46 protein-coding genes and 1 tRNA gene (2 of these 47 running past the window's edge) are annotated in these 57,671 nt (G+C 56.4%); 27 read left to right on the top strand and 20 right to left on the bottom strand.

The features are described 5' to 3' along the window. The 4 genes in view from GS605_RS09005 to GS605_RS09020 are tightly spaced (each overlapping or abutting the next) and all read left to right on the top strand, a layout consistent with a single transcriptional unit that may run on beyond the window. Positions 1-422, top strand: the end of a protein-coding gene (locus GS605_RS09005) for an ABC transporter substrate-binding protein (RefSeq protein WP_171723759.1). It extends 604 nt beyond the left edge of the window; the window shows 422 of its 1,026 coding nt (coding positions 605-1,026); the start codon falls outside the window, past its left edge; its stop codon occupies positions 420-422. Continuing rightward, positions 423-2,639: an iron ABC transporter permease gene (locus GS605_RS09010; RefSeq protein ID WP_171723760.1), complete on the top strand. Its 2,217-nt coding sequence runs from the start codon at positions 423-425 to the stop codon at positions 2,637-2,639. Then, entirely contained in the window at positions 2,636-3,706 is a 1,071-nt protein-coding gene (locus GS605_RS09015) for an ABC transporter ATP-binding protein (protein ID WP_171723761.1), read from the top strand. Before GS605_RS09010 ends, GS605_RS09015 begins: the two co-directional genes overlap by 4 nt. After that, on the top strand, positions 3,707-4,273 hold the full coding sequence (locus GS605_RS09020; protein WP_171723762.1) for a histidine phosphatase family protein: 567 nt from the start codon (positions 3,707-3,709) through the stop codon (positions 4,271-4,273). 3 nt (positions 4,274-4,276) lie between these two features. On the opposite strand, the gene GS605_RS09025 is transcribed toward GS605_RS09020, so the two are convergent. From GS605_RS09025 to GS605_RS09035, 3 genes are all read right to left on the bottom strand, one after another. Further along, complete coding sequence (locus GS605_RS09025) at positions 4,277-5,068, bottom strand: inositol monophosphatase family protein (RefSeq protein ID WP_171723763.1); 792 nt, start codon at positions 5,066-5,068, stop codon at positions 4,277-4,279. Between the two features lie 400 nt (positions 5,069-5,468). Then, a complete protein-coding gene (locus GS605_RS09030) occupies positions 5,469-6,494 on the bottom strand; it encodes an IS30 family transposase (RefSeq protein WP_171723764.1) in 1,026 nt (341 codons plus the stop codon). A gap of 114 nt (positions 6,495-6,608) precedes the next feature. After that, a tRNA-Leu gene (locus tag GS605_RS09035) sits at positions 6,609-6,693 on the bottom strand. 661 nt (positions 6,694-7,354) lie between these two features. On the opposite strand from GS605_RS09035, the gene GS605_RS09040 reads away from it, so the two are divergent. The 13 genes from GS605_RS09040 (at position 7,355) to GS605_RS09100 (ending at position 24,686) form a co-directional block, all read left to right on the top strand. Further along, positions 7,355-7,948, top strand: coding sequence for a hypothetical protein (locus GS605_RS09040; RefSeq protein WP_253283273.1), 594 nt, complete (start codon positions 7,355-7,357; stop codon positions 7,946-7,948). A 2-nt stretch (positions 7,949-7,950) separates the two neighbouring features. Continuing rightward, positions 7,951-9,963: a dynamin family protein gene (locus GS605_RS09045; protein ID WP_171636071.1), complete on the top strand. Its 2,013-nt coding sequence runs from the start codon at positions 7,951-7,953 to the stop codon at positions 9,961-9,963. 8 nt (positions 9,964-9,971) lie between these two features. Next, positions 9,972-11,723, top strand: a complete 1,752-nt coding sequence (locus GS605_RS09050; RefSeq protein WP_171636073.1) for a dynamin family protein — start codon at positions 9,972-9,974, stop codon at positions 11,721-11,723. Positions 11,724-11,805: 82 nt separating this feature from the next. Then, on the top strand, positions 11,806-12,177 hold the full coding sequence (locus GS605_RS09055) for a hypothetical protein (RefSeq protein WP_253283274.1): 372 nt from the start codon (positions 11,806-11,808) through the stop codon (positions 12,175-12,177). A gap of 23 nt (positions 12,178-12,200) precedes the next feature. Further along, entirely contained in the window at positions 12,201-13,073 is an 873-nt protein-coding gene (locus GS605_RS09060; protein WP_171636077.1) for a hypothetical protein, read from the top strand. A 68-nt stretch (positions 13,074-13,141) separates the two neighbouring features. After that, a complete protein-coding gene (locus tag GS605_RS09065; RefSeq protein WP_171723765.1) occupies positions 13,142-15,184 on the top strand; it encodes a dynamin family protein in 2,043 nt (680 codons plus the stop codon). Continuing rightward, on the top strand, positions 15,181-16,467 hold the full coding sequence (locus tag GS605_RS09070; protein WP_171723766.1) for a dynamin family protein: 1,287 nt from the start codon (positions 15,181-15,183) through the stop codon (positions 16,465-16,467). Before GS605_RS09065 ends, GS605_RS09070 begins: the two co-directional genes overlap by 4 nt. A gap of 341 nt (positions 16,468-16,808) precedes the next feature. Continuing rightward, complete coding sequence (locus GS605_RS09075) at positions 16,809-18,995, top strand: serine/threonine-protein kinase (protein ID WP_171723767.1); 2,187 nt, start codon at positions 16,809-16,811, stop codon at positions 18,993-18,995. Between the two features lie 201 nt (positions 18,996-19,196). Then, on the top strand, positions 19,197-20,234 hold the full coding sequence (locus GS605_RS09080) for an FHA domain-containing protein (protein ID WP_171723768.1): 1,038 nt from the start codon (positions 19,197-19,199) through the stop codon (positions 20,232-20,234). Positions 20,235-20,237: 3 nt separating this feature from the next. Next, the gene (locus tag GS605_RS09085) at positions 20,238-21,020 is read left to right on the top strand and encodes a PP2C family serine/threonine-protein phosphatase (protein ID WP_171723769.1); all 783 of its coding nucleotides are present in this window, start codon (positions 20,238-20,240) and stop codon (positions 21,018-21,020) included. Positions 21,021-21,041: 21 nt separating this feature from the next. Next, the gene (locus GS605_RS09090; RefSeq protein ID WP_171636090.1) at positions 21,042-22,304 is read left to right on the top strand and encodes a transporter substrate-binding domain-containing protein; all 1,263 of its coding nucleotides are present in this window, start codon (positions 21,042-21,044) and stop codon (positions 22,302-22,304) included. 44 nt (positions 22,305-22,348) lie between these two features. Beyond that, complete coding sequence (locus GS605_RS09095) at positions 22,349-23,458, top strand: LysM peptidoglycan-binding domain-containing protein (RefSeq protein WP_171723770.1); 1,110 nt, start codon at positions 22,349-22,351, stop codon at positions 23,456-23,458. 265 nt (positions 23,459-23,723) lie between these two features. Further along, entirely contained in the window at positions 23,724-24,686 is a 963-nt protein-coding gene (locus GS605_RS09100; protein WP_348539516.1) for a glycosyltransferase family 2 protein, read from the top strand. 575 nt (positions 24,687-25,261) lie between these two features. Here the strand turns inward: GS605_RS09100 and GS605_RS09105 are convergent. The 3 genes from GS605_RS09105 to GS605_RS09115 all read right to left on the bottom strand — a co-directional run bounded on the left by GS605_RS09105 (position 25,262) and on the right by GS605_RS09115 (position 29,655). Continuing rightward, positions 25,262-27,475 (bottom strand): NADP-dependent isocitrate dehydrogenase, encoded by a 2,214-nt coding sequence (locus tag GS605_RS09105; protein ID WP_171723771.1) that lies wholly within the window; start codon positions 27,473-27,475, stop codon positions 25,262-25,264. A gap of 318 nt (positions 27,476-27,793) precedes the next feature. Next, a complete protein-coding gene (locus GS605_RS09110; RefSeq protein WP_171636098.1) occupies positions 27,794-28,852 on the bottom strand; it encodes an ABC transporter ATP-binding protein in 1,059 nt (352 codons plus the stop codon). Beyond that, positions 28,849-29,655 (bottom strand): IclR family transcriptional regulator, encoded by an 807-nt coding sequence (locus tag GS605_RS09115; RefSeq protein WP_171723772.1) that lies wholly within the window; start codon positions 29,653-29,655, stop codon positions 28,849-28,851. The genes GS605_RS09110 and GS605_RS09115 overlap by 4 nt, the downstream gene beginning before the upstream one ends. 141 nt (positions 29,656-29,796) lie before the next feature. Between GS605_RS09115 and GS605_RS09120 the strand changes: the two genes are divergently transcribed. The 10 genes from GS605_RS09120 (at position 29,797) to GS605_RS09165 (ending at position 41,061) form a co-directional block, all read left to right on the top strand. Beyond that, positions 29,797-31,056: an ABC transporter substrate-binding protein gene (locus GS605_RS09120; protein ID WP_171636102.1), complete on the top strand. Its 1,260-nt coding sequence runs from the start codon at positions 29,797-29,799 to the stop codon at positions 31,054-31,056. 92 nt (positions 31,057-31,148) lie between these two features. Beyond that, complete coding sequence (locus tag GS605_RS09125) at positions 31,149-32,075, top strand: carbohydrate ABC transporter permease (RefSeq protein ID WP_171636104.1); 927 nt, start codon at positions 31,149-31,151, stop codon at positions 32,073-32,075. A 1-nt stretch (position 32,076) separates the two neighbouring features. Next, positions 32,077-32,925: a carbohydrate ABC transporter permease gene (locus GS605_RS09130; RefSeq protein ID WP_170345350.1), complete on the top strand. Its 849-nt coding sequence runs from the start codon at positions 32,077-32,079 to the stop codon at positions 32,923-32,925. Continuing rightward, on the top strand, positions 32,922-34,262 hold the full coding sequence (locus GS605_RS09135; protein WP_171723773.1) for an alpha-glucosidase/alpha-galactosidase: 1,341 nt from the start codon (positions 32,922-32,924) through the stop codon (positions 34,260-34,262). The genes GS605_RS09130 and GS605_RS09135 overlap by 4 nt, the downstream gene beginning before the upstream one ends. Before the next feature lie 58 nt (positions 34,263-34,320). Next, a complete protein-coding gene (locus GS605_RS09140; RefSeq protein WP_171723774.1) occupies positions 34,321-36,027 on the top strand; it encodes an IlvD/Edd family dehydratase in 1,707 nt (568 codons plus the stop codon). Then, positions 36,027-36,791 carry an SDR family NAD(P)-dependent oxidoreductase gene (locus tag GS605_RS09145; RefSeq protein ID WP_171723775.1) on the top strand — a complete coding sequence of 255 codons (765 nt, stop codon included), beginning with the start codon at positions 36,027-36,029 and terminating at the stop codon, positions 36,789-36,791. The genes GS605_RS09140 and GS605_RS09145 overlap by 1 nt, the downstream gene beginning before the upstream one ends. 4 nt (positions 36,792-36,795) lie before the next feature. Further along, entirely contained in the window at positions 36,796-37,689 is an 894-nt protein-coding gene (locus GS605_RS09150) for a 2-dehydro-3-deoxygalactonokinase (protein WP_171723776.1), read from the top strand. Next, positions 37,686-38,291 carry a 2-dehydro-3-deoxy-6-phosphogalactonate aldolase gene (locus tag GS605_RS09155; RefSeq protein ID WP_171723777.1) on the top strand — a complete coding sequence of 202 codons (606 nt, stop codon included), beginning with the start codon at positions 37,686-37,688 and terminating at the stop codon, positions 38,289-38,291. The genes GS605_RS09150 and GS605_RS09155 overlap by 4 nt, the downstream gene beginning before the upstream one ends. Beyond that, positions 38,288-39,148, top strand: a complete 861-nt coding sequence (locus tag GS605_RS09160) for an SMP-30/gluconolactonase/LRE family protein (RefSeq protein WP_171723778.1) — start codon at positions 38,288-38,290, stop codon at positions 39,146-39,148. The genes GS605_RS09155 and GS605_RS09160 overlap by 4 nt, the downstream gene beginning before the upstream one ends. Continuing rightward, positions 39,145-41,061 (top strand): beta-galactosidase, encoded by a 1,917-nt coding sequence (locus tag GS605_RS09165; RefSeq protein WP_171723779.1) that lies wholly within the window; start codon positions 39,145-39,147, stop codon positions 41,059-41,061. Before GS605_RS09160 ends, GS605_RS09165 begins: the two co-directional genes overlap by 4 nt. A 40-nt stretch (positions 41,062-41,101) precedes the next feature. On the opposite strand, the gene GS605_RS09170 is transcribed toward GS605_RS09165, so the two are convergent. The 14 genes from GS605_RS09170 to GS605_RS09235 all read right to left on the bottom strand — a co-directional run. Next, on the bottom strand, positions 41,102-42,373 hold the full coding sequence (locus tag GS605_RS09170) for an ABC transporter permease (protein WP_171723780.1): 1,272 nt from the start codon (positions 42,371-42,373) through the stop codon (positions 41,102-41,104). Further along, positions 42,370-43,290 (bottom strand): ABC transporter permease, encoded by a 921-nt coding sequence (locus GS605_RS09175; RefSeq protein WP_171119259.1) that lies wholly within the window; start codon positions 43,288-43,290, stop codon positions 42,370-42,372. The genes GS605_RS09170 and GS605_RS09175 overlap by 4 nt, the downstream gene beginning before the upstream one ends. A gap of 12 nt (positions 43,291-43,302) precedes the next feature. After that, complete coding sequence (locus GS605_RS09180) at positions 43,303-44,415, bottom strand: ABC transporter ATP-binding protein (protein WP_171636122.1); 1,113 nt, start codon at positions 44,413-44,415, stop codon at positions 43,303-43,305. A gap of 116 nt (positions 44,416-44,531) precedes the next feature. Then, positions 44,532-45,656: an extracellular solute-binding protein gene (locus GS605_RS09185; RefSeq protein WP_171723781.1), complete on the bottom strand. Its 1,125-nt coding sequence runs from the start codon at positions 45,654-45,656 to the stop codon at positions 44,532-44,534. A 147-nt stretch (positions 45,657-45,803) separates the two neighbouring features. Beyond that, positions 45,804-47,768 carry a beta-galactosidase gene (locus GS605_RS09190; protein WP_171723782.1) on the bottom strand — a complete coding sequence of 655 codons (1,965 nt, stop codon included), beginning with the start codon at positions 47,766-47,768 and terminating at the stop codon, positions 45,804-45,806. Then, positions 47,765-49,411, bottom strand: a complete 1,647-nt coding sequence (locus GS605_RS09195) for an amino acid ABC transporter permease (protein WP_171723783.1) — start codon at positions 49,409-49,411, stop codon at positions 47,765-47,767. The genes GS605_RS09190 and GS605_RS09195 overlap by 4 nt, the downstream gene beginning before the upstream one ends. Positions 49,412-49,475: 64 nt before the next feature. Continuing rightward, positions 49,476-50,225: a basic amino acid ABC transporter substrate-binding protein gene (locus GS605_RS09200; RefSeq protein ID WP_171636130.1), complete on the bottom strand. Its 750-nt coding sequence runs from the start codon at positions 50,223-50,225 to the stop codon at positions 49,476-49,478. Between the two features lie 22 nt (positions 50,226-50,247). Continuing rightward, positions 50,248-51,294, bottom strand: a complete 1,047-nt coding sequence (locus tag GS605_RS09205) for a LacI family DNA-binding transcriptional regulator (protein ID WP_171723784.1) — start codon at positions 51,292-51,294, stop codon at positions 50,248-50,250. After that, positions 51,294-52,043, bottom strand: a complete 750-nt coding sequence (locus tag GS605_RS09210; RefSeq protein ID WP_171636134.1) for a sugar phosphate isomerase/epimerase — start codon at positions 52,041-52,043, stop codon at positions 51,294-51,296. The genes GS605_RS09205 and GS605_RS09210 overlap by 1 nt, the downstream gene beginning before the upstream one ends. Before the next feature lie 71 nt (positions 52,044-52,114). Further along, positions 52,115-53,197, bottom strand: coding sequence for an ABC transporter ATP-binding protein (locus GS605_RS09215; RefSeq protein WP_171723785.1), 1,083 nt, complete (start codon positions 53,195-53,197; stop codon positions 52,115-52,117). 3 nt (positions 53,198-53,200) lie between these two features. Then, complete coding sequence (locus GS605_RS09220; protein ID WP_171723786.1) at positions 53,201-54,856, bottom strand: alpha-amylase family glycosyl hydrolase; 1,656 nt, start codon at positions 54,854-54,856, stop codon at positions 53,201-53,203. 9 nt (positions 54,857-54,865) lie between these two features. Then, entirely contained in the window at positions 54,866-56,014 is a 1,149-nt protein-coding gene (locus GS605_RS09225; protein ID WP_171723787.1) for a carbohydrate ABC transporter permease, read from the bottom strand. Positions 56,015-56,017: 3 nt separating this feature from the next. Next, complete coding sequence (locus GS605_RS09230) at positions 56,018-57,025, bottom strand: carbohydrate ABC transporter permease (protein ID WP_171723788.1); 1,008 nt, start codon at positions 57,023-57,025, stop codon at positions 56,018-56,020. A 55-nt stretch (positions 57,026-57,080) separates the two neighbouring features. Then, positions 57,081-57,671, bottom strand: partial view of an ABC transporter substrate-binding protein gene (locus tag GS605_RS09235; protein WP_171723789.1) — the 3' end only. It continues 768 nt past the right edge of the window; the window shows 591 of its 1,359 coding nt (coding positions 769-1,359); the start codon falls outside the window, past its right edge; the stop codon is at positions 57,081-57,083.

Consider the following 57,671-nt stretch of genomic DNA (forward strand, 5'->3'; position numbering starts at 1 on the left):
AGTACACCAAATCCGGATCGGCGCCGATCAAGGCCGCCGGTCGCGGCGAGAACACAATTGGTATCGTCTTCATGCATGACGCCGTGAAACAGGCCGTTTCCGGGTTCCCGATCAAGGTCGTCGCGCCATGCGAAGGTACAGGATACGAGATTGGCTCTATGTCGATTATTGACGGAGCCCGCAACGAAGAAGAAGCGAAGAAGTTCTATGATTGGGCTCTTTCGCCCGAAGCTCAGAACCTTGCTTTGCAGGTCAACGCGTTCCAGGTGCCATCGAACAAGAACGCAAAAACTTCGGAGAGCGCGCCAGACATGAGTCAGATCAAGCTGATTGATTATGACTTCAAAAAGTATGGGTCCTCGGACGAACGGAAGCGTCTGTTGCAGAAATGGGACGAAGAAGTTTCCACTCTGCCGCAGTAAATGACTGACCGGACTTCAAAAACGACCCATCCGGTTCTGATCTTTTGGATCACGGCCGGGTGGGTCGGATTCTGCCTGTTGCCTTGGTATATGGTCGACGGTGGCCTTTGGTCGTTCGGGTGGCTTTTGGACGGCTATCCATTCGATGAGGATTACGCCCCCGCTGCGTTTCTGATTGGGCAGGGTGAAAAACTTTGGCTCGCGCCGCTTTTGATCGCACTGGCCCTGCCGCTTCTGGTGTTGAAGCGCACCAAATCTGATCCAGTTTACGCCCGCATACTGATCCTGTCAGGGGCGCTTGGCTTTGGCTGGCTGATCGCTCAGGGGTTCAGCATTGGCATCAGAGGTTTCAACTTTCATTGGTTGGAGGCGATGTTTGGCGAGCTTGGCGACCGTCAGTTCGGCATGGGCTATGGCGCGATGATATGCGCCTCGAGCTTTCTGTTCCTGCTTACTCAGGGGATTGCGGCAAGGGGTGCCATTAACGGTGACGTCTTTGTCGTGAGCGCCATCGGAGGCGTTATTACAATTGTCACCGTGTTTGTCTTTTTTCCCATCGCGAAGATGCTTTTCGCTGCCTTCATCACCGAAGACGGCGCGTATTCCATCGCGGTCTTCTTCTCGAAGTTTTTCGATGATCGACTGTGGGGTCTGGGGTGTTTTCAGGGCGCGCGTTGTGGCGCCGCCTGGAATTCACTGTTCCTTGCCATCCTCGTTGGCGTCATCACCACGGTCCTGGGTCTTTGCTTTGCACTTGTCGTGACGCGCTCAGGCTTTCGCTACAAGCGCGCGCTGCGGGCTCTGACCGTTCTGCCAATAATCACCCCGCCATTCGTGATCGGCCTGGCGCTGATCCTGCTTTTTGGCCTGTCCGGCTCTGTCACCCGGTTCTTTGCCGAACTGTTCGGCACGCAACCAACACGCTGGCTATATGGAATGCCGGGCATCCTGATTGCGCAGACACTCGCGTTTACACCAATTGCGTTTCTTGTTCTGATTGGTGTGGTTGAAGGCGTCTCACCGTCGATGGAAGAAGCGGCGCAAACGCTCCGCGCCAGCAGATGGCAGACATTCAAGACGGTTTCCTTGCCCCTGATGCGGCCTGGTCTTGCGAACGCATTTCTTCTGGGCTTCATCGAAAGCATGGCCGATTTCGGAAATCCGCTTGTATTGGGCGGAAATTTCGACGTGCTTTCGACCGAGATATTCTTTGCCATCGTCGGCGCTCAGTACGATCAAGGCAGGGCTGCGGTTCTGGCCATGGTGCTGCTGTTCTTTACTCTTTCCGCCTTTTACGCGCAGCGTGTCTGGCTGGGGAAGAAAAGCTACACAACCGTCACCGGCAAAGGGGATGCCGGCGTCCATCCACTAATGCCCACTGGCCTTTCTGTTCCGGTACTGCTCGTCGCTCTGGGTTGGGCGCTGTTCACAATTGTTGTCTACGCGATGATCATTTACGGCAGTGTTGTCGAGCTGTGGGGCGTCGACAACTCGCTGACGATCAAACACTATATCACTGCATTCTCGGTCCGCTTCGAAGAAGAGGGTATTCGCTGGACCGGGGCAGCTTGGGACAGTTTCTGGACCACCATAACCATCGCGGCCATTGCTGCCCCGCTGACTGCCGCCGTTGGCCTGGTGACCGCCTATCTGCTGACAAGACAAAGTTTTGCAGGCAAGAACGCTTTCGAATTTGGAACAATGCTGTCCTTCGCCATCCCCGGGACAGTAATCGGCGTCAGCTACATCCTGGCCTTCAACGTTCCGCCAATTGAAATCACGGGTACGGGTGTCATTCTCGTGGTCAGCTTCATCTTCCGCAATATGCCGGTCGGCGTTCGTGCGGGGATCGCGAGCATGTCGCAGCTTGACCGCAGCCTTGATGAATCCTCGCTGACCCTTGGTGCAAACTCGTGGCAGACGTTCCGAAACATCATTCTGCCGCTGTTGCGCCCTGCGATACTTGCCGCGCTTGTATACAGCTTTGTGCGCGCCATGACGGCGATCTCCGCCGTCATCTTTCTGGTCAGTGCAGAATATGACATGGCGACCAGCTACATCATCGGTCGGGTCGAGAACAACGACTATGGCCTTGCGATCGCCTATTCGACGACGCTGATCTTCGTGATGCTCGCGGCGGTCGGCTTATTGCAACTTCTCGTCGGTCGGGTCCAAATTGGCCGACGCACGCAGCACGGAACGGAGACATCGCCATGACCGACACCAAAATCGGTTCCAAGGCTGCCCCAGTACGCTTTGAGAACGTGTCGAAAGTGTTCGGCAAGGATGTCGTCGCTGTCGACAACATCAACCTGAACGTCGAGGCGGGAAAGCTCGTCACACTGCTTGGCCCGTCAGGCTGTGGGAAAACAACGACTCTGCGCATGATTGCCGGGTTGGAAATGGCAAGCTCGGGCAAGATCCTGATCGGAGATCGGGACGTGACCAAATTGCCTGCCACCGACCGTGACGTATCCATGGTGTTCCAGTCATACGCGCTTTTCCCTCACATGAGCGTGCTGGAAAACGTGATGTATGGCCTCACCTTCTCGGGTTTTGCAAAGGATGAAGCCCGCAGCCGCGCTCTGAATGGATTGGAACTTGTTGGTCTTCAGGGGTTCGACAACCGTCTTCCCTCTGAACTGTCGGGGGGTCAACAACAGCGTGTTGCAGTCGCCCGCGCGCTGGTTCTTGAGCCGCAGGTTCTGCTGTTCGACGAGCCGTTGTCCAACCTCGATGCCAAGCTTCGCCGTCAGGTGCGAGAGGATATTCGGGCAATCCAGCAAGAACTTGGTTTGACAGTTGTCTACGTGACCCACGATCAGGAAGAGGCACTGGCGGTCTCGGATGAGATTGTCGTCATGCGCAACGCAGCAATCGCCCAAATGGGCACACCCCGCCAGCTTTACGATGCCCCGAACGACCGATTTGTTGCCGATTTCATAGGCGAGGCAAATCTTTTGGAGTGCCAAATCGTCGAAATCAACGGCGACGCGGCAACGATAGAAATAGAAGGTTACCGCCACACGCTACCACGTCGCGGATTGTCCGAAGGACCTGCAACCATCGCTGTGCGCCCCTCGCGTCTGGTCATCGGTTCAGACCAAGGCATCCCAGCCACGGTGGCCAAGGCGACCTATGTTGGCGTTCGGATGGAATATACGCTGACCGGTGCATTCGGTCAGGTTTTTGCTGTACACGATGACGTCGATACGCCGCTTGATCCCGGCACAAAAACCAAAATGGGCTTTGCTGACAAAGGCCCCGTTCTATTGCCGGATTAAATGCCGAAACTCATTATCATCTCGCACCCCGAGGTCTCTGTCGATCCGGCCGTCCCGATAACTGAGTGGGGATTGAACGCTGTGGGCCGCAAACGCGCTACCGAATTTGCATCCAGTGAAGTCTTATCCAACGTGATGCAGATATGGACCAGTGGCGAGCGGAAGGCCCGCGAAACAGGTGAGATTCTTGCTGCACCACAAGCGTTACCCGTGAATTGCAACTGGGGTCTTGGTGAGAACGACCGCAGCGCAACCGGTTACTTGCCTCGGGACGATTTCGAGGCCGCCGCCGATGCTTTCTTTGCGCAGCCGGATACGAGCTATCGCGGTTGGGAAACAGCTGTCGAGGCGCAGAGACGCATTCATCGCGCAGTAACAGAGATAATCCAGACGCATGATGCCGGGGATCTTGCAATCACGACACACGGGGCAGTAGGCACATTGCTTTGGTGCGCACTTTCGGATTGTTCGATAGACCGCAAGTATGACCAGCCCTCACAAGGCCATTTCTGGCAGGCTGATCTAGCGACACTCAAACCTGATTCAGGTTGGGTCTCTTTGACTTAGACGTTAAGCGCTCCATGCGTTCTCTGCGATCTCACGTAACGTCTCGAACACATCTGGCGTGCCTGCGATCACGCGCCCACCGTCTCGGATCATCGCATCGGCGTTCTGATCCTCGACAACGCCGCCCGCTTCCGCGACCAGCAATTGCCCAGCCAGACAATCCCAAGCATTCATGTGTTCCTCGACGTAACCCAAAAGGCGTCCGGCAGCGACGTAGGCCAACGAAAGCGCTCCGCTGGCATTTCTGTGAAACATCGCCCCGTGCTCGATCAGATTCTCGATCACGGGTAAAACATGACGGCTTTCAATCCGGTTCGAGTATCCTACGGCCACAGTTCCGTCGCGCAAAGGCACTCCTGAAGCGACCCGTATCGGTGATCCGTTAAGTGTCGCTGTTTCTCCGCGCGTTGCGACAAAAGTCTCATCCACGCTTGGATCATGGATCACGCCAATCTCCGTTTGGCCGTTGGTGACACCAGCCAGAACAATGGTCCACGCTGGAATACCGTTCACGAAATTCGTGGTTCCATCAATTGGGTCAATAACCCAGTCAAAGCCACTCTCTCCCGCTACCGCGCCATGTTCTTCACCGTAAATGCCATCTTTGGGCCAAGCCTCCGAGATCTTTTGACGAATGAAGGTTTCGACGCTCCTGTCCGCCTCGCTGACCCAGTCCTGAGCGCCTTTTTGATCAACGACAAGATTGACCCGATCTGCAAAGAACTTTTTGGCCATTACCCCAGCCTGCTCGCAGATTTCGGTGGCAAAGTCTCTGCGGTCTGAAAGTCGAGACATAGGAGCTCCTTTTTCGGTTGGAGAGTTGCCCAGCAACATTGCAGGCAAGCCAAGGCCAGGCAAGACAGATAGTCTTTTTGTTTATTTCAGGGGCATTGTTGACTCCGCAAACTTTCAGTTGCTGGTGTATTCCATCTCCTTCGCACCCAGAGTGCCGGGGCAGGGGGTTCTACCGATCAACTATGCTCAAGTAAGACACTCTGCACCGGTTTCCAGGTTGCGAAGAGGTTTGCTGGCTTTCCGTTTGACGTGGACTTGAAGCGCTTGAACCGTCGAAACATTCAAAAAGCGCAAGAATCTTGAGGTGTTGAAATCAAGGTGAGACGAGACTCAGTCGCTCGATCTCACTCTTACGTACTCCGACATCCGAAGACTGTGAGCGATACCTGAACTGCGACTCCTATTGCCTTTGAGGGTAGGGGGCTCGGCCCATTTCTTCCATCATCTTTTCCCGGAACACCTCGGCGGGCGTCTTCCAGCCCAGGCATTTTCTGGGCGTCGCATTGAGGCGGTCACTGATCACCTTCAAGTCATGATCAGTGAGGGCCGTAATGTCCCGCTTCCTTGGCGGCCATCTTCGAACGCGGCGGTTGGTGTTTTCGTCCGTGCCTTTCTGCAAGGGTGAGGACGGCTTGCAAAACCAAGTCTGCGTTCCGATCTCGGCCTGCAAATGGGGCCACGAGACAAACTCGGCGCCGCGATCGAAGGTGATGGATTTCCGTGCCAGTTGGGGCAGGTTGCCCACCGCCTTCATGATCTTGCCCATCACGGGCTTCGTGCGCTTGTTCGGGTTCTTCAGCAGCACCGTAAACCGGCTGACGCGTTCGACCAGTGACGTGACATTTGACTGGCCAAGAGCCTGTTTGAACAGCATCAAATCTCCCTCCCAGTGACCGTACTGACGTCGATGCGCCACGTCATCCGGGCGAAACAGGATGCTGACATCACAGTCAAACTTGGGGGGCTGGCGCTTTCTGGCGCGGCGTGGCCGACGAAACATTCGATGCTCGTGCAGATACCACCAGAGCTCGTCGGCCATGCCTTCTCTGGAATTGATGTAGCGGTAGATCGTTTCCTGACAGACGCGTAGCTTTGCGCCTTCATAGATCATTCGGTTGCCGATCTGCTCAGGCGTCCAGCCATTCTTTAGCCGCTCGACGACACGCTTGCGCAACTCGGGATGGCGGATCAGTTTACGTTGCCGGACGCGCCGATCCGCAGCTTTCCGATGCGCAGACGCGCCGTAGTAGCTATCGCATTTCGGCAGACAAGGATCCGAGAAGAAGTTTCGCTTGATCTCTCGATGGATGGTGGCTTTCGAGCACTTCAACACACGTGCCATTTCTCGAACAGGAACTTCCGCCTGCCTCCAGCGCTCAATTCTACGGCGCTCTTCGATGCTGAGTTGCAAATACACTGTCCTCACGCCATGACCTCCTCATTAGATAACCCATTGGTTTCTAATAGGCGTCGCACTTGGAAGTAGCGCGCACCCGGGCGCAATTATAATTCGTATAATGATGATTATGGTAAATTCATATGGTGCGGGTGGAGGGACTTGAACCCCCACGCCTTGCGGCGCCAGAACCTAAATCTGGTGCGTCTACCAATTTCGCCACACCCGCAACCAAGCGCGTTTGCGCTGGAATGAAGCGGTCAATAACAAAGCTTGCATCGGAGTGCGAGAGGGAAAATTCGAGGAATAGAAAGTTTGTGACTTGCCGGGCTGCCTGGTTGAAAACTGCAACCTGTTTTCGGCCTGGTTGATACCGCAAGCAACGCAACGGTCGCGAAACCAGAGGCGTCTGAAACCCTACCTGCAACCGGTTTGCAAGCAGCTATATGACGCTGCTTTTCGACTTTTGGTTCTCAGGTTGATGCCTGGCAAAATCAAGCCATAAAAAACGCGCTAACGTTGAATAGACGCCAGAACTACAAGTCGGAACTTGTGCCGCCAGACTTGATGGAGAATCACGGCACAACGGACCAGAGTTGATGCAGTCTGATCCGGAAAACTGTCGCAGACTGTGTTACTGGATCTGACAAGGAACATGGTTACATCCTCCAGATCCGGTGTTTTCGGTGAAGCAACGAAACATAAATATCTGTTTTTATTCGAAAGTATAAGATCAAAAGGTTTTCGACCTCCAAATCTTTCGAATGCACCTGAAAAGACGTCACCTTCGCGTCATTTGGCTGCGCCGACTATGCATGCATACAAGCTTGCCGGACGTTTCTCGGTCTGATCTGCCTCATCGAGATACTCGCGTCGGTTGAGGCATTCTTATGAGAGATCGACCACATTGTCGCCACAATTCAACCGCTAAAAAATCTTATTCGCGCCAAAATAACACCGCCTTGAAGGTACTTGTTGTTTATCAGGAGTTAATGAGTCTTTTTGCCACTTTGGCGCCGGTACGAGTTTTTTTGCTCAACTCCAATACAAGGCTTTCTGCTGTGACCGATTTGAATCCCTCCGCTGCCGCCGAGCAAGAAGCCGTCTTCTTCGCTCGTGAGAGTTTCCTTGGTGAGCTCAAAACTCTGAATCGCGACCATCCGAATACAGGCTTTGGCATTTCGCTTCGAACGCATTCCGGTGAACATTACCTGCTTGCGAACGCACGCATGCCGTTGCCCGCAGCAAAATCCGAAGGTTTCCCGACCGGGCGCCGTGTTGCGTGCCTCAAGAACGGCGACCGCTTCAGCTCGATCGAAGTTCTGGCAGATTCCAAATCGTACGAGACCATTACACCTCGGGCCGAAGCTGAAATTCTGGGCAATGCATTGGACCTGATCGCGCGGATCGACACTCTGACAAGCATTCCGGCGGGGCGTGTCGCGCACGAACCCGAAATTGCTGCAACGGGAACCGGAGGTTAAGTATGGCGCGCAACGATCACCTTTTGTCTGTGGGCAACGAAGCACTGGCACCGATGACGGCGACCATGGCTTCACTGACGGCTCAGATTGATCAACTGACTGAGGTGGCTGATGCGCGCTCCTCGGCACGGCTGGCGACCCTCAAGACCCGGATGGAGAACTTTACCGCTAGTGTCACGATGGTGGGCCAGGTCAAGGCCGGAAAATCCTCGATCGTCAATATTCTTGCCGGGCACCCCGGCCTGCTTCCGTCAGACGTCAACCCTTGGACGTCGGTGGTTACGACGTTGAACATCAACACGCGCCCGCCCGGTGACACAAAGGCCAAGTTCACGTTCTTCGAGCAGGAAGAATGGGACAACCTGATGGTCGGTGGCGGTCGTCTTGGCGAATTGGCCAATCGCGCCGGCGCAGATGACGAGATGGAAGACATCCGCCGCCAGATTGGTGAGATGAAGGCCAAGTCAGAGGAACGTCTTGGCAAACATTTCGACCTGATCCTGGGTCAAAGCCATCAGTATGATCATTTCGATGAGGAACTGATTCAGCGTTATGTCTGCCTGGGCGATGAAGACGATCCCGATATTGATCCCAAAACGGGCCGGTTTGCTGATGTCACCAAATCAGCCGAGCTGTATATGGACATTCCGCAATACCCCATCGCACTGAAACTGTGCGACACACCGGGTGTGAACGATACGTTCATGGTGCGCGAACAAATCACTCTGCGCAGCCTGCGCGGATCCGAAGTCTGCGTTGTGGTATTGGCGGCAAGCCAGGCCCTGACGACAATGGACATGGCCCTGATGCGCATTATCGCGCAGTTCGAGAACCGGCAGATCATCCTGTTCGTCAACCGGATCGACGAGCTGTCCGATCCTGTGAGCCAGGTGCCAGAGATCCGTGACCGCATTCAGGACACGCTGAAACAGAACAATATCGACACAAATACCAGCGTCGTTTTTGGCAGTGCGCTGTGGGCCGAAGCGGCGTTGACCGGGAACCCGGATATTCTGACAGAAGAGTCGCGCCAGGCTTTGAATACGTTCTACCTGGCCGCCGGTTTCGGTGATCAGGCGGCCTCGCTCGATAAAATCTGGGCGCTGTCCGGTCTGCCCGATCTGCTACTGGCCATGAATGAGCGCATTGCAGAAGGTGCCGGAGCGCGACTGATGGACCGCGTCCGCCATCGGGCGCGAAACATTGCCAGTCAGATCCGCGCGACTGCGGTTGCCAGGAATCTTTCCGAAGGTGAAGGCGTTGCACGGGATCTTGACGGCGTATCGCCCGAAGAGGCGGTTAACACGGTGTCAGCCGAATACGAAAAGAAAGTCGCCGAGTTGACAAATGCGCTGCGCGACAAGGTGTTGGAGCGTCTGAAGTCAGCCGAGGACAATTTCGTCAAACGCGCGACGGACTCTCTGATCGCGCATCTTGAAAAAAATGGCGAACAAGGCACATGGCAATACGATCCAGCAGGTTTGCGGACGTTGCAAAAAGCTGCCTATTTCAGTTTCGCCCGCGCCATGCGAAAAGATGCCGGGGCGTTGTACGCAACCGCTGCTGCGGATGTTGAAGCGCTTTATCATAAGATACTCGGCAACCATCTGGGCGAATTCAGCATCGAAGCGCCCATTGTTCCCCGTGTTCCACCGCCTCTCGGCATCGGCCGGACGATCGCACTGGACTTGCAAAGCACCTGGTGGCGACGTTGGTGGCAACGACGAAAGGGATTTGAGGCATATGCGGCGGATTACACGCGGTTGATCGCGTCCGAGGCAAATTCGATCACCAAGGATATCGAGGAAAACCAGATCGCGGCGGTTCTGGAAAACGTTCGCGCGATCCTGACGGATTTCCTGCGCGAGCAGAAGGAAACTCTGCTGAGCATCTCGTCTTCTGCCGACAAGAACCCGGGTCAGACTGCGGCGGCGATGGCGGGCTTGCAGCCACAGAAATCCAAGGACGAGATTCTGGGTGACATACTGAAAGATCTAAGCAACGAAGCGGCATAAGTAGAAAAATGGCAAAAGATACACAAACACGCTTTGTTTCTCCGAAGGCATGGGAACGCATCGAGCAGTGGTCCCGTCGCAAACCGGTTTTCGCCCTGATGGGCGAGTTCAGCGCCGGCAAATCCACGTTGATGAACTTTTTGCTGCGAACGCAGACCTTGCCGACGCAGGTGACGGCAACCCAGTTGCCACCGGTCTGGTTTAGCTGGGGCAATCAGGCGCCCTATATCAAACGCCATGACGGAAGTACTGAACTGATCGAACTGGATCAGCTTGAAACCGTTGGCGTCAATGACGCACAGTTCATCCGCATCTTCCTTGAGGCCGATATTCTAGAAGCTGTCGACCTGATTGACACACCCGGCATTTCGGACCCCAAGATCTCGACGGATGTGTGGCAACGCGCGGTGGGTCAGGCAAACGGCGTTTTGTGGTGTACCCACGCGACACAAGCCTGGCGCGAAACCGAACGCGCGACATGGGTTTCCCTACCCGAGAGGTTGCAACACAACTCTTTGCTTTTGGTGACGCGGGCAGATGCCCTGAGCCTCAAAGACCGTCAAAAAGTACTGCGCCGCGTTAACCGCGAAGCTGGTCACCTGTTCAATCGGTCCATTTTGTTTTCGGCCCGCGACGCGATCACGGCCCGGGACAAGACAGGCGATGCCGAGATGTGGTCGCGCAGCGGCGGCGGCAAGATGATCGACAGTTTCCTGGAGATCACGGAACAGATTATGGACAACCGTGCCGATCAGCTGGCTCGATACCAGATCGACAAGAGCCAAGCCGACGCACCCAAAGTCAAACCTTTGCGCCCTGCCCGTTCATCAAACGAGCCGACAGCCAAAGACGAAGCCACACCCTTGAGGTTGGTGAACCCGTTGGAGGCCGCCGGGCAATCGAACGCTGTAGGCGAAACAGTTGTAACCAGCTTCCCGGTACGACCTGCCCGGGTCGAGCGGCGCTCGGATGAGGCCGAGCGGGTTCGGATCGATGCCGAAGAGGCTGAACGGCTGCGCGCAGAGATGACATCAGAGCCGGTTCCGCTGCCCGTTGAACCCGACACAAGCGATGATCTGCGTTCCTTTTTCAAAGACACCTCGAACGACCCGCTGGAATTGACGAATGTCGCGGGCCTTGAGGATGACGAAGACGAATTCGAGCTGTCCGTTGACGCCGATCTGGAGGACGAATTGGATGACGACACGGGCGCTCTGGATGATGCGGAAATCAGCCCCGCACCTCTTGCGGCTGTTGACAATTCCGATGACGTGCTTGCCTCGCTGAACACTTCGATGCGAGAGACCCCGATCGTGCCGGATGGCGCAGAAGAGGAATCCGAGCAGGCCGATTTGGCTGAAGATCGCGGCATAGAAGTTTCTGTATCCTCGATTACGGCATTGATGGCCGCGCAAACCGGCAACACTGCGGATGAGTATGAGCCGGAACCCGAAACCAGCGGTTTGATCGAAGCTGCCACCACCGAACAGGTTGACGCAGTTGAAAGAAACGTTGCCGCGCTAGGTGACCTGCACGAAGTTGCGGTCGGATCGCCTCTCAGCGCGTCGGATATGTGGCACGAGGTTTCAAGAAATGAAGACTTGCCGCAGGATGCAGCAGGGCTGAAGAACGTATTCAAGGCCTTTCTGGCCGAGTTTGATCAGATCGCCATTGAACACAACGAAAGGCAAACCAAAGAGGCACTTCGATCCATTCCGAAAGCCAAAGAAAACAGCGGTGCTGAATGGCATGTGTTGTAAGGGTGTCCGAATCGAAGTAATGAGAAACTCATAAATGAAAACAATGGATTAGATGTCTATTCAAACCGCACTGAACTCCGCCATGGAAACGATACCCGACTGTATAGCAGCCGGGTATATCGACATGGAGACGGGGATGCTTTTGGGCAGCTCTGTTTCTGATTCCGACTGCGCGGATTCGTTGGATGTTTTGGCGGTGGCTGTGGCCAATCTGTTTCAGGGGCGCGGGGTTGCAGCCTTTGAAGCGCTCTTGCGTCAGGCCGGCAGTGCAGACGAAGAAAACGCTGGCTTCGGGGAAGTCGCCGTTTTTTCCAAGGACAGGCTGAACATCTTTCTGCGGACCAAGGAATATCCTGATCATGTGGTCTGCTATATCTGTCGCAACAGTGCGAATGTCGGACTGGCGCTTACCAAATCACATCTCAGTCTGGGGCCGGTCGCGGCCGCGGTTTGAACGGGACCAGAGGGGGTCACGGCATGATGGACACGGACATTCTCGACCTGCTTGAAGATATCAGGCGGACCTCGGTCGCACGGCTGTCCCCGACCGTGCGGATCGCTGGGGAAACAGCGGCCGCGCGCCGTTCTGCGGTATTGCGGGCAATCCGCGGCACAGTATTGCCGCGCCGGTTGGAATTTACCGCCGCAAACGGGGATTGTCTGGCAATCGAGGTGAACAGCTCCCGGATCACGGATGTTTTTAAGGTTCCGGCAGGTGAGGTTCCGGACTTTGAAACGGAATCACGCGCCGAACTGATCGAGAAACTAGCCGGATTGGTCTCCGGCATCTCCGGTTCGCCTGCTCCGCTTGAACTGACGTCGGGCAGACCGGACACAGCGCTTGAAGTGGATGACGTGGGTATCACCTTCAGTGAAATCGAGAAAGCCTGCGCTGCCATTGAGCTTCCGTCCGAGCCGATTGTTTCCGTCGTCCCGAGTGCTGAGAAACCTGTTGATGACTTTCCATCCGCCGAGGCAACACCCGATGCAGCGGAAACACTTGCCCAACGTTTTTTTGAAGCGTCGAGCCGCTTTGCCTCGGGTCGTGTGTTCGTGGACAATTCGGACGAAGCCGCACCTCTTTTGGAAGGCGTTTGCAAGCCATCTGAGCCGACGCATCCCGACCAGGACACGCTGGCCCGTTTTGTGGCTGATCTTGCCGGCTGGGATGGCGACTCTCAGCATGAGAGTGAAGACCCGCAACTGATTGTCATGCGGCCATCGGGCGGGAAAGGGGCTGGTCTGGCCGTCTTGAGTGACCAAGGTCAGATCGCGGTCGCCATCCACGAAGCTCGCAAACTGGGGGCGGTCGTCAACCTGTGGACCTCTTTGCAGGAGGCCGAGAAATGATTGCCTCCGTTGAATTCAAATTTTCGACTACTTCAATCTGTTTATTATTGTAATCAGGGTAATGAGTAATGAGTGAAACACATCGCCGCGAACTTATTCGCATAGCAGAAGAAATGAACGGGGCAAGCAATGATGAAACGCGCCAATTCATTTCGCGCATCATTGGTGATCTTAGCAATCTGAAACCGTCAATTGCGTTTGTCGGGCAAATCAAGGCTGGAAAATCGCGTCTGATCAACGGCTTCACCGGTCAGGCAGAGTATTTGCCGTCGGATGTAAACCCCTGGACAACTGTTATAACCGACATGCATTTCGGGCACCCTTCCCGCAGAACCCAAGGTGCCGAATTCCACTTCTTCGACAATTACCAATGGCAATCGCTGATCGCCGAAGGTGAAGAACTGCGCAACATGTTTCCCGATGACGAGGACAGCTATAAGCGCGAGATGATCGAAGAACAGGTCGAGGCCATGAAGGTCCGGGCGCGTCGGCGTCTGGGTGACAGCTATGAACAGCTGCTGGGCCAACAGCACGATCTGGACGAACTGACGTCAGATGACCTCGCCAGATATGTCTGTGCCGGGGATGATCCGTCCGAGGACGGGGCTTTGGACCCCGGAAGCGATCGCGGCCTTTACAGCGACATCACTCGCAAGGCCGAGGTTTATTTTGACTTGGGCCATTTTCCGTTTCCGCTGACGGTCACCGACACGCCCGGTGTAAATGACCCCCTGCTGATCCGTGAAGAAATTTCACGACAGTATCTGAAGGAATCCGATTTCTTTGTGGTGGTTCTGTCCGCGCATCAGGCATTGTCGCGCGCGGATCTGAAACTGTTCCGGTTGATGCAAGCGCTGGAACTTGGGCAGATCGTCGTCTTCATCAACCGTGTGGATGAACTGGGCGGCGGGGCCGAAGACGCGGCCAAGGTTCGTCTGGATGTATTGGAGGGGTTGGAAAAGGCGCTCGGCAACTCGAACATCGATGTCCTGATGGGCAGCGCGCAATGGGCGCACTATGCTCTGACCGGTGATGAAACCGGAGTGAACCACGACCACGTTCTGGCATGGCTGCGCGCCCACCCGGAACAGATGCAGCAATATCTCAACGGTGTGGCCGAGATCAAACAAGGCCCGGGACCGATCAGCCGCGAAGCGGTTCTGCGCTTTGCCGCAATGATTGCGTCCGGCCTGCCCGATCTGCGCCGTCATGTCACTCAGGCTTTGACGGACGGACCGATCAACGAACAGTTGCGTATGGCCTGGCAACATCTCGACAGCTTCGCACGCGGGGAGCTTGAGCGCTCTCAGGTTCGTTTGCGGGCGCTGCAAGATGAAGACGGCTTGGATGTCCGAAATACCGATGAAAGCGACAAGACACTTGGCGACTTGCGGAAACTGATTGCTGAAAAAACGCAAGAGATCACGCGTGACATGGATGATGTCCTGTCGAATCTGCGCGGGGTCATGGATGACACTGTCTCGGAATCGGTGGCTATCGTTGTGCGCGGGCCGGACGGCCAGTCGCCTCTGCTGGCAAAAGGCGGAGAGACCGAGCTTAATTTTACGCCATTGCGCGAGCGTATGCGTGAACTGGTACAAGGGGCATCGCAAGTTGTTCGGCAGCGCATGCTCAGCGAGCTTTACGCGATCGACATGCATTGCAATGCCGCCTTGCGGGCATTGCCGGGATGGCAAGAGCCGGTCGACAATCGCATGAACACCAGTGCTGTACGTTGGTTCCGGCCGGACACCACCGCCCTGACCCGTGGCATTACCGTTGAATTGCGTGTAAACTGGCTGTCGCGTCTGATCTCGCGCAATAGCGTTGTGGCGCGTGCAGAACGGCTGATCGTGCAGGAGTTCGAGCTGATCGGGGATGACCTGATCGACACGACCCGCGACGATCTGTTGGAACGGCTGAATACGGTTCTGGACCACTATATGGCCCTTCTGGCCGGTCATCTTGAGCACCGTTCCAACTCAGGAGAACTGAACGCCCAGGCGGAAGCGCAAGGTGCCTTCGACAAAGCACGTCGCATTGCAGCTGAGCTGGAGACGGTTTTTGGAACACCCGATGCGGATGAAAGACAAGCAGAGGCTGCGGAATGATTGAATTTCCCGGAACTGAAAAGGAAGTACGCCAACTGGAGCGCTTCCTGACCGCAACTGAAAACCTGACGCCTGACGAGGCGTTGGAGGATATGCGTGCGCGGGCTCTGTCCCACGCTGAACGTCTGTCAAACGCGGTCAATATCGGTTTCGCCGGGGAATTCGGCGCAGGCAAGTCAAGTCTGGCGAACATGCTGGCTGGCGCGGACATTCTGCCAACCGGCCCGCAGCATCTGAAATTGCCGCTTGTGATCGTCGCCTACGCGGATGCGCCCGAAACGACTGTCGGTTGGTGGAACAGGGAACCAAAGACATACTCCGGCATAGTGCTGGAAAAAGCGGCCCAGGAAGAGCCCGATTTCATATCGGTCGGTATCAATACTCCGGCCCTCAAGGAAATATCGCTGTTTGATCTTCCGGGCTCGGGTGCTCTGGATGATACCTACAAGCCGACTTTGGATCTGCTGAAATTCGTCGATTGTGCCATCTGGTGCACAAATGGAACCAATGCCTGGCGCGAGACCGAGCGTCACTTGTGGTCTCAGGTGCCCCCGGAGCTTCGGGCCAACAGCCTGCTCGCCGTAACACATGCTGATCTGCCACCGGTGCAGGGTGCCCTGGACCGCGTCCTTGCGCGTCTGAACAAGGAAAAAGAAGGAATGTTCCGCGCCGTTGTCCCAATTGGTACGCCGGTCGCCGTGCGTGCCATGGCGCAGGAGCCAGAGCCCGACTTTGCGCTTTGGGAAACCTGCGGCGGGCAGAACCTTGCGGAACACGTGCTGGAAGCGGCATCCGACCGGCGCCGTGGCGATCTCGAGGCTGCGCGGAAAGATTTGCAGCAGGACTTCCTGCCCTATCTTGAGGCGCTGAAGGGCGCAGAGCCAGAACCTGTTGCGAATGACACCACATCGATGCAGTCAACGCTTGGGTCTGCCCTGCCCCCGTTGAACAACCCCATTCTCGAGGACTGGCTGGCCGCAATAGCAAGCATCTATGAAGATCTACGTGAAACCTCGGATATCGAACCGGCCGCGTTTCTGAGCAGCTGTCAGGAGATCGTCGAAGATTTTGCGGAACGGCTGGAACAAGGTGGCGAAATCGACCCCGAAGCTGATTGGATTCCCGCAGAATTTGAAAAGGCGACAGATTTGCTTCTGTTGCTGCAATTCGAAAGCGGGGACGCACCATTGAAGGACGCAATCAGCATTCTGGCGCAGCTGGGCGACAACCTTGCATGGGCTGGCAGCACGGTCGCAGCGGCGCAGCCGAAAACCGGAACCTGACGCTTTCCCGTCAAGATGGAGCTGCATTGCAGCGATTCGAAGGGCCGAGGAATCGGCCCTTTATTGTTTCGAATTCGTGGACCAACACGCTTGATTTCGGGTTTAAGTTTTCAATCAGCCCATACCCATTGTCTATATATAGATCCGTACATACCATTAGGCACAACATGTGCCATCACGCGAAAAACGATCCATAGTGAAGCCATCAGGCGGCCCCAATAAAGTCAAATTTGAAACGTCTAACCGTTCTCAAGTGTCCTGCGGTTGTTTTTGGTTGTGAGTTCGTGGGCTGTCGGCCCGGTTTTTCTAAGCCGCAAAATGAATAGAACGGGCGGATTGAAATGAGCCACAACCAGGCTGTCGGCGCGACGCACGACGAACCGAAAATTGAAGGATTGCAGCCAGGCGCAAAGCTGTTGCGCGGGCAGTATGAAATCCTCCGCTATCTCAGCAACGGCGGATTTGGGATCACTTACCTGGCGCGCGACAGCCTGGAGCGCGACGTCGTTATCAAAGAGTGCTTCCCCGGAGCGCTGTGCCGCCGCAACGGTGATCTGGTCGAACCAAACGACCCGTCCTTCAAGGACGACCTGCGCTCGATCATTGACCTCTTTATTCAGGAGGCACGCAATCATGCGCGTCTGGTACATCCCAATATCGTAGATGTGCATCAGGTGTTCGAAGACAATGACACCGCATATATCGCAATGGATCTCATCCGTGGGTGCGACCTGCTGGATTACGTGGAAAACCCGGAGAATGACGGCGGCCCTGATTTCATCGTTCAGGTCACCGAAAAAATGTTGTCCGCGGTGTCTTTCATTCACCAGAGCGGCATGTTGCATCGGGACATTTCGCCGGACAACATTCTGATTGATGAAAACGGAGACCCCGTCCTGATCGATTTTGGCGCCGCACGCGAGCAAGCGGCGAACAAATCGGCAGCATTGCTGACACTGCGCGTGATCAAGGATGGATACTCTCCGCACGAATTCTATGTGCGGGGCGCGGATCAAGGGCCCAGCAGCGACCTTTATGTTCTGGCCGCCACGCTTTATCACGCCATCAGCGGTGAACGCCCCATCGACGGCCAGAGCCGCCTGAACGCGTTCAACAACGGGCAGGATGACCCCTACACGCCATTGACCGGTCGTTTCGAAGGATACCCAGACGGGTTCCTCGAAGCGATTGACAAGGCGATGGAAGTTCACGCCACGGATCGTCTTCAATCTGCATTGGATTGGTTGCGCATGTTCCGCGGCCCTGGCGTCATGTTCGACACATTCGCCTATCGGCCCGTGTCCGTGATTGTCGGCATGGATCGCAAAGACAAAGAGGAAGAAAAGGCCCGGATCAAGGCCGAAAGCGAGAACGCCGAAGCCGTAGTTACGGCCCTGCTGGCCGGAAACTCGGACATCGTTCTTGGCAACGAAGACAAAAAAGATAGCGATCTGACCAAAATCTCAAAGAAAGAGGAAACCCCGGTCGCTGTCGATACGGTGGTTCAGAGCGGGTCCGGCGGCAGCGGCAAGCTGATTGCAGGCGCGGCTGTTGTTGCAGTTGCGTTGGCCGCAGGTGGTTTCTTTGTGATGTCCGGCGACAAGACGGAAGACCAGGCAGAAACACCGGTCGCGCAGCCCATGGCAGACATACAATCCGCTAAGACAGAGGCGCCCGTTACCGATCCTTCTGTCACAGAGGCCACCGATCCCGAACCCGAAGTGGTCGTTGCACCCGAACCCAAACCGGAAGAGCCTGTCGAGCAGGCACAACCAGTACCTGCGGAGCCAGCTGCCACAGAAACAGCCTCCGTAGACACTGAACGTTCCGAAATTCCGGCACAGTCGGAAGAAGTGACTGATATTGCAGCAGTGTCTGAGATCGAGACACCTGCGACTGATGCAATCGCCAACGCCGGTGTTCCGGCGGAACAGCAGGTGGCGTTCGCGCATTGGGATGTCGATATTCCCTTCCAGACATCCCGCCGCCGCGGCTCTACCGGAGCCACCATTGCAGTTACGGGGGTGGACGCCAATCAGGACATGAGCGTGATCGGCGATTGGGTACAGCGTGGCGCTGTCATCTATACCCTGAATGGCAGCCCGGTCCGCCAGGATGTACCTTTTGCGGCGCAGGTTCTGGATAACCTGAAGGTTGATGCCGATGGGTACACAAGGGTTGCTGCCCGCTATCGCCCGCTGGGTCAGACCCGGGCGCAAAATGGTTTGTTGGCCCTTCCCGCCATACGATCCGTTGGTTTAGAAAATGGTTACACCTTTACCGTGAGCGCCGATGGCAATAGCGGATGGCAAACCACGGTGAACGCAGTTCCGGCTGACGCGGCAGTAAGCCTGCAAAAAGACGATGTCCTTCTGAATGAAAGCCATTCCGGCATCACATTTGACGGCTCGGAAAGCCTTGATGAGATGCTGGCCGCACTCGTTTCAAGCGAGCAGCCTGAGGCAAATCTGACAGTGTTGCGCAATGGGGCCGAGACGGCCGCAATCATGCAACTTGCACAGGAGTAATCTGACCGGTTCGATAGTGATCTGCCAGTGTGTGTTTGCTGAAGGTGGTATCAAGGTGTGTCACCCTGGCGGGAACCGGCCCGCCGCAGAATGTACCAGTTCCCATGGGTATCCATTGAGTGGCTCTGCGCTGACGTGCAGGGAACAGTAGCAGCTTACGACGCGGCTTATCTGCGTCACTAACTTGAAGGTGTCGACACCATGTTCAAATACAAAAGCCCTCTGAGCCGGCTTCTCGAAGGTGCCGGCAAATCCAAAGAAGAAGACGTTGCCGAGAAACCGGCCACAGTAGACGGTGCTGTAAGCGAAGAAGAAAAGCAGGAACCCATTGCGGATTTCAACGCTTTGCGCGCCGCATTGGCCGGTGGAAACATGACATCCGAATCCTATGAGGAAACGGATGAACTGATCCCCGAAGAAAAGATGCCCGAGTTTGACGAGGCCGAGCCGGAGGCATTGGCCGAACCCGAGGAGTCGATCTTTGCCGAAGACAGTTCGGAAGAAGACAACTTGGAAGAGGGCGACGCTCTGAAAAACGTTCTGGTGGAAGAAAATGTCGAAGAACTGGTTGAGGTCGAGCAGGTTGTCACCCTGCATGTGACGGAAACACCCGCCGAGACTTCGCCAGAGGAAGCAACGGCTGAGGTCGTGTCCGAACCTACCGAGCCAGAAGTCGGCGAGGTTGAGGTTGCCGAAGCTCCGGCCCCAGAAGAGAAGCAGGTCGAAGACACGGTTGAGCCGGTGATTGAGCAGGTTGAAACAGCCCCTGCCCCGGTCGAGGATCGCCGTTCACGGGTCAAAACGACATTTCTGGGATTTGAGCGCGCCGACACGCATGTTCAGGACCTGATCGAATCCTCCGAACCCGTAGCAAAAGCAGAAGCGGCGCAAGAGACATTCCCGGTGGGCTGGCTGGTTGTAACAGCCGGTCCGGGACGAGGTTCAAGCATTACGCTCACCGAAGGCCTGATGCAAATCGGGCGCAACGATGACCAGGCCATTCAGTTGGATTTTGGCGATACCGGCATTTCGCGCTCGAACCATGCAGTCATCGCCTATGACCCCGAAGACCGGAAGTGTTACTTGGGCCATGGCGGCAAGGCCAATCTTGTACGCCTGAACGGCAAACCTGTTCTCAGCACCGTGGCCCTGTCCAACGGAGACCTGATCCGCATCAGCGAAACCTCGATCCGGTTCATGGCTTTCTGCGACGACGGTTTTGATTGGCGGGATTCCTGATAAATGCTGGCAACTCCGGCATATGATGTTGCGCTGATCCTGAACCAGGGTCAGCGGGAAACGCAGGAAGACGCGATTGCAGCCCGCATGTTTGACGCGTCGGACGCGGGCTATGTTGTGATTGCGGACGGTATGGGCGGCCATGAGGCGGGTGAAATAGCTTCGGAAATGGTAGTGGCTGCATGGCGCGACGCGCTGGACGCAGAACTTGAGGCAGAAACCCTGAACGAAGGATCCGCGATAGATGCGCTTCCTTTGGCCGCCATGCAAGCCAATGCCGCGATCGCCAACTACACCGAGGCCAGGGGTCATGGCTTCAACATGGGATCAACCATGTTGGGTGTCCTTCTTCTGGGGCGGCGTGTGTTCTGGATTTCGATCGGCGACAGCCCTCTTTACCTGTTTCGGGACGGAGCGTTGACGCAGGTCAACGAAGACCACTCGATGGCACCCGTGATTGCGTCGAAAGTGGCTTCGGGCGAGATCACCGAAGCGGTGGCCCGGGACATGGACAGCAATCAATTAACGTCCGTGGTTACAGGCGGGGCCATTCCCAAAGTGGATTGCCCGGAAGATCCATTGATCGTGTCGCCCGCCGATGTCCTGATCCTTGGAAGTGATGGGTTGCAGTACATCAGCGACACCGAAATTCAAGCCATTCTGCGGGATCATCAACAGGGGCTGGCTCAAGACATTGCCGAAGCATTGCTGACGGCTGTGCAGGCCAAGGGTGACCCGGATCAGGACAATCTTTCTATCGCAGTGGCGAAACTCACAAGAACCTAAACAGGCAAAGCAACAGGACCCATGATAAAGCACTTACTCATATCAAGCCTTGCCCTTGCTGCCGCCACGGGCGCGGCATCTGCGCAAGAGGCGTGTTCAAGTTATGAAATTCAACGCGGCGATAGCTTACGGGAATTGGCAATCGAAGTGTATGCGACCGAGGACTTTCGCATCATTTTCGACGCGAACCGGGATGTTATCGGTTCCAACCCCAATATCATCCGCGTCGGCGACGTTCTGGAACTGCCCTGTCTGGAAGATGTCGGGCGTGCTCCGGCGCTTGCTGACACCGAGGCAGAGCGGCTGGCCGCCGAAATGGCGGCAGAGCTGGTAAAAGCCGCAGAAGAACGCGCCGAGAAAGCCGTGGCCGAAGCGGAAGCCCGCGTTGCGGCAGCGGAAGCCGAGGCAAAGAACGCGAGTGAAGAGGCGGTCGTTGCAGCACGCGCTGCTGCCAAGGAAGAGATCGAAGCCGCCCGTGCCGAAGCTGCCGCTTTGATCCGAAATGCCGGAACGGGTGAACGGCCCGAAATCCGGGACCGTCAATTGCTGTTGATCACTGGCGGTAACTACGCTCCGTTCACCGATGAATCTCTGCCCAATCGGGGGCTCTATACCCATCTGGTTGAGACAGCGATGTTTCGTGCCGCTCCCGAACAGGCCTACAAGATTCAGTTCGTGAATGACTGGTCTTCGCATCTGGACCTGTTGATGCCGACACTCGCATTTGACGCCACCTTCCCCTGGTCGCGCCCCAATTGCGAAGAGGCCGTTGCGCTGTCGGAAGATGATCGCAATCGGTGCGAGACCTACAATTTCTCAAACCCGTTCTACGAGGTCGTGGATACGTTCTTCGCCCGCGAAGGTTCCGGCTATGAGGAGACATTGACCTATGCCGATTTTGCCGGTGCAACGATCTGCCGGCCAGAGGGTTGGTCTTTGTCTCACATGGACGCTGTAAGCCTGTACGAACCGGTCATCAAACTTCTGCGGCCAACGTCACCGGATGATTGCTTTCACGCTTTGATGGAAGGCACCGCAGATATCGTCGCCATCGAGGCACATCTGGCAGCCGAGGCAATTGAACGGCTTGGGTACAAGCACCGGATTATCGAAAACCCCAACCTTGCGGCCATCAAGTCGCTCAACGTCATGACCCACAAAGATAATCCTGATGGGGAAGCGATCCTTGAGACGCTGAATCAGGGTCTGGCAATCATGCAGCAATCGGGCGAATGGCGCGACATCGTGTCAACCGCCCTGCGTCATCAAATGGAAAATGGATAAGGCCCCGATCTGGCCTGACAAACTAAAGTCTGGAGGAAGTGGACATGTTTAACGAGAAGATGAAAAAGGTAGCGCTTTCAGCAACTGCTATTACCGCTCTGTGCGCAGGTGCCGCTGCAGCACAGGAAGCTTGCACCAACTACACCGTCCAGGACGGTGATACCATGGCGACCATTGCAATCGCAGCGTACGGCACGTCGAACTATCAGCCGATCTTCAACGCGAACCGGAACGAAATCACCAACCCCAACGCTCTGGAGCCAGGTCTTGTTCTGGCCCTTCCCTGTGAGGACGGTAGCCTGCCCAATGGTCAGAGCGCGCAGGAAATCATCGCAGCTGAAGAACAACGCGCGGCCAGCGTCAAACGTTCGAGCGTCTACCAGCCACCGATCAAGCTGGTGACCGGCAATGGCTGGGCACCTTTCGCCGATGAATCGCTGAACGGCGGCGGAGCAATCACCCGTCTGGGCACCACGGCTTTGCAGCGTGGCGGCAACGCGCGCGACTATTCCGTAAGCTTCGTGGATGATTGGAACTCGCACTTGGAAACTCTTCTGCCTCTTGGCGCCTTTGACGTGTCCATGGCGTGGAACATGCCGGATTGCACCAACCGCACCTACGAATGGTCCTGGGAAACCGAGGTGCGCTGCACCCAGTTCGATTCATCTGTTCCGGTCTACGACATTGTCGTCGGGTTCTACACCATTCCGGAAAGCCAGTATGCGAATGCGACAACCTTTGAAGAGCTGAAGGGCGCCACGATCTGCCGTATGGATGGCTGGTTCATCCATGATCTGGAACAGGAAGGTCTGCACAACGGTGAAACCATGACGCTGATGCAGCCGATCACCGCACGCGAATGCCTTGACGCGGTCCTGACCGGCACCGCAGATGTTGCAACCTTTGAAGTTCAGCTGTTCTCGGACACAATGGTTGAAATGGGCCTGAACCAAAACGACCTGGTTGAGAACCCGTACGTGACCTCGCTTTCCTCGCTGCGCTTTATCAGCCACCGCAGCAATCCGTTCGGCAAGCAATACCTGGCGATGCTGAACAAAGGCCTGAACGAGATGCGCGAAACCGGGGAATGGTATGCGATCGTCTCCGACACGCTGCGCGAGCACAACGAAAAACTGATGGCAGCGTCGAACTGATCCCTCGGTTCAGCTGAAACTTTGGGGCCGGTTCTTCAATCGGCCCCTTTTTTGTCAGCGTCAAACACGAGGTTTTTCAGAATGACAAATTTTGGCCTCTTATCTGCTTCATAACAGCCTCAAATACGCAGCACCTTCAACCCCAAGCACGATCATCATTCAATTGATGCCAATGAAAGAGCGTGATTTGCATATGATACAGGGCGCCTTCAATATTCAGAATAACTCACCGTCGTCCGCGACCAGATCGGATTTGGACGTTGCAGTGATCTTGCCCTGCTACAACGAGGCCGTTGCCATAGGTGAAACCGTTCGGCAATTCCGCGCGGCCCTGCCCGACGCAACGATTTACGTATATGACAACAATTCCACCGACGACTCCGTCAAGGTCGCGCTTGAGGCAGGCGCGCGGGTCTATTCCGAAACATACCAGGGCAAAGGCAACGTGGTCCGTCGAATGTTTGCCGACGTTGATGCGGATGTCTACGTTATGGCTGACGGGGATGCGACCTATGACAGCGCGGCGGCGCCGGAATTGATCGACATGCTCGTTTCGCAGAATCTGGATATGGTCAACGGCGCCCGTGTGAATGAAGAAACTGAAGCCTATCGGCGCGGCCACAAATTTGGCAACGCGTTGTTCAGTTGGCTTGTGAAATTCTTCTTCAACAGCAAAATCAACGACCTGCTTTCGGGTTACCGCGTTTTCAGCAGACGCTTTGTCAAAAGCTTCCCCGCAGTATCAAACGGGTTCGAGATTGAAACAGAGCTAACAGTTCATGCGATGCAGATGCGCATGCCAATCGGTGAGGTTCAAACAAGGTATTCGTCACGCCTGCCGGATTCGAACTCTAAGCTGGCGACGTTTTCCGACGGGTGGCGGATTCTCAAAATGATCGGCTTGTTGATCAAGGATGAAAAGCCCGTTGCGTTTTTCCTGTCATTGGCCGTGTTGATGTTTTTGCCTTCGCTCTTTGTGTTTGCATCCGTATTCCGAGAATTTTTGGAAACAGGGCTTGTCGATAGAATTCCGTCTGTCGTCGTCGCAGTATCCGGTTTTGTTGCGACAATGCTGTCCATCGTCTGCGCTTTGATTCTGGAATCTCTGGCTCTTGCCCGGAGGGAAGCACGTCGTCTGTCATATTTGCAGCACAAAGGTGTAGCTGCGTCAGGCGTTGACCAAATCAAGCCATCGCTTGTCGAGGCTCAAACCCGTCGATTTGGCTGATTAAAATCAACCCCCAGTTCAATGCTAGTCAAATGAACGGCCTGTTCGCGCGTAAGCGTCTGAACAGGCTGGTTTGTTCAAGGATTTGGTGAACCAGATACGCAAATGGCCAGCACCCCAAATGCTGGCCATTTTTCTGAGTGAGTGATATAGCCCTAAGGCCTCACCAGTGAAATTCTTTGTCCCCAAATATCTAACGCGGACTGAAAACCGGCGCTATTGGGGGAATCCCGTAAATCTTAAATTTTTCCAAAAATCAGGATCTTTCGATCCTTGCTGACCGCCCTGTTCGCAGTTTCAGGAAAGCGATCGAAATTTGCGCCTGGTGTCCGGACGGCCCAAGCGCTGGAACCCAACGTGATGCGCAGATGTTTACCGGGCACACATTGCGCAAGTCGTTCATAGAACCTGACAAGGTTGGTTTTAACGGCGCAGCCACAGCAAGCTACAGATCGTCAGGCGTAAGGTTCGGGGCGGGTCTTTGGGCAATCCCGCGTTCCATGAAAAGGACCGCGCAAAGGCGGTCCCTTCGTGTCTTGATGTCGGACGAAACTCGCCCGCCTGTTCGACGGCGATCAGCCGATGATTGCGTTCAGCGTAGCGCTGGGGCGCATCACAGCGGCGGTTTTGACCGGGTCAGTGTGATAGTACCCGCCCAAATCCACCGACGGTCCTTGGACTGCGGCCAGTTCCGACAAGATCTGCTCTTCTTTCTCTGCCAGCGCTTTTGCAAGTGGTGCCATTTCAGCTGCCAGATCGGCATCGTCAGATTGGGCAGCCAAGGCTTGGGCCCAGTAGCGCGCGAACCAGTAGTGGCTGTCGCGGTTGTCCGGTTCGCCGACTTTTCGACTTGGCGACCGGTTGTTGTCCAAAATGCCCTGAGTTGCGGCCTCTGCCGCAGCGCCAAGAACACCTGCCTTCGCGTTTCCTTTGGCGTCGGCCAGGAAGTTCAGGGATTCCCCAAGCGCGCAGAATTCACCCATCGAATCCCAGCGCAGGTGATTTTCCTCGACCAATTGCTGCACGTGTTTCGGTGCCGAGCCCCCTGCCCCGGTTTCGAACAGGCCGCCGCCATTCATAAGCTTGACGATCGACAGCATCTTGGCCGAGGTGCCCAGTTCGAGAATTGGGAACAGGTCGGTCAGATAGTCACGCAGCACGTTGCCGGTGATGGCGATGCTGTCCTTTCCGGCGGTGATGGTTTCCAGCGTCTGGCGCGTTGCCTCGCGCGGGGCCATGATCTGGAACTTGTCAGCCACGCCCGCAGCCTCGAGCGCCGGTTCGACATATTTGATCAGCTCTGCGTCGTGGGCACGGTTCGCATCCAGCCAGAAGATCGCCTCGGATCCGGTCAGGCGCTGACGGTCCATCGCCAACTGTATCCAGTTCTCGATCGGCGCCTTCTTGACGGTGCAGGCCCGCCAGATGTCACCCTTTTCGACCTCGTGCGAAAGCAGGGCCTCGCCATTGGCCAGAACGATGCGCATTGAGCCGTCGGCGGGCGCCTCGAAGGTGGTCGGGTGGCTGCCGTATTCCTCGGCCTTCTGCGCCATAAGGCCAACATTTGCGACCGCACCGGCAGTGGCGGGATTCAATGCACCATTGGCTTTGAAGAACTTGATGCTTTCATCATAAACAGTTGCATAGCACCGGTCGGGGATGACGCAATTTGTATCACCCTTGGCACCGGTCTCATCCCAACCCTTGCCGCCCGCGCGGATCACCGCTGGCATCGAAGCATCAATGATCACGTCGGAAGGAACATGCAGGTTGGTGATGCCCTTGTCGCTATCCACCATATACATGGATGGACGATCAGACTTGATCGCGTTTATTGCGGCGACGATCTCGGCATTGTTTTGAACACGCTCAAGCAAATCGCCAAGACCCGAGTTCGGATTCACACCCAGCGCATCCAGTTCCGCACCGAATTTGTCGAAAACCGGCGCCAACCAGACCTTGACCGCATAGCCAAAGATGATCGGGTCCGAGACCTTCATCATCGTGGCTTTCAGGTGCAACGAGAACATTGTGCCGTCTTTCTTGGTGTCCTCGATGGCCTCTGCAAGAAAGGATGACAGTGCTTTGACTGACATGAAGGTCGCATCAGCCACGGTGCCTTCGTCCAGCGGCCACGCGTCCTTAAGGACAGTCACACTGCCGTCTTTGCTGACAAACTCGATCCTTGCATCGCCCGCTTGGGCAGCGGTGATGGTGGACGATTTCTCATTGGCGTAAAAATCGTTGCCCGACATGGACGAGACTTTGGTTTTGCTGTCCGAGGTCCATTCGCCCATGGAATGCGGGTTGTTGCGGGCATAGTTTTTGACAGCCCGCGCCGCACGGCGGTCACTGTTACCTTCACGCAGAACCGGGTTCACGGCCGAGCCTTTGATGGCATCATAACGCGCACGGATCGCCTTTTCTTCGTCGGTCGAAGGTTCTTCGGGATAGGCCGGGATATCATAGCCTTGCGACTGCAACTCTTCTATGGCGGCCACCAGTTGCGGAACCGATGCCGAGATGTTCGGCAGCTTGATCACATTGGCGTCCGGGGTTTTTACCAGCTCACCCAATGCTGCCAGATCGTCCGAGACACGCTGCTCATCCGTCAGGTTTTCGGGGAAGGCTGCCAGAATGCGCCCGGCCAGTGAAATGTCCTTGGTGCCCACGCTGACGCCAGCAGCCGAAGCGAACTTGCGAATGATGGGCAGGAACGAGGCGCTGGCCAGTTCGGGCGCTTCGTCTACAATGGTATACAATATGTCGAAGTTCGATTTATCTGCCATATTCTTTTACCTTTTTAAGCCTTTCGGGGCGTGCGATCCAAGAGTTGAAGCCACTTCAGCGTGGCGCGGGAGGGGCGCGATCACGATACCGCCCCTGGGTGACTCTGTTTTGACAGGGCCTCCCTTAAATCACGTTGCGCTGGGAATCAATCATCTGTGCCCGCGCGTTTTGCCACGGGCTGGGCTTGGATGGCTTTTGATGTCATCAGCTCAACGTTTCACTTGGCTGTCTTTGGCGTTTCCCTTCAGGTCACGCCACATGTTTTCTATGAAGCTGCCCGGCTGGTCCCACGAATTTTTTCGGGTTGCGGCCAAGGATTACCGAAATCTCTGCCCTGTCTCGGGATCAAATACCATGGCACGGTCAGGTTGAATGGATATGCCAATCCGGTCACCGGTTTTGCTGCGCTGGTCATCCCGCTCTTCCACAATCAGTTTGTCCCCATTTGGCGTCAGCAAATACGAGTAGGATACACCCCCAAGCGCTTCGGTCAGGTCCACAGTGCAGGTGTCGGCAGACCGGTCGATGTGAATATGTTCAGGGCGCATCCCCAACGTCACCTTGCCCGTTCCGGCAGGAACAGTCGCCGAGACCGGCAATGGCTGGCCCAAAGCGGGATGGGTGACATGGCCGTCAGTATATTCGCAATCAAGAAAGTTCATCGCGGGCGAACCGATGAAACCTGCAACAAACCGGTTGTCAGGATCACGGTACAGATCCATCGGGGCGCCGACCTGTTCGATCCGGCCATCGCGCAGCACCACAATCTTGTCGGCCATCGTCATGGCTTCGACCTGATCATGGGTCACATAGATCATGGTTGCACCGATTTCCTGATGCAGACGCGCGATTTCGACGCGCATCTCGACACGCAATTCAGCGTCCAAGTTGGACAGGGGTTCGTCAAACAGAAAAACCTCGGGCCCGCGTACAATCGCCCGCCCGATCGCAACCCTTTGCCGTTGCCCCCCGGACAGGGCCTTGGGTTTGCGCTTGAGGTAAGGATCAAGCTTCAGGATGCTCGAAGCCTCCTGCACCTTCTGGTCGATCTCGGCTTTTGGGACACCATTCATGCGCAGACCAAATCCCATGTTTTCCGCCACTGACATGTGCGGGTAGAGCGCATAAGTCTGAAACACCATCGCCACGCCGCGCTTGGCTGGATCCATATGTGTCACCTCGCGCGATCCGATGTGAATCTCACCTTCCGAGGTTTCTTCCAGCCCTGCAATCATCCGCAACAACGTGGATTTTCCGCACCCTGAAGGCCCTACAAAAACGCAGAACTCACCATCTTCGATTTGCAGGTCGATCCCATGAATGACCTGTGTCTGACCGTACCGTTTGATTGCCCGATTCAGAGTTACACCTGTCATGTCATCAGCATCCTGTCGTTTTTGGAACTAGGGCCTGTTTCGGGAAACCGCCAGGCTTGTGCCTCGGTTCCGATTTGTTCAGCCACGCGCCGCAGGCGCGGCACCCAGGCTTCGAGTTGATCGAAATCCATTCGTTCGGTGGACCCGGTTATCGAAATTGCCCCAAGCATCCGACCGTTCGACGTCAGAACTGGGCAGGCGATGCATATGATGCCAGGCTCGTGCTCTTCATCATCGATGGCAAATCCCCGGCTGCGAATTCTGTCAAGATCAGCCCGCAACATCTTTTCGGATGTCAGCGTTTTGTCGGTGAAGCGGTGATAGCTTTGCTGCGACGCCGCCCTGTTCAACGCATCTTCGTCCAAAAATGCCAGCATCGCCTTGCCGACCCCTGTGCAGTAGGCCGGGCCAACTTTACCAGCCTGAGAGTACATCTCGATTGGTTGTGCGGCGTTGCGTTTGTCGACGTAAAGAACCTGACTGGAATCAAGCTGCGCCAGATGCACGGTTTCACCGGTTTCTTGACTGAGGGCATCCAGAAAAGGCCGCGCTATCGGGGCCAATGAGCTTTGCGTCCATGCCGCATGGGCCAACCGGACCAGCCGCATTCCGGGCGCATAGGTCTGCCTGTCGCGGTTATAAGACAGCATTCCCTGGTTGGTCAGAGATTGCAGAAATCGATACAGGGTCGCCTTTGGAAAATCGCTGCTTTCCAAAAGTTCAGCGAATCGAACGGGGCGCTCGAACGATGCTACGTGATCCAGCACATCACATGCTTTGCCTATAGTTCCGTCACCTGACACGGGCCATCATTCTCCTCCGATTATCCCTCGCCATCCTCACGAGGGTCTTGACAACAGTAACCGAGTCGATGTGTAGTTTTCAATATATAAAACTCGGTTTCACTATTTGGAACCTTGTGGGAGAGAAACAGGGAGGAAACTATGTATTCAACTTTCAAGCGCACGACGGCTGCGCTGGCGCTTGGTGTCGCGATGGCGGCACCAGCAGCTGCGGAACTCACCGGAGAGCTGCGGATCTTTCTGGACACATCGAACCCGGCGCCACGCGCGACGATGGAGGCGATGATCGAACGGTTCGGGGCACAGCATCCGGGGTTGGAAATCGAAACAACCGTCATCGACCGCGAAGCCTATAAAACGCAGATCCGGAACTTCCTGACGGCTGACACCCCGGACGTGGCCACGTGGTACGCGGCCAACCGTATGAAACCATATGTCGAGGCGGGTCTGTTCGAGGACGTTTCAGATTTGTGGGCCGAGCCCGAGATCGCCGACAATCTCGCTTCGACCAAGGGCGCTTTGACAATCGACGGCAAGCAATGGGGTGTGCCGTATACCTATTATCAGTGGGGTGTCTACTATCGCAAAGACATCTTTGACGAGCTGGGCCTGAGCGAGCCGACTACTTGGGAAGAAGAACTGTCCAACTGCCAGAAAATCGTCGATTCAGGACGCGCCTGCTACACGATCGGCACCAAGTTCCTTTGGACCGCTGGTGGCTGGTTTGACTACTTGAACATGCGCACAAACGGCTTTGATTTTCATCAGCAATTGGCCAATGGCGAAGTCAGCTGGGAAGACGACCGGGTCAAGCAGACCTTCGCCAATTGGAAACAGTTGATCGACATGGGCGCATTCATCGACAACCACCAGACCTACAGCTGGCAGGAAGCGCTGCCCTTCATGGTCAATGGTGAGGCAGCAGCCTATCTGATGGGCAACTTCGCAGTGGCACCGTTGCGCGATGCGGGCCTGACAGATGACCAGCTGGATTTCTACCAGTTCGTCGCGATCAATCCCGATGTTGAGCTGGCCGAAGACGCTCCGACAGACACGTTCCACATCCCGACCAATGCTTCGAACAAGGAAGCTGCGCGCGAATTCCTGCGTTTTGTGGTCTCTGCTGATGAACAGACCGAAATCAACAACGGCGCGAATCTCGGCCAATTGCCGGTCAACGCGCAATCCGCTGTGGATGACGACAAGTTCCTGCAACAGGGCTTTGAAATGCTTTCGTCCAACAGCCCCGGTGGGGTAGCCCAGTTCTGGGACCGCGACGCGCCTGCGGAAATGGCCAAAGTGTCCATGGAAGGTTTCCAGGAATTCATGGTCAAACCCGACAACTTGGACCGGATACTGGCCAAACTCGAACGCGCGCGCGAGCGTATTTACGATAACTGATCAGGCAAGGGTCGGGCCAAAGCCCGGCCCACGCTCCTTTGAATCGTAGGGCGGGTTCCGACCCGCCTTGCTCCAACAGACCCGAGTTTCCAATGACAGTTGCAGCCGACGCCTCAGAACAGGAAAGCTGGTTCCATCGCAATCAACAACGCATCGCACCCTGGCTGTTTCTGGCCCCCGGGATGCTGTTCTTCTTGGTCTATGTGATTATCCCGGTATTCCAGTCCTTCAACCTGTCGCTTTACGAGTGGGACGGCCTGGGCGCTGCGGAATACGTCGGCTTTCGCAACTACGAAGACCTCTATTGGGAATGGGTAGACCGGGATGCTTTCTACATCTCGATGAAGAACAATCTGATCTGGCTGATCCTGTACCTGGCCGCGATTCCGGCAGGTTTGTTCATCGCCCTGTTCCTGAATCAGACAGTTTGGGGCATCCGCCTGTATAAGTCCCTGTTTTTCTTTCCTTTCGTGATTTCTCAGGTCGTGGTGGGGCTGGTGTTCACCTGGTTCTACGATCCGACCTTCGGGTTGCTGAACGAATTCCTCGACCTCTTCGGCCTTGGTCCCCTGAACGTGCTTGGCGATGAGCGCTTTGTGACCTACGGCATCATCTTCGCCGGCCTCTGGCCACAAACCGCCTATTGCATGATCCTGTACCTCACCGGCCTGAACGCTGTGGACCCGGAACAGATCGAAGCGGGACGCCTGGACGGGGCCAAGGGTTGGAAGATGCTTTGGCACATCATCATCCCACAATTGCGGCCCGCAACCTTTATCGCGTTTGTCGTGACCATCATCGGCGCATTACGGTCATTCGACCTGATCTCGATCATGACACAAGGCGGACCTTTCGGATCCTCCCGCGTGCTGGCCTATTACATGTTCGAGGTCGCCCTGTCCGAATATGGCTTCCGCATGGGTTATGGCGCGGCCATCGCCGTGATCCTTTTCCTGATCATGTTGTGCTTCATCGCCTACTTCCTGTGGTCGATGTACCGTGAAGAGAAGGGGCGCTGAGATGTTTCCCAAACCCATCGAAAAACAACCCCGCGCGGCGCAGATCACGTATCAAGCCATGCTTCCATTGGCCCTTCTGTTGTGGCTGGGTCCCCTGCTGGCGGTTGCTCTTTTCTCGGTAAAACCCGCTGCTGACTTCACCAACGCGAATTACTGGGGAATGCCGTCCAGCTTTGAAGGCGCCTTTAACTATGGTCAGGTGTTCTTTAATTCGGACATGCCGCGATACCTGCTGAATTCATTCATGATCACCGTCCCTACCGTGATCGGAGCGGTGGCGCTCAGCTGCATGACCGGCTTCGCGCTTGGCATTTACAAGTTCAAGTCGAACCTCTGGATCTTCTTCATGTTCGTGGCCGGGAATTTCGTGCCCTTTCAGATCTTGATGGTGCCGGTTCGGGATCTGACCCTGCAACTTGGGCTCTACAACACCAAGACCGGGCTGGTCCTGTTTCACATCGCCTTCCAGACCGGGTTCTGCACCCTGTTCATGCGCAACTTCATCCGCGCCCTGCCCTTTGAACTGATCGAGGCAGCACGGGTCGAAGGCATCAGCGAATGGCGCATCTTCTGGTACGTGGTCCTGCCGCTGATGAAGCCCGCGATCGCCGCGCTCAGCGTGCTGATCTTCACCTTCATCTGGAACGACTATTTCTGGGCCGTCGTCCTGACGCAAGGCGCGGAAAGCCAGCCTGTAACTGCCGGAATCACCAGTTTCAACGCACAATTCCGCGCCGCTTATCAATTGATGAGCGCGGGCTCCATCGTGGCAGCTCTGCCACCGGTGGCCATGTTCTTCCTGATGCAGAAACACTTCATTGCGGGTTTGACCCTCGGAGCTGTGAAATGACCAAAATTACCTTTATCGGTGCCGGGTCCACAATTTTCATGCAGAACATCGTTGGAGATGCTCTGTTGACCCCTGCGCTGGCCGACAGTCACTTTGCGCTTATGGATATCGACCCCCAGCGCCTTGCGGAAAGCGAAGCAGTTGCGCGCTCCATGATCCGCTCGGTCGGGGCCGGGGCGACAGTCTCGACCCATACCGACCGCCGCGCGGCGCTGGACGGGGCCGATTTCGTCATTACCGCCTTTCAGGTCGGGGGGTACAAGCCCTGCACGATCACCGATTTCGAGATCCCCAAGCAGTATAGCTTGCGTCAAACCATCGCTGATACGCTGGGCGTCGGAGGAATCATGCGAGGCCTGCGCACGGTTCCGGTGCTTTGGGATGTCGCAGGGGACATGATGCAACTCTGTCCGAACGCGACATTGCTGCAATACGTAAATCCGATGGCCATCAACACCTGGGCACTGGCCGAACGCTTCCCTTCCCTGAAACATGTGGGCCTTTGCCACTCGGTTCAAAATACGGTCGAGGAACTGGCCCATGATCTGGATCTGCCAAAGGATGAGTTCCGCTACAAAGTCGCGGGCGTCAATCACGTCGCATTCTTTCTGAAATTGGAACATCAGGGCCGCGACCTGTATCCGGCACTGCGACGGGGCTATCACGCGGGGAAATTCCCGAAGGCACCGCTGCTGATGCCGCGCTGCCCCAACAAGGTGCGGTACGAGGTGATGGATCATCTGGGCTATTTCTGCACAGAAAGCTCGGAACACCTGGCCGAATACGTGCCGTGGTTCATCAAGGACGGGCGGCAGGACCTGATCGAGGAATTCTCGATCCCGCTGGACGAATACCCCACCCGCTGCGTCGAGCAGGTCGAGATGTGGAAGGAACAGGCCAAGACCCTGACCGACGGGCGCAATATCGATGTCACGCGCAGCCACGAATTCGCCGCCGACCTGATGAACGCGATCGCAACGAACACGCCCTACATGGCCTATGGCAACCTGCCCAATACCGGCCAGATCCCGCAACTGCCCATGGGCGCGGCGGTCGAAACCCCCTGCCTGGTCGACAGCAACGGCGTACAGCCTTCTGTCGTGACCGACATCCCGCCGCAGTTGATTGCCCTGATGCGCACCCAGATCAACGTACAGGAACTGACTGTTCGGGCCCTGACAGAACAGAACCCCGAATATATTTATCACGCCGCGATGATGGATCCGCACACCGCCGCCGAACTGGACCTGCGCCAGATCCGAAACCTTGTCACGGATCTGCTGACGGCCCATAACGATTGGCTGCCCGACTGGTGCCGACCGGCCCGCGCCGCCTGATCTTCATCATTTTACAAATACTCAGATCCAACTTCAGCCAAGAAAAACAAAGCCAGACATGACAAAACGCCGCTCACAGCATTGGTATGGAAAACTCGACAAGGATGGCTTCATCCACCGGTCGTGGATGAAAAACCAGGGCTTTCCCGACCACGCTTTTGACGGACGACCCATAATTGGCATCTGCAACACCTGGTCGGAACTGACCCCCTGCAACTCGGGCCTGCGCGACCTGGCCGAGGGCGTAAAACGCGGCGTGTGGGAGGCGGGAGGCTTTCCGGTCGAATTCCCCGTCATGTCGCTGGGTGAAACCCAGATGAAACCCACCGCGATGCTGTTCCGCAACCTGCTGGCCATGGATGTCGAAGAATCGATCCGCGCCTATGGTATTGACGGAGTCGTTCTGTTGGGCGGCTGCGACAAGACCACGCCGGGGCAACTGATGGGGGCGGCGTCAGTCGATCTGCCTTCGATCGTCGTCAGTTCAGGCCCGATGCTGAACGGTAAATACCGTGGACAGGATATCGGATCCGGCACCGATGTCTGGAAATTTTCCGAGGCCGTTCGGGCCGGCGAAATGACCTTGCAGGATTTCATGAACGCTGAATCCGGCATGTCGCGCAGCGCTGGTGTCTGCATGACCATGGGCACGGCGTCCACCATGGCATCGCTGGTCGAGGCGATGGGCATGAGCCTGCCCACCAATGCCGCGCTTCCGGCGGTCGACGCCCGCCGCATGGCGCTGGCGCACATGACCGGCCGGCGCATCGTCGAGATGGTGGAAGAAGACCTCAAGCCCTCGGACATCCTGACCAAAGAGGCGTTTGAGAACGCCATCCTCGCCAATGCCGCCGTAGGAGGCTCGACCAACGCTGTGGTTCACCTGCTGGCGCTGGCGGGACGTGTCGGGGTTGACCTGACCCTGAAAGACTTTGAAATCGGATCCGAAATACCGCTGCTGGTCAACTGCATGCCGTCGGGCAAATACCTGATGGAAGACTTCTGCTACGCAGGCGGCATGCCGGTTGTACTGAATGAACTCAAATCGTTCCTGCGCCCGGCAAAGACGGTTCTAAACAAGGATATCTCAGCACATTACGAAGGGGCCGAGTGTTACAACTCGGACGTCATCCGTCCCTTCGATGATCCTGTAAAGCCCGCTGCGGGCCTGCGAGTTCTGCGCGGCAACCTTGCGCCGAATGGGGCAATCGTCAAGCCTTCGGCGGCCACTGACGCGCTTCTTGAAACCGAGGGCGAGGCTTTTGTGTTCGACAACATCGAAGACCTGAAGGCCAATATAGACCGTGAAGACCTGCCGGTCACGGCCAAGAGCATTCTGGTGCTCAAAGGGTGTGGCCCCAAGGGGTATCCGGGCATGCCCGAGGTCGGCAACATGCCAATTCCGGCGAAATTGGTGAAAGAGGGTGTGCGAGACATGATCCGGATCTCGGATGCCCGCATGTCGGGAACAGCTTATGGCACCGTCATTTTGCATGTCAGCCCCGAAGCACAGGCGGGTGGCACGCTGGCGCTGGTCAAAAGCGGAGACCGCATCCGTGTTTCAGCCAGCAGCGGCGAACTGGAACTGCTTGTGGACGAAAACGAACTGAACGCCCGCCGCGCCGCGTGGCAACCGGATGATCCGCACTACACACGCGGATATGCAAAACTTTACATCGACCACGTGCTGCAAGCGGATCAGGGGGCGGATCTGGATTTCCTTGTTGGCAAAGACACGCGCCTCGTGACCAGAGAGAGCCACTGATGACCCAACCAGCTACATTCCACGATCTCAACGGGGCCTCCGTCTATATCACCGGCGGCGGCTCGGGCGTCGGTGCGGCGCTGACAGATGGATTCATGGCACAGGGGGCCAATGTGGCCTTCATTGGTCGGTCGGATGCCAGCGGTTTTGTCGAAGAGATGCGCGACAAGCACGGCCGCGCGCCGCTGTTCCTGCAAGGCGACATGACGGATACCGAACTGCTGCACGCGACGATGGCCAAAGCTGCCGAGGCTCATGGTCCTTTGAACGTCTTGGTGAACAATGCAGCCAACGACCAACGTCATACGCTTGAGGAAACCACGACGGAATTCTGGGACTGGATGATCGAGGTGAACCTGAAAGCCTATTATTTCGCGTGTCAGGAAGCCGCCCGGCAAATGAAAGATGGCGGGGCAATCATCAATTTCAGCTCGATCAGTTACATGATGGGCAATGCTGGCTATCCGATCTATACGACCTCGAATGCCGGGATCACGGGGATGACACGGTCATTGGCACGAGAACTGGGGCCGAGGAAAATCCGCGTCAACGCTCTGGCCCCCGGCTGGGTTCTGACGCAAAAACAGTTGGATAAATGGGCCACGCCCGAGGATCTGGCGGCGCATTTGGACCGGCAATGTCTGAAAGAGCACCTGAAGCCCGAGGATATGATAGCACCAACACTTTTTCTGGCGTCCAAGGCCAGCCATGCAATGACCGGGCAATGTATGGCTGTTGATGGCGGCGTCGTGGTTTCGGGGTGATGTTATGAACACTGAATGGATCGCCGTCGACTGGGGAACATCTCATTTACGGGCCTGGGCCATGCAGGGTTCGACTGCGCTGGACCATGCGCAATCCGACAAGGGCATGGCGCACGTCGGGCCTGACGGGTTTCAAGCCGCCCTGCTGGATTTGATCGAAAACTGGTTGCCCGGCGCGCCGGTGGATGTGGTCGCTTGCGGAATGGTCGGCGCACGCCAAGGCTGGGTGGAAGCCCCTTATTCGACCGTGCCGTCGGCCCCCTTGCCCGATGTCCCGATCCGCGTACCCGGATCAGATCCGCGCATCCGGGCCTTTGTCATACCCGGTCTGAAACAGACAACCCCGCCGGATGTGATGCGGGGTGAGGAAACCCAGATTGCCGGATTTCTGGGCGCGCGCCAGAATTGGGACGGCGTTATCTGCCTGCCCGGAACCCACACGAAATGGGTTCAGGTAAGCGCTGGCGAGGTTGTAAGCTTTCGTACCTTCATGACGGGTGAGTTGTTCGACCTGCTATGTGGTCAGTCCGTGCTGCGACACTCTGTAGGCCCGGGCTGGGACGAAAACGCTTTCGCCGAGGTGGTTGCGGATACGTTATCAAAGCCCGAACAATTGGCTGCGCGTCTTTTTAACTTGCGAGCGGCGGACTTGCTGCAAGGTCAGGCCAAAGCCACCGCACGCGCGCGCCTTTCCGGATTGTTGATCGGGGCCGAACTGGCCGCGACACGGCCCTATTGGCTAGGGCAGCAACTGGCCATTATCGGAGCAGAAGGCGTGTCGCAGACATATGCAACAGCCTTGCAACGGCAAGGCGCATTTGTGGAAACCGCAAACGCCACCGAGGCAACTCTGGCCGGGCTTGCGCTGGCCCGAAACCTGACAAGGCAAACCGCATGAGCCGTCCCATCATCGCCATATTGCGTGGCTTGCAACCGCACGAAGCCAAAGCCGTTGGCCGCGCCATTATCGATGCCGGCATCGACCGGATCGAAGTGCCGCTCAATTCTCCGGATCCGCTCAACAGTATCAGAACTTTGGTTGATGCGTTTGGAAACCAGGCCCTGATCGGCGCGGGCACTGTTTTGACAGTCGATCAGGTGGACGCTGTGTCGGCCGCCGGAGGCAAGTTGATCGTATCGCCCAACTATGACGCCGAGGTCATCAAGCGTTCAGCCGCGTTAGGCCTGCAAAGCTGGCCGGGGGTTTACACCCCAACTGAAGCTTTTGCGGCCCTCAAGGCCGGGGCCACCGGTTTGAAGCTGTTCCCGGGGGTGATGGCTGGTCCGGCGGGTTTGGCCGCCTTACGTCCGGTTTTGCCCATAGGCTCGCTTGTTTTTGCCGTTGGCGGTGCCGGACCCGAGAATTTCGGGCAATGGATCAAAGCGGGCGCAGATGGCTTTGGGATAGGCTCTGCACTTTACAAACCCGGAATGGATGTCGCCGAAATCGCCGAGCGCGCCCGGCATATCGTCACGGCCTATGACGAGGCCGCCGGATGAGCACTATCTTTGACGACCGCCCCTGCGAGTTGGGCGAAGGCCCGTTGTGGCATCCTGAAAGACGTCAGCTTTTCTGGTTCGATATCATAGGCAAACGTCTGATGACCCGCGAGCGGGGAATGCCCAAAAGCTGGAGCTTCGATGAACATGTTTCGGCCGCGGGCTGGGTGGATCGCGATACGCTTCTTATGGCGTCGGAAACGGGGCTGTGGCGTCTCGATTTGCAATCCGGAAAGCGGAACTTGATCACGCCTCTGGAAGCCGACAACCCCGTGACCCGTTCAAACGATGGCCGCGCCGATCCGTGGGGTGGGTTTTGGATCGGCACAATGGGCAAGCAGGCGGAACCCGGGGCCGGATCAATCTATCGCTTCTGGAAAGGCGAGTTGAGACGATTGGTTCCGGATGTGACAATCTCCAACGCGATCTGTTTTGCCCCCGATCGTTCGGTGGCCTATTTCTGCGACACCGCAACGAAACAAGTCAGGCGCTGGCGTCTGAACGCCGAAACCGGGTGGCCGGAAGGCGACAGCGCAGTTTTTCTGGATTTGCGCAAAGAAGGTCTGAACCCGGATGGTGCGGTCATCGATGCCCAGGGAAATATCTGGATTGCACAATGGGGTGCCAGCCGAATTGCGGTATACAAGGCCGACGGCATGTTTCTGAAGGCCGTTGCATTTGACGCATCCCATACGTCATGTCCCGCTTTCGGGGGCGATGAACTGAATACGCTTTTCTGCACAACGGCCCGTCAGGGATTGAACGCAGAAACAATAGACAGCCAACCGACCAACGGCATGACCTTTGCCGCGCGAAATGCAGGTCAGGGTCAGGCAGAACACAAGGTCATCTTATGAAGCCGGAACTGGGCGTTTGTTATTATCCTGAACATTGGCCAGAGGCGATGTGGGCAGACGATGCCGCGCAAATGGTCGAAACAGGCCTTACATGGGTGCGTATTGGCGAGTTCGCGTGGAGCCGCATCGAGCCGCAATCCGGCGTTTTTCAATTCGAATGGCTAGATCGCGCGATTGAGACACTCGGAGCAGCCGGATTGAAGGTCGTGCTGGGCACGCCAACCGCAACACCGCCGCGCTGGATGCTGGACAAACACCCGGATATGCTGGCCGCCGATGAAAACGGCAACCCGCGCAAGTTCGGATCACGGCGGCATTACTGCTTTAGCCATCAAGGCTATATCGACGAATCTACCCGCATCGCACGCATATTGGGTGAACGGTTCGGTAGGAACCCGCATGTCGTCGCGTGGCAGATTGACAATGAATACGGGTGTCACGACACCACTCTCAGCTACAGCGCAGCTGCTCAACAGGCATTTCGCCATTGGCTGGCCGAACGGTACGGAACAATTGAAACGCTGAACCAGGCGTGGGGCAATGTGTTCTGGTCGATGGAATATCGCAACTTCAGCGAAATCGACCTGCCCAATCAAACGGTGACCGAGCCGAACCCGGCTCATGTACTGGCATTCCGGCGCTTCAGTTCGGATCAGGTCGCGGCTTTCAACAAAGCACAGGTGGATGCGCTGCGCCCGTTGACTGATGCGCCGCTTTTGCACAATTACATGGGCCGTATTCTGGACTTCGACCATTTCAAGGTTGGCGCGGATCTGGATATCGCCACTTGGGACAGTTATCCGATCGGTTTTCTGTCGGACCGGCTGGATGCCGACGACGCGCACAAGACCGCCTTTTTGCAACAGGGTGATCCGGACATGCAGGCGTTTCACCATGATCTCTACCGGGCGGTTGGGCGCGGCCGTTGGTGGGTGATGGAACAACAACCCGGCCCGGTGAATTGGGCACCGTATAATCCGGCGCCCCTGCCCGGAATGGTGCGTCTTTGGTCCGTGGAAGCCGTGGCTCATGGTGCCGAGGTGGTGAGTTATTTCCGATGGCGGCAAGCCCCGTTTGCGCAAGAGCAAATGCATGCGGGCTTGCTGACATCGAACAATCACCCTGCTGCTGCACTGGCAGAGGCCCGCCAGACCGCAGATGACCTGAACACGTTGGGCGCGGTGCAACAGATACAGGCCAAAGTGGCCATTCTGTTTGATTACGCCTCGGACTGGGCGTGGACCACACAACCACAAGGCGCGGGATTTGATTATTTCCGATTGGTTTTTTCGGCTTACCGCGCGCTGCGACGGGCCGGTCTTTCGGTAGACTTTGTTTCGGCGAAGGACATTCCCGGTGATTACTCGGTGATCTTTGCCCCCGGTTTGGCCACAATGGATCCTGATTTGGAACAACGTTTGGCAGAGAGATGCGATCTTGCCATTCTGGGACCGCGCGGCGGCGCGATCACCCGCGATTTTCAAATTCCTGAAAAGGGCAGACCCGGTCTGAGAAGGATCGATTGCGATGTTGATCTGGTCGAAACTCTGCCGCCCACGGTTGAACGCGCGGTCAAGGGTGGCGGCGCGGCGCGGCATTGGATCGACCGATTGTCAGGAACGGCCAAAGACTTGCTGAGTTTCGAAGACGGAACACCTGCTCTCAAGGCAGGGGACGGAATCTGGTACTTGGCCGGCTTCCCCGATGCAGACCTTTGGGACCGCGTTATAGCCATGGCGGCGGAAGAAGCCGATTTGACATTGCGCAGGATGCCGCAAGGCCTGCGACTGCGCGAGACGGCCGATCATGCCTTCCTGATCAACTACAACGCAGGACCGGTGGATTGGAACGGGCTCACCGTCGAAGGTTGTGACGTCAAAATCCTGAAACGCAATCCGCCCGAACAAACCTGAGGTCAGTCCGGGCGGATGCCGAGGCTACGAACCTGCGCCGCTATTCGTCGTTTTGCAGGCTATTGGGGTCAAACACCCCGCCGAAACCACTGTTATTGGACGGAGCGTCTTCGGATTCAGGCCCACTATCTGCGCCTTCGCTTTCCTCGCCCCCTAAAGAGTTCGGAGCGAAAACATTGCCAAAGCCGCTGTTGTTCGTCGGTTTCGGGGTGGATTGCGCACCGCCCTGTTCCGCTTCTTCAGCTTCGCGTTGCTTGCGGCGTTCTTCACGCTGTTTACGCAACTCCTGAATACGCTGTTCCGCTTCCAGCTGCTTCTGCTCGCGAATATCGGCGATACACTGCGCCGGATTGTAGGTGGCCGCAGTGCCGACAACTGTGATCGTTGCGACGGCAAATACAACCAACAGAACCGCTGCCATGTTGCCGGAAAAGAAGCTGGGCAGTTTGATCTTGCCGGCCAGCTCCTCAACCGTCGCGTTCTTGCGCGCCGCTGCCACCAGTTCCTGACGTTTCAGCTTGGCTTCGTTCAGCAGAGCGAAGAACACTGTCAGCGCCACGATGATGAAGGCCAGCGCCGAGATTGCGGGTGTGATGCCATACCGGACTTTTTGGGCCAGCTCGATCGTCAACGTCGGGTATTCACCGAAGGTAAAGGTGGTGGTGTTGTAGTTTTCGAACGATGCGAGGAACGCCAACACCGCTGCCGATGCAATCGCCGGACGCATGAACGGCAACAGGATCTTGCGGAAGGCCTGGGCGTGGCTGGCCCCAAGGTCCAGTGCCGCCTCGGTCAGGGCCACGTCGTAGCGCTGCAAGCGTGCCACCAACACCAGCATGCAGTAGCTGGCGATAAAGGTGGATTGGCCGATCACCGTCAGAAAAATGCCATTTGACAGGAAGCTGTCCGCCCCCAGTCCCAGCATCCGGTTGATACGATCCCAGAACACCAGCGTCGAGATACCCAGAACAACACCCGGGATCAGGATCGGAGCGATAATGATCGTATAGTAAGTCGCCCGCAGCTTTGGCCAGATCTGGGTCAGCATCAATGCGCCCGCCAGACCCATGGCCACTGACAGGATGACCGTGCCGATCCCGATGATCAGTGAGTTCTTGATACCGTTCAGGATGCGCTGATCCTGAAACAACTCGCCAAACCACTGGAAGGTCAGGCATTCCCACGGGCTCATCCGCGGGAAGCCGGACGAGTTGAACGCGGTGATCGACATGATCACAAGCGGGCCCAGCAGATACAGGAAGAAGATCGCCAGATAGACCCAGATGCTTATGCGGAGAAAGGAATTGTTCATTTCCCAATATCCCCCATGTTCACTTTGAACAGGCGCATCATGGCCAGCACGAACAGGATACAGGTCACCAGCAGGACGATCGCATAAGCAGCCCCTTGCGGCCAGTCGTTGTTATCGTTGAACTGCTGATAAATCAGCTGTGTGAACCACAGCGACGACGGCCCGCCCAGGATTTGCGGTGCCGCCAGCGCGCCCGCAGACAGCATGAACACCATCGTACAGCCCGAACTGATCCCTGGCTTGGCATAAGGAATGACCACACGCCAATGTATCCGCCACCACGGCGCGCCAAGGTCGCGCGCGGCTTCGATCTGATTTTTGTCCAGGCTTTCTATGACGTTATACATTGGGAAGATCATCAGCAGAATATAGGCATAGCCCAGCCCGGCATAGAGCGCGATATCGTTTCGGATGAAGTCGAACGGCGTATCCCAGACCCCCAGTCCCACGAACAGCGTGTTCAGAACACCGGTTTCACCGAAGATAATGCGCAACGCAAAGGCGCGCAGGATTTCGTTGATCCAGTAAGGGATGATCAGCATGATCGCGAAGATGCGGATATGGCTGCCTTCGGACTGCCCCAGATAGTAGGCGATCGGATAGCAGATGATCAGGTTGAAAATCGTGACGCAAACGGCCGCCACGAGGGTGCGGAAGAACACCCGCAGGTCAACCGTGTTGTAATCCTGACTGCCACCTTCGGGGCCGTATATCAGGTACTTGTAGTTCTCCAGCGTATAGACGTCCTTCGGCCCGCCAATTTCTGGTGGGGGCAGGTTTGGACGGAACGAGAAATCCAGCATCGACAGCTGCGGCAGGATAATAAGGCCGATTGTCCAGAACAAAACCAGACCTAGGATCGCCAAGCCCATACCGGTGCCGTTGCGATTGAAGAATTCTTTCAGAAATCGGGGCATGAACTGTTCCCCTTATTCCGCAGCCAGCTCACCCGCGGGAACGACAACGGCATTATGCGTCTCGTATTCCAGCGTGATGTTCTGTCCGGTGTGGTCCTCGAAGGATTGCCCATGGTTGGGGATCGAGACCTTGATTTCCTTTCCGCCTTCGCCTTCGGTGAAGATGTTGAAGACGTTGCCTTCGAACTCTTCATGATTGACCCGGGCGGTGACGAAGTGATCGCCCGTTGCGCCATCGGGGGCAATTGCAAAGGCCTCGGGGCGGATGAACATCATCGCGTCATCACCTTCTTTCATCTTGCCCTGATTGGCCGTCGAAATCCTTGCCACCAGATCCCCCGAACGGTTGGTCGAGATCAAAGCTTCCTTGCCCATCACTTGCTTGATTTTACCGCGGAACACATTGTTTTCGCCAACGAATGAAGCCGCAAAAGCCGTGTTGGGATCGTTGTAAATCGTCTTCCCGTCGGCGATTTGATCAATCACACCGGCACGCATGACGGCGATATTGTCCGACATGGTCAGCGCTTCACCCTGATCGTGCGTGATGTAGATGAAAGTAATGCCGACACGCTGTTGAATTTCACGCAACTCGGTCCGCATGTGCTGGCGCAGCTTCAGGTCAAGTGCCGACAGAGGCTCATCCAGCAACAGCACGTCCGGTTCGGCGCACAGAGCACGGGCAATAGCAACACGCTGACGTTGACCACCTGACAGTTCACTTGGCAGTTTGTCCCCCTGCCCCGGTAACGCAATCATGTCCAGAAGCTCATCGGCGCGCCTGCGGCGTTCGGCAGCACTGGCCCCTTTGATTTCCATGGAAAACGTGATGTTTTCCCAGACCTTCATCAGCGGGAACAATGCGAGGTTCTGAAAGATCAGCGCCGTCGGGCGCTTGTTGGGCCCGATGCCACGCATATTGTTGCCACCAATCAGTACGTTGCCTTCGCTTGGTTCAAGAAAGCCGGACACTGCCCTCAGAATGGTTGTTTTTCCGCAGCCCGATGGCCCGAGGAAAGAAAAGAAATCTCCCCCGTTGATATTGACGTTTGCATCGCGCACGGCGACGAAGTCACCGAAACGGATCCACAGGTTTTCCAGATCGACTCCGACCCCTGCACTCATTTTTGGTTTCTCCCTGAGGTGCGTGTTGTCACCACACAGTATTAGCGTCCGCCACGCCGGGACGGCGCGCAGATGGGTGCCCCCCGCAGGATGCGGAGGGCGAAGGTTCGGAACGCTTAAGCGCTTTTGAACTTGTTGACGAACTCGGTCCGGGTTTCAGCATACCACGGCGCTTCTGCAGGCCACGGATTGAGGTTGGCCAGCGAGTCGCCCGGATAGGCCTCGGCAAAGTTCTTCTTGTAGGTGTCGCCGGAATACTGGTCGGCCCCTAATACCGGCGAGTTGTAGCCATGACTGTCAATGGCGACACCGGCCGGCTTGGCCTGATAGGCAAAGTCGATAAAGGCGTAAACCTGATCGATATTCGCGGCACCAGTCGGCATGGACATACCATCCACCCAAGCCATCGCACCTTCGACGGGTGCCTGATAGTGCACCGGCTCACCTGCGGATTTCAGTGCAAGGGGTGGGCCGTCCCAGGTTTGGCCAACGACAACGCCTTCGTTCAGAAGACCGTTCTTCTGTGTGTCGGCGTCGTTCCAGATCAGCTTGATGCGGTCCTTGCGTGCAATGCACCAGTCGGTGATCTGGCCCCAAACCTTGCGCATGGTGTCTTCATCACCATATGCCGCCCAGACCGAACCCGGCTCCATCTCGCCAGCGCGTTCCATATAAAGGCCGGCGCCCAGCATCATGGAATGCGCGCGGCCCATGGTTTTGCCTGCGTTCGCTTCCGACCACACGTCGCCATAGGACGGCGCATCACCATCCGGCAGCCACAGGTCAGTACGATAAGCAATACCTTCTGTACCCCAGATATGCGGAAGCCAGTGCGCACCTGAATCGCCAAAGTTCCACGCATCAGTACCAATCTTTGCCATGGCCGGGTTCACCAGATCGATCGGAACCTTGTTCATGTCGAAGGGCTGGAGCAGCTCCAGCGGTTCCCACTGCAACGACCGGTTGTTGGTCGGTGAAACGATATCAAAACCCTGGCCCTTGGTGGCCTTCATCTTGTTGATGATCTCTTCGTTCGAGCCGATGCCGGTATAGTTCACCTTGATTCCGGTCAGAGTCTCAAACTCTTCGATGAAACTGGGCGGCAGGTAGTCCGACCACATCAGAATGTTGATTTCGCCCGACGACGCCAGAGCGCTCTTGCTGTAAAGGGGTGCCGCAAGTGCCGCAGCACCTGCGCCTTTCAACACAGAGCGTCTCGAAAGTGACGAATGTTTAGCCATAGGTGATCTCCCGTTGTTGGATGAGTTTATTTTTGTCTTTATATTCATAGGACTTTCTGTGCCCGTTCGTCAGTCCAAAAGTGACAGTTTGCGGAAATCTTATATCCAGTTTTTGTTTTTGACACGTTTTGGTTGAATCTCAGGGCGTTAGTTTACCTGCCAGACTGTGAATTCGTGCGCGCCGACCGGATCAGAGCCGATCAAAATTCGTCGTGATCCACCACCAGGCAGAGGTTTGGACATGTCACCAAAATTGAAGGCAAAATGCAACGTACCGAAGCGGGTTACACGTAAGTCTGGATCGCAGTCCAGAGGCTTCAGCCCTGCCCATTCCAAGACATCGCGCATAATCTCGTGCAAGAGCGCACCGCAGGACACCATGGCCAGATATGTCGCACGATCCGACCGGACAACCGCTGGGCTGGCGTCGCAATAGGCACTTTTGAAGCGCGCCAGGACATTTGCCTCGGTCTCGATGATTTCGCGCCAACCGGCAAAGTCAAAAAGCTGACCGTTCTGCAACAGCACGGATTCTCTTGCAATATCCGGCAGCGATTCGACACGGACGACACGGACGCCGGTCAGATCCGCCAACGCACCCGGCGCCAGATTTGAAGGCGTCTGCATTTGAGCCGTCTTGCTGCCGGACCGGGCACCAATCAAAAGCTTTGCCCCCGAAGCCTTAAGTCTTGCGGCCAGATCCGGGGTCACGATCATGCTTTGCGGCAGCACGATCAGGGCGTAACCTTCCAAACCATCCTGGGGACCCACAAAATCAATGTCCACCCCCAGACTGCGCAAGGCAGTGTACCATTCACGGAAGACATGGGAATTGGGGAAGTCATCATCATGCGGCAGAATATCGGCCGCCCAGATCGAAGCGTAATCCAGCATCATCGCCACGGAGGCTTTTCCGCGCGTCGTCGGCGGAAGCTTTTCACGATCCTTCACAATTTGAGCCAGTTCGAGCGCGGCTTGATCCACACTGCCATCCGAGCGCAGCAAGGCTGTATGGTATTGTTCCTGCGCGAACTTTGCCTGTCGCCATCGAAAGAACATCACAGCTTGCGCGCCGTGTGCATATGCGGCCCAGGTCCAAAGCCGAACCATCCCTTCGGCTGGGGAAGGGTTTTGTGCCGCCCAGTCCACCGGCCCCGGCTGCTGTTCCAACACCCATACCCGCCCCCGCCCCTGACTGCGATACAGGTCACAATGAAATCCCTGATAATCAGGCGCGCCGGTTCGCAGATAACGGCGCTTTTCCTTCTCTGACAGGGTTGAGCCCATCAGATTACCCAGCGGGTAGCTGTCAAAGCCGACGATATCCAGATCGGCGGCCACTGCGTGGTGATCGAATTCGAAACTGCCGGCCATGAAGTTGTGCGTGATATCTCGACCCGGCGCATGTTCGCGCAGCACGTCCACCTGTGTCTTGTTGAACAACCGCACCCGGTCCGAGGAATAGCGCCTGAAATCAAGGGCATGGGTGGGGTTGGGTGTAGCGACCAGACCATTGGGCAGTTCAATCTGGTCAAAGCCGGAATAAAGGCTCCCCCAGAACACGGTCCCCCAGGCCTCGTTCAATGCGTCAATTGTGCCGTATCGTTTTGCCAGCCAGCGCCGAAAGCCCGCCTGGGCAGCATTAGAATAGCTGAGAACGGTGTCGTGGTCATTGTACTCATTGTCGATCTGCCAGGCATGGACATGCGGGTTCTGGCCATACCTGGCGGCATATTCCGTGGCGATCCTTTGCGCCTCGGCCAGGTACACGTCACTGGAAAAACAATAATGTCTGCGGGAACCATAGCCCCTGACCCGGCCGTCCGGGCCAACCGGCAGAATTTCGGGGTGCTCATCAATCAGCCATTTGGGAGGCGCAGCCGTTGGAGTCGACATCATGACCCGCAGGCCGGCCCGCCCCAGAATCTCGATGACGTCATCCAACCAGTCCCAATGAAACCGGCCGCGTTCCGGTTCAATCAGACCCCAGGTGAACTCGGCGATTCGAACCCAATCCAAACCCATCTCGACCATCCGCGCGGCGTCACTGCGCCACTGGGACGGGTCCCATTGTTCGGGGTAGTAGCAAACCCCAAGCTCCAGTTTGCTCATCGGTTGTCCTTTGCCGTGCGCCGTTCGATCCATTTCAGGAAGCTTGCGCAACAGAGGGTGAGTACCACATACAGAATTGCTGCCGTATTGAACGGCGCAAAGGGCAGAAAGCTTGCTGCCTGAAACTCTCGCATCCTTTGGGTCATGTCGCGGACGGACAGGATGGACAGCAACGAGGTATCCTTGATCATCGCGATGAATTCGTTGCCCAATGGCGGGGTGACGATCCGCAGGGCTTGCGGCAGAACGATCAGCCGCGCCGTCTGCCAGCGCGACAAGCCCAGCGAACTGCCTGCTTCCAGTTGCCCTTTCGGGATGGCCTCGATCCCAGATCGGAATATTTCCGCCATATAGGCCGAATACCCGACCGAAATCGCGATGATCCCGCGTGTCATGTTGGTCATATCAATGCCGCCCCCCGTGGCATCCTTGACCGCGCCCGCCAAGGGCAGGCCAATGTAAAGAATGATCACCAACATCGGAATGCCGCGTATCGTGTCCACGAAAAATTCGGCCCCAACCGCCAAGGGATGCAGCTTGTGCTGTGCGCCGCCAATGGTCAGCGTCAGCAGCAGAAAGCCGAAAACAGCAAAAGCCAGAGCGGGATTGCGGTATTTGTCAGGCAAGAAACTGGTCTGCCACAGAACCGGATAGCCTTGTGAATGAGCATCCACGGGAACAAACGCTCCGGAAACGCTGTCGACGGTTTCAATCTGCTCCAGGGCGGCCGCTGCATCAGTGGCGCTGCGTATGCGGTATTGTTGTTCGCCGGCACCGTCGAACTCTCCATACCGGATGATGTCAGCCTGCGCCTGTGGTGTGCCGCGCACAATGGCAATGCGCCCTTCGGTGCTTCCGACCAGAACGTAACTGACCTGCGGCTGCATGAAGAAAAAGGCTGATATCGCAAGCAATGACAGGCTGATGGAACCATACAGAATCGTGGTGCGCGCCCGTGGTTTGAACGATTGCAACCCCACCCAGATCAAGCCCAGAATGGCCGAGAAGATATAGGCGAAGATGGCTGCGCGAAACGTAATGGCAACGCCCGTCGCGAACTGCCAGTGGGCCATGAACATCAGATAGAACAAAACCGCACCTGTAAGGCATTCCAGCCCCAAAAGAACGCGCCTGCGCCAAGGGGGTTGCAACCCCGCGGACAGCAGGCTCAAGGCGACAACACCTGTGTATGCGGCCAGAAGAACTTGCAGTCCTGTCTGAATCTGGGTCACGACTTCGGGATACAACACCCACGTCTGACTGGACCGGTCGATCAGGGTTGATGTGTTCTCGCTGAGCGCATGAAAGAAAACGGATTCCGCGAAGGGCATCAAAAGCTGTGGAGATAAAAAGCTTATGACGAAAAGCGCAATTGACGCGGGCAGCGCCGCAAGGGCCGAAGCGCGCAACCAGCCGGGGGCGTGATTGGTAAAACGTGCATACCGGGCGCAGAGATATCCAAGGATTGCAACCGAGACGATCAGCAGAAAGCCGACGAAAATCGGCCCTGCATTGTTGCCGATCCCCAGAATTGCAATCAGAGATCGCAGATATTTCGAGGACGTGGCGAACAGATAGACGATGAAGGGAGCGGCTGCGAGCAATACAAGATTGCTCGGGCGGATCGTGCTGAGACGCGACATGGAACTTCTCCGCTGAAACATGGCCCGGCAACGACTGCCGCCGGGCCCAGAAGGGCTTGGAGGATCAGTTTGTGCCCCAGTATTTGGCCTTCAGCGCGTCCAGCGTGCCGTCTTCCTGAATGGCGGCAAGACCGGCATTGATTGCATCCACCGTCGGGTCACCTTCCTGAAACACGATTCCCAATGGATCGGATTGCAGGCCTGTGATGCCTACGGTCAGTTCTCCGGCAAACTCCTGCTCGTAGGCCGCGGCAGAGGTGCCATCGATGATCACCCCTTGCACGTCTGCGTTCTGAAGCGCCAGGATAGCCGCCGAGAAATTGTCGTAGAGGCTGACATTCTCGCGCCCTACAAGCTCTTCCGCCAGTTGGGCGTTGGTCGTCGCGGTTTGTGCCGCCAGTTTCTGGCCACCCGCTTTGAAATCCTCAAGCGTCAAATCCGCGTTGTCGACTTGCATCAAAATGGCCTGACTGACAACGATGTACGGTTCGGAAAAGTCCATAGTTTCTTCACGTTCGGGCGTGATCGATACGCCCGAGATGACCAGGTCGAACTCACCCTGTTGAAGCGCCGCAAAGATGCCATCCCAGGCGGTGTTTACGAAATTCGGAACGCAATTGATCTTTTCACAGATTGCATTCATCACATCGACATCAAAGCCTACGATTTCGCCAGTTGTTTCGTCGACGGTTTCCATCGGGGGATAGGTCGCATCCGTTCCGATCTTGAGAACGCGACCTTCCAGATCGGCGGCAAAGGCCGCAGGCGCTGTCAGCATTGCAAGCGTTGCAACGGCAAATAGGTTTTTGAACATGTTCGGTTTCTCCTCTGTTGGCTCAGTTGGTCTGCGCCATACCCGGCGCCGGGGTGTCAGGTTGCCGCTCGATCAATGTGGCCCTGATCTTTTTTTGCGTTTCCGACGGATCAACGCCGTCCAGTGTTTTTAGCATGTATTCACCCAGCAGGCGGCTGGTCTCGCCGATTGGCAAATAATAGGTGCTGGGCGGGGGGACGAAATACTGGCTGAGTTTCAGATCGTCGTTTGAAATGACGACGACATCCCTGCCGACCTGAACGCCAATATCGGCGGCGGCGGACAATGCGCCAAGGGTCATCGCCTCGTTGGCGCAAATGATGGCGTTTGGCCGGTTGCGCATTCGCATGAGCGCCGCAAAGGCCCTTTGCCCGGTCTTCGCCGTGGTCGGGCCGGGAAGAACAAGGGCCGGGTCAAACTCCATGCCACCGGCCGACAAAGCATCAGAGTATCCCTGAAGTCGTTGACGGGCATAGATCAGGTCATCCGGCGGGTTGATAAGCGCTATCCGCCTGTGCCCCAATGCCAGCAGCCGAGACGTTGCATCAAAAGCAGCAGCCTGACTGTCGAGATCCACGTAAGGATGTGGTTGGGCACTGTCACTCATCCCGTATGTGACAAACGGAAATCCCTCATCTTGCAGATAGGCGATACGCGGGTCATTCACCCGAGTTCCCGAAAAGATTACGCCGTCTGCCAATCCTTCCTGTACAATGGAATGCAGGGTCTGCAATGCGGCTTCAACATCTCGTACACTGAAGACACTCAACTCATAGCGTGACCCTTGAACCGCGTCGGATATTCCGGCCAGGATCCGGGTGAACTCCACACCCTCCCACTCTTCAGCGGCACTGCCCGAAACGCTGACCAATACCGCAATCCTGTAGGATTTATTGGTGCGCAGCTTCAGGCCGTCCAGATTGACCCGATACCCAAGCTCGGACGCCGCCTTTTGGATCTCTTCCCGCGTTTCCCGTTTAACCGACGAAGCGCCGCGCAGGGCGTTTGAAACCGTGCCTACTGAATAGCCTGTCATACGGGCGATCGATTTGATCGTTGCCCGCGCCATCAGCCGATACCCCCAAGCCGTTCAGTCAAAAACAACCGCCCCATTTGCAAGGTGCGCCTGTGATCGGCGGTTTCATCATGCTCGACGAAAAGGTCGGTGCACTTGGTGCTTGAAAGGGCTCGTATCGTGGCGTCCCAATCGACAACACCCTCACCCGGATTGCGCCAGCGCCTGTCGCCTGATCCGCCCTGCGGATCCACGTCCTTTGCATGAACCGACAGGATGCGATCCGCATGGCGCACCAGCAGGTCAGCCACGTCCTGACCGGCCGCGACAATCCAACCGATATCGGGCTGCCAATAGATGTTTTCTTGCGCCAGAATCAGTTCAAGAGGTGTTTTTCCCGGCGCGCCGAACAGATCAAAGTCGTGGTTGTGATAGGCCAAACTGACGCCGTGATCTCCAAGTTGATCTGCCCAATCGGACAACTGGCCCGACACTGCCTTCCATCCCTCGACAGTGCCGGGCCGCGCCTGTGGCGCCAGCCAAGGCATGACCGCCACCTGGCATTCCAAAAGGTGCAGTACTTCAACGATCTCGTCGAAACGCTCGTGGAACTCCTCCCAATCAAAATGTGCAGAACGAAGGTTAAGACCTGATTGATGGACGATGCGTGCCATCTCTTGCGGTGTCATGTCATGCAGACCGGTAGTTTCGATATCCGAAAACCCGCAAGCGGAAACCAACTTCAGTTGGTCCGAGAGGTCACCGTATTGCCGAACCGTGTAAAGCTGCGCCGATACCCGCATTTTTCACCATTGAAACGTTTCAATTATGGTGAAACACAAAACGCAATTCTGTCAAGAACTGCGTTTCGCTGCTATTTGCGCATGGACAATCCATTGTGGAACAGATGCACCTTGTCCGGTGAGGCCGTGACCGAGACCGTCTGGCCGCGCAGGTTCCGCTGAACCCCCGGAAGCTTTGCAATGACTGCATCCGCACCATCGGTTTTCTCAAAATACAGCAGCGTGACTTCGCCCAGGGCTTCGGTGAAATCCACCTTGCCGGACAGAATCGCGGAGTCTTCCGTCATCGCCAAATCTTCGGGGCGCACCCCGATATTGACCTTTTTCCCCAGGTCACTGTCTTCGGTTGGAACCGCGGATCTTGCAATCCCGCCTGATGACAGTTCAACGGTGGTCGTTTCGCCGGTTCCGGTGATTGTGCCGGACAGCAGGTTCATGGACGGCGAACCGATGAACTGCGCAACAAACTCGTTGTCAGGCGCCTCATACAGTTCAAGCGGTGTCCCGACCTGCGCGATGCCCTTGTTGGCCAATACCACGATCCGACTGGCCAGTGTCATCGCCTCGACCTGATCGTGGGTCACGTAGATCATGGTGCTGTCAGGCATGGCCTCTTTCAGACGCGCGATCTCGATCCGCGTGGCCACCCGAAGTGCCGCGTCGAGGTTCGAGAGGGGTTCGTCGAACAGATACACCTTTGGGTCACGTACGATCGCGCGCCCGATGGCAACCCGTTGACGCTGCCCTCCGGAAAGAGCTTTTGGCAGGCGGTCCAGGAATGGTTCCAGCTGAAGGATTTGAGCGGCACGGTCTACGGCAGCATCAATCTCGGCCGTGGGCATCTTCGCGATTTTCAGGGCAAAGGCCATGTTCTCGCGAACGGTCATGTGGGGATACAAGGCATAGCTTTGAAACACCATCGCGATGCCCCGCTGTGCAGGCGGAACATCGTTCATGACCTGCCCTTCGATTTCCAGCGTGCCGCCTGTAATCTTCTCCAACCCGGCAATCATCCGCAGCAGGGTGGACTTGCCGCATCCGGAAGGACCGACAAAAACGATCAGTTCGCCTTGTTCGATGTCGAGGTTGATGTTCTTCAAAACATCGACAGGGCCATAGGACTTGGCGACGTCCGTGAGGTTGAGTTCAGACATGCTTTATCCCTTTTTCCTGTACATCAGGATGAACTGCGCCGCGTTCAGGACAACGTTGCCGCTTCCTTCGACACCGCCCAGGTCCTGACCCATGACCTGCCAACTGCCTTCGGGCAGCTTGAACGCGGCAGAATCCGTGCCCAGATTGAACGCGCAAAATATCTGCTCATGCGAATCGTCACGCATAAAAGACAGAATCGAACCCGTTTCCTTCATGCCGGTCTGCGCCCCCGCTGCCAAAGCAGGATGCGCATGTCGCAAGGCAATGGCGCGACGGTAGTGGTTCAACATCGAGCCTGGATCCGCCTCCAATCGGTCCACCGCCTGCCCGGCCTGCTGTGCGTTTACCGGCAGCCAGGGCTCTGCTGTGCTGAAACCCGATTGTTCATCTTGTGCCGCCCAAACCATCGGCGTGCGGCAGCCATCGCGGCCCTTGTATTCGGGCCAGAACTCGATGCCGTAGGGGTCTTGCAGTTTCTCGAACGGCACATCCGCTTCGTGCAGGCCCAGTTCTTCGCCCTGATAAAGGCAGGCAGAGCCGCGCAGGCACATCATGAGAACCGCGTGCTGGCGGGTTGCGGCGTCATCCAGATTCCAGCGCGAGACGTGACGCTGCACGTCGTGGTTGGAAAATGCCCAACATGGCCATGCGTCACCTGCCTTCGCTTCCAACTGGTCGAAAACGTGCTTGGTGTAAGTGGCCGTCAATGCACGTTTTTCCAGGAACTCGAAGGCATAGCACATGTGCATCCGCTTATCCCCGGATGTGTATTCGCCCATGATCTCGAGCCCACGCTGCGCATCTCCGACCTCGCCCAGACAAGCCCGGCCTTCATATTCGTCCGTCAAGGCCCGCAGTCTTTCGAGGAAGGCGATGTTCTCGGGCTGGCTTTTTGAAAACAGGTGGTCCTGATGGTTGTAGGGGTTCACGGCCGGTGCGATCGTGGCGTTGCGTTGATCCATCGGCAGCGCAGGATTGTCGCGCAGCGCCTTGTCGTGGAAATAGAAATTGATGGTATCCAGCCGAAAGCCATCCACTCCCAGATCAAGCCAGAACCGCGCCACGTCCAGCAACGCATCCTGAACATTCGGGCAGTGGAAATTCAGATCCGGCTGCGATGTCAAGAAGTTGTGCAGATAATATTGCAGCCGTCGGGCATCCCATTGCCAGGCCGAGCCGCCGAAGATCGAAAGCCAGTTGTTTGGTGGCGTGCCATCCGGCTTGGGGTCAGCCCACACATACCAATCGGATTTCGGGTTTTCACGGCTGCTGCGGCTTTCGCTGAACCAAGGGTGCTGGTCCGACGTGTGCGACAGAACCAGATCGATCATGATCTTCAACCCTTTGGCATGCGCCTGATCCAGAAGCTCTTTGAAGTCCTCAAGCGTTCCGAACATGGGGTCGACGTTGCGATAATCGCTGACGTCGTAACCAAAATCCTTCATCGGCGATTTGAAAAACGGCGAGATCCAGATTGCATCAACGCCCAGCGAGGCGATGTAATCCAGTCGCGCAGTGATGCCCTTCAAATCACCGATCCCATCCCCGTTGCTGTCCTGAAAACTGCGTGGGTAGATCTGATAGATCACACCACCGCGCCACCAGTCCGAAGACAGTTTCGTTGCTTTGCATTGTTCAGGGTTGTTCTGCACGTTCATCAGACGCCTCTATTTGACAGATCCGGCCAGCAGGCCCCGGACCAGGTATTTTTGCATTGCGAAGAAGACGACCAGCGGCACGAAGATCGAGACAAAGGCAGCGGTGGCAAGGATTTCCCAATTGCCGCCACGTGTACCCAGCAGTTCGACGATTCGGTTCGTCATCACGGTTGTCTGGCCGGTCGCGTCGATCAGGAAAACCTTGGCAACAAGCAGGTCATTCCATGTCCACAGGAACTGGAAAATCGCGAAAGACGCCAGCGCCGGGAAGCTGAGTGGCAGGATCAGTTTGGTAAAGATCTGAAACTCTGTGGCGCCATCGACGCGGGCGTTTTCGATCAGATCACGCGGCAATCCGGCCATGTAGTTGCGCAGCAGGTAAATCGCCAGGGGCATCCCAAAGCCTGTATGCGCAAGCCAGACTCCCAGATAGCCTTTGCCGATCCCGATATTGAGGTGAAATTTCAGCAACGGGATCAAGGCCAATTGAAGCGGAACGACCAAAAGGCCAACAACGGCCGCAATCAGCAGGGCGCGCCCGGGAAACTCCATCCACGCCAGCGCATAAGCCGCAAAGGCGGCAACCAGAATCGGGATGATTGTTGCAGGGATGGTCACCGTCAGCGTGTTGAAGAACGCCTTGGCCATGCTGTCCGTACTGCTCTGATCCAGAAGAACCTTTCGGTAGTTTTCCAAAGTGAACTCGGGTGGCAGTTCCGCTGTTACGAAGATGCGCGCACCACGTTTCCCGGTGAATTCCTCGGTGTTTTCCATACGATAGTTGCCCGCCGCATCCACCGTGATCGTACCACCTCGGCGCAGCTCGGCTGTTTGGCCCGGTTTAAATGCATCAACCTCGCGCGAACTGATCCCCCATCTGGAAATCGTTGCTTGCTCATCTTCGCCGAACAACGCCCCCTGAATGACATACAGTCCGTTTTCCAGCACCTGCGTCTCGGGCGCGGCACTGCGAAGCGTCAGGTTTTGTTCAGAGGGAAACAGCGACCGCCACCAGCCGCTGGACGAAATCTGATCTGCCGTCCGAAAGGACGAAATCAACAAGCCAAGCGTAGGAATGACCCAAAGAGCCACCAGGAAGATGACTGACAGATGCACCACCCATCTGAGCGCTGGTTTGGTTCCGGCGATGTCGCTCATGGCTTACTCCATCTCCTTGCGCGCGTTGCGCACGTTCCAGACGAGGATCGGCGTAACAAGCAACATGATCACCATGGCCGAGGCGGATCCGACGCCCCAGTCATTGGCCCGGAAAAGCTTGTCGTACATGTAGTTTGCCAGCACCTGCGTCTCCCACTGGCCGTTCGTCATGGCAAAGACGATGTCGAACACTTTGAGAACGGTGATCGTGATCGTCGTCCAAACAACAAGGATCGTGGTTTTGATCTGCGGTACCTTGATCTTGAAGAAGATCTGAAAGGGATTGGCCCCATCCAAAATGGCCGCCTCGATGGTTTCTTCGGGAATACCGCGTAAGGCCGCCGACAGGATGACCATCGCGAAACCCGTCTGTATCCAGATCAGGACAACCATCAGAAAGAAACTGTTCCAGAAGGGGATTGTTAACCAAGTGTTGGGTTCGGTTCCGCCGAAGAAGATGTACAGCGCGTTCAGGATGCCTATCTGGTCCTGTTCCGCTGGTCGCGCATCATAAACCAGTTTCCAGATCACCGATGCACCAACAAATGAAATGGCCATCGGCATGAAAATCAGGGATTTGGCAAAGTTGCCCCAGCGGATGCGGTCGGTCAGTTGCGCCACGAGAAGACCAAAAGCCGTTGACATGGCCGGCACGACGATCAGCCAGAACATGTTGTTGCGCATGGCTTCCCAAAACTTCGGCTCCGCCGCCATTTGGGTATAGTTGTCCAGGCCAACCCAACGGTATCCGCCACCGGGCACGCGTTCCGTAAGCGAAAGGCGCAAGGTTTCAACCACCGGATACGCCAGATACAGCCCCAATGCAGCAAGCGCCGGGAACAGAAACAACCACGGGCGGATCAAGTTCGCACGGTTGATGTTTCGGCCCGCCTTTGGCCCGCGCGGCGGAAACAGGACTTTGTCCAGAAACTGGTTGGAAAGATAGAAGTAGCCCACGCAACCCGACACGCCGATGGCGATCGTCAGCAGGCCTTGTAATGCGGGTGTCATGATACGCCCATCCGTTTGGCAAACGGGGCGGCCTCAGGACCGCCCCATGAGTTGGTCACTTGATTGCGTCCCAGGAGGCCTGGATTTCACGTGCCACGGTGGCTGCATCTTTTGCACCCGACGAGTAATCGACCATCCCGGTCCAGAACGTACCTGCCCCGACTGCACCGGGCATCAGGTCGGACCCGTCAAAGCGGAAGGTCGTTGCGTTGGTCAGAATTTCACCCTGTCCCCGCTGTGAATCATTCGAATAGTTCGCCGGGTCCGCACCCAGATGTGGCGTCAGGAAACCGTCCTGCGACATCATGATCTCATGGGCGAAAGGTGTCTTGAGGAACTCCAGAAAGGCTTCGGCTGCGGGGTTTGGGTTGGTGATTGTGAACAATGTCCCTGCCCCAAGCACCGGTGTCCCCAGGTCTTTTTCAGCGTAAGCCGGGAAGTAGAAGAAATCAGCATCCACCCCCAATTCGGTGCCTTCCGGAAAATAGGCGGGAATAAACGAAGCCTGACGATGCATCATGCAAGCGGGCGGGCTATCGAAAAGACCTTTGGGGCTGTCACGGAAATCGATTGCCGCTGTGTCGTCTGCGTCACCTACCACATAGTCGTCATTGCGGGTAAAGCTGCCATATTCCTCAATCGCGGC

Origin of the sequence: Ruegeria sp. HKCCD7559 (genome assembly GCF_013110575.1) — a bacterium.
In the GTDB taxonomy this organism is placed as follows: domain Bacteria; phylum Pseudomonadota; class Alphaproteobacteria; order Rhodobacterales; family Rhodobacteraceae; genus Ruegeria.

Coding starts and splice junctions, on each gene's coding strand:
- GS605_RS09010 (WP_171723760.1), top strand. CDS start 423: ATGACTGACCGGACTTCAAAAACGACCCATCCGGTTCTGATCTTTTGG.
- GS605_RS09015 (WP_171723761.1), top strand. CDS start 2,636: ATGACCGACACCAAAATCGGTTCCAAGGCTGCCCCAGTACGCTTTGAG.
- GS605_RS09020 (WP_171723762.1), top strand. CDS start 3,707: ATGCCGAAACTCATTATCATCTCGCACCCCGAGGTCTCTGTCGATCCG.
- GS605_RS09025 (WP_171723763.1), bottom strand. CDS start 5,068: ATGTCTCGACTTTCAGACCGCAGAGACTTTGCCACCGAAATCTGCGAG.
- GS605_RS09040 (WP_253283273.1), top strand. CDS start 7,355: ATGAGAGATCGACCACATTGTCGCCACAATTCAACCGCTAAAAAATCT.
- GS605_RS09045 (WP_171636071.1), top strand. CDS start 7,951: ATGGCGCGCAACGATCACCTTTTGTCTGTGGGCAACGAAGCACTGGCA.
- GS605_RS09050 (WP_171636073.1), top strand. CDS start 9,972: ATGGCAAAAGATACACAAACACGCTTTGTTTCTCCGAAGGCATGGGAA.
- GS605_RS09055 (WP_253283274.1), top strand. CDS start 11,806: ATGGAAACGATACCCGACTGTATAGCAGCCGGGTATATCGACATGGAG.
- GS605_RS09060 (WP_171636077.1), top strand. CDS start 12,201: ATGATGGACACGGACATTCTCGACCTGCTTGAAGATATCAGGCGGACC.
- GS605_RS09065 (WP_171723765.1), top strand. CDS start 13,142: ATGAGTGAAACACATCGCCGCGAACTTATTCGCATAGCAGAAGAAATG.
- GS605_RS09070 (WP_171723766.1), top strand. CDS start 15,181: ATGATTGAATTTCCCGGAACTGAAAAGGAAGTACGCCAACTGGAGCGC.
- GS605_RS09075 (WP_171723767.1), top strand. CDS start 16,809: ATGAGCCACAACCAGGCTGTCGGCGCGACGCACGACGAACCGAAAATT.
- GS605_RS09080 (WP_171723768.1), top strand. CDS start 19,197: ATGTTCAAATACAAAAGCCCTCTGAGCCGGCTTCTCGAAGGTGCCGGC.
- GS605_RS09085 (WP_171723769.1), top strand. CDS start 20,238: ATGCTGGCAACTCCGGCATATGATGTTGCGCTGATCCTGAACCAGGGT.
- GS605_RS09090 (WP_171636090.1), top strand. CDS start 21,042: ATGATAAAGCACTTACTCATATCAAGCCTTGCCCTTGCTGCCGCCACG.
- GS605_RS09095 (WP_171723770.1), top strand. CDS start 22,349: ATGTTTAACGAGAAGATGAAAAAGGTAGCGCTTTCAGCAACTGCTATT.
- GS605_RS09105 (WP_171723771.1), bottom strand. CDS start 27,475: ATGGCAGATAAATCGAACTTCGACATATTGTATACCATTGTAGACGAA.
- GS605_RS09110 (WP_171636098.1), bottom strand. CDS start 28,852: ATGACAGGTGTAACTCTGAATCGGGCAATCAAACGGTACGGTCAGACA.
- GS605_RS09120 (WP_171636102.1), top strand. CDS start 29,797: ATGTATTCAACTTTCAAGCGCACGACGGCTGCGCTGGCGCTTGGTGTC.
- GS605_RS09125 (WP_171636104.1), top strand. CDS start 31,149: ATGACAGTTGCAGCCGACGCCTCAGAACAGGAAAGCTGGTTCCATCGC.
- GS605_RS09130 (WP_170345350.1), top strand. CDS start 32,077: ATGTTTCCCAAACCCATCGAAAAACAACCCCGCGCGGCGCAGATCACG.
- GS605_RS09135 (WP_171723773.1), top strand. CDS start 32,922: ATGACCAAAATTACCTTTATCGGTGCCGGGTCCACAATTTTCATGCAG.
- GS605_RS09140 (WP_171723774.1), top strand. CDS start 34,321: ATGACAAAACGCCGCTCACAGCATTGGTATGGAAAACTCGACAAGGAT.
- GS605_RS09145 (WP_171723775.1), top strand. CDS start 36,027: ATGACCCAACCAGCTACATTCCACGATCTCAACGGGGCCTCCGTCTAT.
- GS605_RS09150 (WP_171723776.1), top strand. CDS start 36,796: ATGAACACTGAATGGATCGCCGTCGACTGGGGAACATCTCATTTACGG.
- GS605_RS09155 (WP_171723777.1), top strand. CDS start 37,686: ATGAGCCGTCCCATCATCGCCATATTGCGTGGCTTGCAACCGCACGAA.
- GS605_RS09160 (WP_171723778.1), top strand. CDS start 38,288: ATGAGCACTATCTTTGACGACCGCCCCTGCGAGTTGGGCGAAGGCCCG.
- GS605_RS09165 (WP_171723779.1), top strand. CDS start 39,145: ATGAAGCCGGAACTGGGCGTTTGTTATTATCCTGAACATTGGCCAGAG.
- GS605_RS09170 (WP_171723780.1), bottom strand. CDS start 42,373: ATGAACAATTCCTTTCTCCGCATAAGCATCTGGGTCTATCTGGCGATC.
- GS605_RS09175 (WP_171119259.1), bottom strand. CDS start 43,290: ATGCCCCGATTTCTGAAAGAATTCTTCAATCGCAACGGCACCGGTATG.
- GS605_RS09180 (WP_171636122.1), bottom strand. CDS start 44,415: ATGAGTGCAGGGGTCGGAGTCGATCTGGAAAACCTGTGGATCCGTTTC.
- GS605_RS09185 (WP_171723781.1), bottom strand. CDS start 45,656: ATGGCTAAACATTCGTCACTTTCGAGACGCTCTGTGTTGAAAGGCGCA.
- GS605_RS09190 (WP_171723782.1), bottom strand. CDS start 47,768: ATGAGCAAACTGGAGCTTGGGGTTTGCTACTACCCCGAACAATGGGAC.
- GS605_RS09195 (WP_171723783.1), bottom strand. CDS start 49,411: ATGTCGCGTCTCAGCACGATCCGCCCGAGCAATCTTGTATTGCTCGCA.
- GS605_RS09200 (WP_171636130.1), bottom strand. CDS start 50,225: ATGTTCAAAAACCTATTTGCCGTTGCAACGCTTGCAATGCTGACAGCG.
- GS605_RS09205 (WP_171723784.1), bottom strand. CDS start 51,294: ATGGCGCGGGCAACGATCAAATCGATCGCCCGTATGACAGGCTATTCA.
- GS605_RS09210 (WP_171636134.1), bottom strand. CDS start 52,043: ATGCGGGTATCGGCGCAGCTTTACACGGTTCGGCAATACGGTGACCTC.
- GS605_RS09215 (WP_171723785.1), bottom strand. CDS start 53,197: ATGTCTGAACTCAACCTCACGGACGTCGCCAAGTCCTATGGCCCTGTC.
- GS605_RS09220 (WP_171723786.1), bottom strand. CDS start 54,856: ATGAACGTGCAGAACAACCCTGAACAATGCAAAGCAACGAAACTGTCT.
- GS605_RS09225 (WP_171723787.1), bottom strand. CDS start 56,014: ATGAGCGACATCGCCGGAACCAAACCAGCGCTCAGATGGGTGGTGCAT.
- GS605_RS09230 (WP_171723788.1), bottom strand. CDS start 57,025: ATGACACCCGCATTACAAGGCCTGCTGACGATCGCCATCGGCGTGTCG.